The following is a 56,416-nucleotide window of genomic DNA, read 5'->3' on the forward strand; positions in this document are numbered from 1 at the left end:
TAATAAAAAAGAGATTAGCTATAACCACTATATCATTTATATCAACAGTGTATAGATACTAACGAAAAATAATATAGGTGGTTATAAGGGGAAGAAAAGACCATCCAGAAGGGGAAACAACGCGGCAGAGGCATCCACTGCCTCTGCCGGCCGTTAGTGCAGGAAAAGCGCGCTTTTCCTGCCTGATACTGCACGATTACTTTTTGGCTTCAGTCCATTTACCGTCAATAAAGAAGGCTGACCAGCCGGTCGCTTTGCCCTCTTTTTCGGAAGCCACATACTGCTGTTTCGTTTTACGGCTAAAGCGCACCAGCGTTTTATTACCTTCCGGATCCTGCTGCGGCGCATCGGCGAGATAGCGCAGTTTTTCCGGCAGACGATCGCGGAAGCGGTACAGCTCTTCCACCAGCGGCGCACGCGTTTCCCGTGATTTCGGGAAGGTGTTGGCCGCCAGGAAGACACCCGCCGCCCCGTCGCGCAACACAAAGTACGCGTCAGACTTCTCGCACGGCAGCTCCGGCAGCGGCACCGGATCTTCCTTCGGCGGAGCCACTTCGCCGTTGCGCAGGATCTTACGCGTATTCTTACACTCGTCGTTGGTACAGGCCATGTACTTGCCGAAACGCCCCATTTTCAGGTGCATTTCAGAACCGCACTTCTCGCACTCCACTACCGGACCGTCATAGCCCTTGATGCGGAACTCGCCTTCTTCAATCTCATAGCCGTCACAGGTCGGGTTATTACCACACACGTGCAGTTTACGCTTAGGATCGATAAGGTAGCTGTCCATTGCGGTCCCGCACTTCTGACAGCGACGTTTGGCACGCAGCGCGTTGGTTTCCGCGTCATCGCCTTCCAGCACGTTGAGGACTTCGTTTTCCGGCACCAGGTTGATGGTGGTTTTGCAACGCTCTTTCGGCGGCAGAGCATAGCCCGAACAGCCGAGGAAAACACCGGTGCTGGCGGTACGGATGCCCATTTTACGTCCACAGGTCGGGCAGTCGATGCTGGTAAGCACCATCGGGTTCGGCTGCATGCCGCCCTCTTCCGGATCTTTCTCTGCGGTCTCCAGCTGAGTGGTAAAATCGCCGAAGAAGTGGTTCAGCACCTCTTTCCACTCGGCCTGGTGGTTGGCCACCTGGTCGAGACGATCTTCCATCTGCGCGGTGAAGTCGTAGTTCATCAGATCGCGGAAGTTTTCTTCCAGCCGATCGGTGACGATTTCGCCCATTTTCTCCGCGTAAAAACGACGGTTTTCCACCCGCACGTAGCCGCGATCCTGAATGGTCGAGATGATCGAAGCGTAGGTGGAAGGACGGCCGATGCCGCGTTTTTCCAGCTCTTTGACCAGTGAAGCTTCGCTGAAGCGCGCCGGCGGCTTGGTAAAGTGCTGCGCAGGCGTCAGCTCCACCAGGCTCAGGCGGTCGCCCTGTTTGACCACCGGTAGCGTCCGGTCTTCATCGCCCTTGCGCAGCGCCGGCATGACTTTGGTCCAGCCGTCGAAACGTAAGGTACGACCGCGTGCTTTCAGTTTGAAATCGCCCGCCGCCACGGTCAGCGTGGTGGAATCGTATTGCGCCGGCGTCATCTGACAGGCGACAAACTGGCGCCAGATCAGCTGATAGAGCTTCTGCGCATCGGCTTCCATATCTTTCAGCGTTTCCGCCAGCACGCTCACATCAGAAGGACGAATCGCTTCGTGCGCTTCCTGCGAGTTTTCTTTGCTGGCGTACTGGTTAGCGCTCTCCGGCAGATATTTTTTGCCAAAGTTGTCGCTGATATAACCGCGAACCATGTTCAGCGCGTCCTGACTCAGGTTGGTGGAGTCGGTACGCATATAGGTGATGTGCCCCGCCTCATAGAGACGTTGAGCCATCATCATGGTCTTTTTCACGCCGAAGCCTAGACGGGTGCTGGCCGCCTGCTGCAGCGTGGAGGTGATGAACGGCGCGCCCGGCTTGCTGCTGGTCGGCTTGTCTTCTCGCTCCAGCACGCTGTAGCTGGCTTTTTCCAGCAGCGATACCGCCGACATGGTCTCATCACGGCTGACCGGACGGAACGGCTTATCGTCTTTATGAGTCACCTGCAGAGGCAGCGCGTCGCCGCCCGGCGTGGTGGTGCTGGCATCAACTTCCCAGTACTCTTCCGGGACGAAGGCTTTGATTTCACGCTCACGTTCCACCACCAGGCGGACCGCAACGGACTGCACGCGCCCGGCAGAAAGACCACGGGCAATTTTCTTCCACAGCAGCGGCGAGACCATATAGCCCACCACGCGGTCCATAAAGCGGCGCGCCTGCTGGGCGTTAACCCGATCGATATTCAGTTCGCCCGGCTTTTCGAAGGCCTGACGAATAGCGTTTTTGGTGATCTCATTGAACACCACGCGGCTGTAACGCTGTTCATCGCCGCCGATCACTTCCCGCAGGTGCCAGGCAATGGCTTCCCCTTCGCGGTCAAGGTCGGTTGCGAGATAGATGTGGTCAGCTTTTTCCGCCAACTGTTTGAGTTCTGAAACTACCTTTTCTTTACCCGGAAGTACTTCATAGTGCGCATTCCAGTCATGCCATGGGTCCACGCCCATGCGGTTAACCAGAGCACCACGTTCGTCCTTTTTAGGCTTTTTAGCCCCTTTGGTGGCGGTAGAGTCGGTGCTCTTTTTGGAAGCTGATCCACTGGTCGGCAAATCGCGGATATGACCGACGCTGGATTTCACCACGTAGTCATTACCCAGATACTTATTGATCGTTTTGGCTTTTGCCGGGGACTCAACGATAACGAGAGCTTTACCCATATTCACCTTTACCTAATTTGATTCATCCAGGAATACATCGCACATTCATACACCCTCCACTGGCGACTGCCTCATATGTTGCGGCACCGTCGGTGAATATCAACCCTGAACACCCGCTTCATCTCCGTAAAACCAGGCGTTTGAGTTTGCTGACTTTTTTTCGTCAGGTGACATAGCACGAAGAATTTTTGGCCGAATGTCAAGCAAATCTGTTGCCAGATCGCCGAAAGCGTCACACTGTACCTGATAAAATTCGTTACGCAACTTTATTAGCATGCAAAAGCGAAACCCGCCAGTAAACGGCTGTTTCTCCACTGGTTACGATTACCCCTGTTTTGTCCATGGAAAATTTGCCCCACGCCGCCGCGCGGCGTAAACTACGCGCGGAGAAAAAGAGGAGTCCGTTATGCAAGGTACAACCCAACCTATCGATCGCCAGACGCTGCTCGAAAAAGCCAACAAACTTATTCGCGAACATGAGGATACGTTAGCCGGTATCGAAGCCACCGACGTCGTTCAGCGCAACAATGTCCTGGTGTTTAGCGGTGAGTTTTATCTTGACGAGCAGGGTTTACCGACGCCGAAGAGTACGGCGGTATTTAACATGTTTAAGTACCTCGCCCACGAGCTGTCGGACAAGTATCACCTGGTCGATTAAGGCCAGTGGAAACGATAACGCGAGGCCCTGGCCTCGCGTTATGTTGTTTACATCAGCGGTTTCTGACCGCGCTGCCACCAGCGCAGCAGAAGTCGATCGGCGCTCTCCGCGGCGCTACCAGTGAAGCGGTCGAGCATTTTCTTACGCTGTTGATAACGCACCCCGATCACCTCGTGGCTCTCCATGAGCCCCAGCAACAGCTCATCGCTGGTTTCAACCGCATCCACCAGCCCTTTTTCCAGCGCCTGCACCCCGTACCAGTGCTCGCCGGTAGCTACCTGCTCAATATCAAGTCCAGGACGCATCCGATGGACGAAATCCTTGAACAGATGGTGCGTCTCATTGAGATCCTCACGGAACTTGCGCCGCCCTTCTTCGGTATTTTCGCCCAGCATAGTGAGCGTCCGTTTGTACTGCCCGGCGGTATGCAGTTCGATATCAATATCTTTGTTCTTCAGGAAGCGATGGAGGTTAGGGATCTGCGCCACCACGCCAATGGAGCCAAGGATCGCAAACGGCGCCGACACAATTTTGTTGGCCACGCAAGCCATCATATAGCCGCCGCTGGCCGCCACTTTGTCAACCGCCACCGTCAGCGGGATCTGTTTGTCGCGCAACCGCTGCAGCTGAGAGGCTGCCAGCCCGTAACCGTGCACCACCCCGCCGGGGCTTTCCAGACGAATCACCACCTGGTCACGCGCTTTCGCCGCCGCCAGTACCGCCGTGATCTCTTCCCGCAGGCTGTTGACCTCATGGGCATCCATGCTGCCTTTGAAATCCAGCACCCAGGCGCGCGGCTTGCCTTCCGGCTCCACGTTACCCAGCTTCGCCCGCGCTTTCGCGGCCTTCGCCTCTTGTTTTTGCTTTTTCTTCTGCGCTTTATGCCACTGTTTCTGCTGCGGGCCGTCAAGCAGCGCCACCGCCAGCGATTCCTTCATCTCTTTGTAATGCTCGCTAAGATTGGTCACCCGCAGTTCGCCGCGCTGCTTCTTACGCTGGGCCAGGTTGACGATAATAGCGGCAATCACCGCGATAGCGACGACAACCGTCGCGATCTTGGCTAAAAATAAGCCGTACTGAGCAAGTAATTCCACGTTTTCACCTTGTGTAAAGCACTGACGTTGCTGCACAGTGTACATCAGCCCCTGGCGAGAAGTCTTTGTGCTTTGTGTCTTGTGCGCAGCGGATTCCGTTTTTTTTCAGCGAGGCTGAAATCGTTGCAAGATATTAATTTTCTGAATACTTTCCGCTTCGCCGATTGCAATGGCGAGCACTTTCAGGCATAACAGCGCAAAAGTGAGATACCAAAGATGAAGCGCGATCGGGAACCGATCGCCCAAGGAGTCGCCGTGCATTATCAACCGCAACGCCACTTGCTGAAAGATCGCATCATCCTGGTCACCGGCGCCAGCGACGGGATTGGTCGTGAAGCGGCCCTGACCTACGCGCGCTATAGCGCCAGCGTGATTCTGCTTGGCCGCAACGACGAAAAACTGCGCGCCGTCGCCCAGGAGATTGAACGCGAGGGCGGCATTCCCGCCCGCTGGTTTACCCTCGACCTGCTAACCTGCACGCCGCAGGCGTGCCAGCAGCTGGCGCAGCAGATAAGTATGCACTATCCCCGTCTTGACGGCGTGCTGCACAACGCCGGCCTGCTCGGCGACATCTGCCCTATGGACGAGCAGAAGCCGGAGGTCTGGCAGCAGGTGATGCAGGTGAACGTCAATGGCACTTTTATGCTGACCCAGGCGCTTCTTCCTTTATTACTCCGTTCGGATGCGGGCTCGCTGGTCTTCACCTCGTCCAGCGTTGGCCGTCAGGGCCGCGCCAACTGGGGCGCCTATGCGGTCTCCAAATTCGCCACCGAAGGGATGATGCAGGTGCTGGCCGACGAGTACCAAAGCCGTCATCTGCGGGTGAACTGCATCAACCCCGGCGGCACCCGCACCGGGATGCGCGCCAGCGCCTTCCCGACGGAAGATCCGCTAAAACTGAAGACCCCCGCTGACATTATGCCCGTCTATCTATGGCTGATGGGTGACGACAGTCGCCGCAAGACGGGAATGACCTTTGACGCCCAACCGGGCCGTAAGCCAGGAATTGCCCAATGAGTGATGAACGCTACCGCGAACGCCAGCAGCGGCTGAAAGATAAAGTTGACGCCCGGGTGGCGGCAGCCCAGGACGAACGCGGCATTGTGATGGTCTTTACCGGCAACGGCAAAGGCAAAACCACCGCCGCCTTTGGCACCGCGACCCGCGCCGTCGGCCACGGCAAAAAAGTCGGCGTGATCCAGTTTATTAAGGGGACCTGGCCTAACGGTGAGCGTAACCTGCTGGAACCCCACGGCGTCGAATTTCAGGTGATGGCGACAGGCTTCACCTGGAACACCCAGGATCGCGACAGCGACACCGCCGCCTGTCTGGCGGTCTGGGAGCATGCCCGCCGTATGCTGGCTGACGACCAGCTCGATCTGGTGCTGCTGGATGAGCTGACTTACATGGTGGCGTACGATTACCTGCCGCTGGAGTCGGTGCTAAGCGCCCTGCGTGAGCGTCCTGCCCATCAGTCGGTGATCATTACCGGCCGCGGCTGCCATCGCGATATTATTGAACTGGCGGATACCGTCAGCGAACTGCGTCCGGTCAAGCATGCGTTTGATGCCGGGATTAAAGCGCAGATGGGAATTGACTACTGAGGGCCTGATACGGCGAAAGGCAGTACGCGTTCCGGCGGCAATCCACCGGAACGCACAACATTAACCGTTGGTCTTATTGCGAGTACTGGAACGACGGTTGCTGTTGTTACCCTGGCGCGGGTTAGCGCTGGTCTGGCTGTGACGCTTCACCGCCCGACGGATCTGATTGGCTTTCATCCGGCGACGGTCTTTCTCGACGGCAACTTTAGAACTGGTTTCCGGCGTCAGCTCCACCAGCTCGCGCAGGTAGTTGGTCTGCGCCAGGTCCAGTTCGGTATAGCCGCCGCGCGGCAGGCCTTTCGGCAGCAGAATATCGCCATAGCGCACGCGGATCAGACGGCTGACCTGCACGCCGACCGCTTCCCACAGGCGACGCACTTCGCGGTTACGCCCTTCGGTCAGGGTGACGTTGTACCACTGGTTAATCCCTTCACCGCCGGTGAATTTGATGGTTTTAAATGCTGCCGGACCATCTTCTAACTGCACGCCACGAGACAGCTGACGCAACTTATCATCATCCACCTGGCCGAAAACGCGAACGGCGTACTCACGCTCGACTTCACGGCTCGGATGCATCAGGCGGTTTGCCAGTTCGCCATCGGTGGTGAACAGCAGCAGGCCACAGGTGTTCACGTCCAGACGGCCAACGGCAATCCAGCGCGCGCCGCGCAGTTTTGGCAGGCGATCAAACACCGTCGGGCGCCCTTCCGGATCGTTACGGGTGCACAGCTCGCCTTCCGGCTTATAGTAAGCCAGCACGCGACAGATCTGCTCAGCAGACTCTTTCACCGAGATCAGATGACCATCGATACGAATTTTTAAACCGGGGACGATTTCCACACGATCGCCGAGGGTGGCGATTTTTCCGTCGACGCTGACGCGGCCAGCTTCGATTTTCGCTTCAATTTCACGGCGGGAGCCGTGGCCGGCGCGGGCCAGCACTTTTTGCAGTTTCTCGCTCATTGAGCTTCCTTAAGGTGTCGCCTTCCCAGGCGTCTGGTATGCTTTATGAAACAATGAGGCCTGTATGAACAACTCATTGTTACGTATATACTTTTTACGTAAAGTCTCGCTGGCATGCGCAAAACATTCACCGCGAGCCCGTAATCGTGGCCGAACATACTACACTAACTTCGTCGGGAAAGCTTCTGTTCGCCGTATCGCACCTTGAGTATGGAACAGATTTTCCTCATTCTCCTGTGCGCCTTCACACATAGAGATCTTTACCGGACAGTGATTCTCCTCACTGCGCGCCCTCCTCAACAACAGCCGGGCGCTGGCCGAGCAGCCAGTCGCGAAAACAGCGGTTGGCAGGCGCCAGCAGCGCGGTCTCGTGGTAAACCAGATGATAGGCCAGCGGACAGGCGATGGGCTGCGCCAGAGGATTAACCAGCCGCCCCTGCGTCAGCGCAGGCGCTATGAATGAACGTCGCAGTAATGCCATCCCCATACCAGCGAACGCCGCCTCCGTCACGCCGTTGGAATCAGTGAACACCGGACCGCGGCGCGCGCGGTCCGGCTCCAGCCCCACGGCCTCACACCACAGCGCCCAGTCTTCACGATGCTCATCGTGCAGCAGCGGATACTGCAGCAGATCGCCCGCACCGGCGAGGGACCGGCGCGGAGCAATCAGTTGCGGACTGCAGACCGGGATAAGGTCGTCATCCAGCAGGCGGTAAGCCTGCAGTTCCGGCCAGCCGCCGACACCATGACGCACGGCAAAATCGATCCCTTCACTCAGCAAATCTACTCGCCGGTTGGTGGTGCCGATCTGGATCTCAATCTTTGGATAACGTCGTTCAAAATCAGCCAGCCGCGGCAGCAGCCACTGAATGGCGAAGCCGCTGGTACAGCTGAGCGTCACCTTTTCTGGCCCCGCGGGCACCTGCAGGCGCTGGGTGGCGGCGGCTATCTGGAGAAAGGCGGGCTGAACGGCCCGCAGGTAGATCTCCCCCACCTCCGTTAACTGTAACTGTCGGGGAGTACGAATAAAAAGCGGGGTATTCAGCGCTTCCTCGAGGCGGGCAATTTGCTGGCTGACGGCGCTTGCCGTAACGCAAAGCTCACTGGCGGCCTGCTTCAGACTAAGCAGCCGTGCCGCCGCTTCAAAGCAGCGCAGCGCATTCAGCGGTGGAAGTTTCATCGACATGGCATCTCAGTTAAGAATAACTTAATCATGTAAGCATAACGCGTTTGTCGGACGCTGCACGTGAGTTCTACAGTTGACTTCCTTCGTGAATACAAGGAGTCAATCATGCGTGTTATCGACTATGGCCGCCTGCTGCTGCTCGCCGCTCTCTGGGGCGCCAGCTTTTTGTTTATGCGCATCACCACCCCGGCCTTCGGGGCGATGAACAGCGCTTTTCTTCGCGTACTGTTCGCCGCTACCGTGCTCGGGCTGTTACTCGGCGTGCAGGGTAAATGGAGCGGGTATCAGGGAAAATTCATATCCACTCTGAAGCTGGGGGTCATTAATTCAGGCCTTCCTTTTCTGATGTACTGCCTTGCCGCACAGTGGCTGCCGGCAGGGTACTCCGCCACGCTCAACGCCACGGCGCCGATGATGGGAATGCTTATCGGCGCGTTATGCTTTGCAGAACCGTTAACCCTGCGCAAAGGCGGCGGCGCGTTACTGGGCGCTATTGGCGTGGCAGTCATTGCGCGCCCAACCTCCAGCCTCAGCGCCGCCCTCCTGCTGCCGGGGATCGGGGCCTGCCTGATCGCGACCGCCTGTTACGACCTGGCTGGCTTTCTGACCCGTCGCTGGATCCAGCAGCGGGGCGGCCTTGAGGCTGAGCGCGTCGCGTTGGGCAGCCAGGTCGGCGCCACGCTGTTTCTGTTGCCTTTCTTTCTCTGGTCAGGCTGGTATGGTCCGGTCATAGACTGGCGACAGAGCCTGCCGTGGATAGCGATAGCCATGCTGGGCGTGGTCTGTACAGCAGCAGGGTATATTCTCTATTTTCGCCTGATTGCTGATATAGGACCGCTGCGTTCGCTGTCCGTGACCTTTTTGATCCCACCTTTTGCGGCGCTGTGGGGCTATTTGTGCCTCGGAGAAACCATACAAAAAGGGCTGATTCTCGGCGCACTGCTGATCGGTCTGGCGCTGTGGTTGATTGTCGTGCCGTCAGGAAGGAAACGCGGGGTGCCGGGCGGAGCATGAACCACCGCCCGACGATGACGATCAGAGGAAAGGCTTCACGTCGCCGACGCCTTCGCGCAGCACAACCGGGGTATCTTCCGTCAGGTCGATAACCGTGGTCGGCTGCTGCCCGAGGAAACCGCCGTGAATGATGAGGTCCACCACTTTCTCCAGACGATCTTTGATCTCTTCCGGGTCGGACTCGGTAAAGTCGCTGCCAGGCAGCATCAGCGACGTGGACAGCATCGGTTCGCCTAAAGTCTCGAGCAACGCCTGAGCAATAGGGTTAGACGGGACGCGCATGCCGATGGTTTTACGTTTCTCCTGCAGCAGCCGGCGCGGTACTTCTTTGGTCCCCTTGAGGATAAAGGTGTAGTTGCCCGGCGTGTTGTTTTTCATCAGACGAAACGCCACGTTGTCGACAAAAGCGTAGGTTGACAGCTCGGACAGATCGCGGCACATCAGGGTAAAGTTGTGGCCGTCCGGCAACTGACGGATACGGCAGATCCGCTCCATCGCGCCCTTGTCTTCAATTTTGCAGCCCAGGGCGTAGCCGGAGTCGGTCGGATAAACGATCACCCCGCCCTTACGCACAATCTCCACCGCCTGGTTAATCAACCGCGCCTGCGGGTTATCCGGATGGATATAAAAAAACTGGCTCATACTTCCCTCTCAATTTTTATTTGGCGGCCGCTTCCCAGCTGTGCCAGACGCCTTCCACGCCGGCAGGAAGCCAGAGCTTACGGCCAAGCTCGATCCACGCACAGGGCTGATGAAAATCGGAGCCCTGTGACGCCAGCAGACCAAACTGCACGGCCAGGGTGGCCAGCTGGGCGCGTTCATGGGGCGCCTGCTGACACTGGGCCACTTCCATGGCATCACCGCCCTGCTCGCTAAAGTGGGCCAACAGCCGCTTCAACCACTTGGCGGAGAGATCGTAGCGCCCGGGATGGGCTATCACCGCCTTGCCGCCAGAATGATGAATGACATCAATCGCTTGTTTTATTGTACACCACTGCGGCGGCACGTAACCGGTTTTCCCGCGGGCAAGGTATTTTTTGAAGACCTCCGCCATGTTTTTCGCATGGCCGGCCTCCACCAGAAAACGGGCAAAATGGCCGCGGGTGACGGCGCCACCGTCCGCCAGCCGCAGCGCCCCTTCCCAGGCGCCAGGGATGCGCGCCTTCTCCAGACGCTCGGCAATCATCTGGCCCCGCAGCTGGCGTCGCGCTTTCTGCTCCTCCAGCAGCGCGGTCATCGTCGGGTGCGCAATATCAATATTCAGACCCACGATATGTATTTCGTGATTCTCCCAGAGCGTCGAAATCTCGACGCCGTTTACCAGCGTTAAGGGTAATCCGGCACGGGCGATCTCTTCCCGGGCGGCCGGGATCGCCGCCACGCTGTCATGGTCGGTGATCGCCAGGGTGCCTACGCGCATCTCATGGGCACGATGGACCAGTTCCTGCGGAGTCAGCCGCCCGTCAGAGGCGGTGGTATGGCTGTGCAGATCGTAAATCACTGCGTATTGGCTGTCGCTCAAAAGGACTCCTGCTGGACATCAACGTAAATAAGCGCATTATCATACCGACAGGCAGAGAAAATCTGCAAACAAGGGTTGACTTTATTCCATTGAACTAGTTAACTAGTACGCAAGTTCACATGAAGGGGTATCACGATGAAAATGCACTTTATCACTCTGCACAGCTGGTGGCGCACCTCCTGATAACGGGCGGCGTGATCGCGTTTTGCATTCAGCATACAGATACCCGGCCCGCCAATGAGCGGGCTTTTTATTGGACAAAAATAATACGAACAGGCGAGAACAATAATGCAAACATCCAAACCGGCACTCGAGCTTCTCACCAGCGACGCCATCTACCGGGAGAACCCGACGGCGTTATTCCACCAACTGTGTGGCGCCCGTCCGGCCACGCTGCTGCTGGAATCCGCTGATATCGACAGCAAAGATGACTTAAAAAGCCTGCTGCTGGTCGACAGCGCGCTGCGCATCACCGCTCTTGGTGACACTGTCACTATTCAGGCACTTTCCGCTAACGGCGCCGCGCTGCTGGAACTGCTGGACGGCGCGCTGCCCTCCGGGATCGCCAATCAGCGCCAGCCCAACGGCCGCATCCTGACCTTCCCCGCGGTCAGCACCCTGCTCGATGAAGACGCCCGCCTCTGCTCACTGTCGGTGTTTGACGCCTTCCGTCTCCTGCAGGAGCTGGTGACCGTCCCGGCCAACGAGCGTGAAGCGATGTTCTTCGGCGGCCTGTTCGCCTATGACCTGGTCGCCGGCTTTGAAGATCTTCCACCGCTGCAGAGCGACACCGCCTGCCCGGACTACTGCTTTTATCTGGCAGAAACTCTGCTGGTCATCGACCATCAGACCAAGCATACCCGCATTCAGGCCAGCCTGTTCACCCCGCTGGAGAGTGAAAAACAGCGCCTGGAGCAGCGCCTGAGCCAGCTGCGTCAGCAACTGAACGAGCCGCCGGCGCCGCTGCCGGTTACCACTGTGGCCGAAATGCAGTGCGACGTTGACCAGAGCGATGAAGAGTACGGCGCGGTGGTGCGCAAAATGCAGCGCGCGATCCGCGCCGGGGAAATCTTCCAGGTGGTTCCTTCCCGTCGCTTCTCGCTGCCCTGCCCGTCGCCGCTGGCCGCTTATGATGTGCTGAAGAAGAGCAACCCCAGCCCGTACATGTTCTTTATGCAGGACAACGATTTCACCCTGTTCGGCGCCTCGCCGGAGAGTTCGCTGAAATATGACGCCGTCAGCCGTCAGATTGAGATCTACCCTATCGCCGGCACCCGGCCACGCGGCCGCCGCGCCGACGGTTCGCTGGATCGCGATCTTGACAGCCGCATCGAACTGGAAATGCGCACCGACCATAAAGAGCTTTCCGAACACCTGATGCTGGTGGATCTGGCGCGTAATGACCTGGCCCGCATCTGTACCCCGGGCAGCCGCTATGTCGCCGATTTAACGAAGGTTGACCGTTACTCCTTCGTGATGCATCTGGTCTCCCGCGTGGTCGGCGAACTGCGTCAGGACCTCGATGTGCTGCACGCCTACCGCGCCTGCATGAACATGGGCACCCTCAGCGGCGCACCGAAGGTCCGCGCCATGCAGCTGATTGCCGCCGCCGAAGGTAAACGCCGCGGCAGCTACGGCGGCGCGGTGGGCTATTTCACCGCCCACGGCGACCTCGACACCTGCATCGTCATCCGTTCCGCCTACGTGCAGGAGGGTATCGCTACCGTCCAGGCCGGAGCCGGCATTGTGCTCGACTCGGTTCCCCAGTCGGAAGCGGATGAGACCCGAAATAAAGCCCGCGCGGTGCTGCGCGCCATTGGCCAGGCCCATCACGCGAAGGAGATTTTCTGATGGCTGACATTCTGCTGCTCGATAATATCGATTCTTTCACCTATAACCTGGCAGACCAGCTGCGGGCCAATGGTCATAACGTGGTGATTTACCGTAACTCCGTCCCGGCGCAGGCGCTGATTGAGCGTCTGGGCACCATGGACAACCCGGTGCTGATGCTCTCCCCGGGCCCGGGTACGCCGAGCGAAGCTGGCTGCATGCCGGAACTGCTGACCCGTATGCGTGGCAAGCTGCCGATCATCGGCATCTGCCTCGGTCATCAGGCTATTGTCGAAGCCTACGGCGGCTATGTCGGCCAGGCGGGCGAGATCCTCCATGGCAAAGCATCCAGCATTGAGCACGACGGCCAGGCCATGTTTGCCGGTCTGGCTAACCCACTGCCGGTGGCGCGTTACCACTCGCTGGTTGGCAGCAATATTCCCGCCGGGCTGACGATTAACGCCAATTTCAACGGTATGGTGATGGCGGTGCGTCACGATGCGGACCGGGTGTGCGGCTTCCAGTTCCATCCGGAATCGATCCTTACCACTCAGGGCGCACGGCTGCTGGAGCAGAGCCTGGCCTGGGCGCTGCAGAAGCTGGAGCACACTAACACCCTCCAGCCGATCCTTGAGAAGCTCTATCAGGCGGAAACCCTGAGCCAGCAGGAGAGCCACCAGCTGTTCTCCGCCGTCGTGCGCGGTGAAGTGAAGCCTGAGCAACTGGCCGCCGCGCTGGTCAGTATGAAAGTGCGCGGCGAGCAGCCGCAGGAAATTGCCGGCGCCGCCACCGCGCTGCTGGAAAACGCCGCGCCGTTCCCGCGCCCGGACTACCTGTTTGCCGACATCGTCGGCACCGGTGGCGACGGCAGCAACAGCATCAATATCTCCACCGCCAGCGCCTTTGTCGCTGCGGCCTGTGGATTGAAAGTGGCGAAACACGGTAACCGCAGCGTCTCCAGTAAATCAGGCTCTTCTGACCTGCTGGCGGCCTTCGGCATCAATCTCGATATGAACGCCGATAAATCCCGCGCGGCGCTCGATGAGCTGGGGGTTTGTTTCCTGTTCGCGCCGAAATACCACACCGGTTTCCGCCACGCGATGCCGGTCCGTCAGCAGCTGAAGACCCGCACCCTGTTTAACGTGCTGGGGCCGCTGATCAACCCGGCGCATCCGCCGCTGGCGCTGATTGGCGTCTACAGCCCGGAACTGGTGTTGCCGATCGCCGAGACCCTGCGCGTGCTGGGCTATCAGCGCGCGGCGGTGGTGCACAGCGGCGGGATGGATGAAGTCTCGCTGCATGCGCCCACGGTGGTCGCCGAACTGCATAACGGGGAAATCAAAAGCTATCAGCTGACCGCTGACGACTTCGGCCTGACGCCTTACCATCAGGCGCAGCTGGCGGGCGGCACGCCGGAAGAAAATCGTGACATTCTGACGCGCTTGCTACAAGGTAAAGGTGAAGCCGCTCACGAAGCCGCCGTCGCCGCCAACGTCGCCATGTTGATGCGTTTACACGGGCATGAAGATCTGAAAGCTAACGCTCAGCAGGTACTGGATGTGCTGCACAGCGGCGCGGCCTATGACAGAGTGACCGCCTTAGCGGCAAGAGGGTAAAGAATGCAGACCGTTTTAGCAAAAATCGTTGCCGACAAAGCGATTTGGGTAGAAGCCCGCAAACAACAACAACCGTTAGCCAGTTTTCAGAATGAAGTGGTCCCGACGCAGCGCAATTTCTATGACGCGCTGGCCGGCACCCGCACCGCGTTTATTCTCGAGTGCAAAAAGGCCTCGCCGTCGAAGGGGTTGATTCGCGAAGATTTCGATCCGGCGGCGATTGCCAGCATCTACAAACACTACGCCTCGGCGATCTCAGTGCTGTGTGATGAGAAATATTTCCAGGGCAGTTTCGATTTTCTGCCGATCGTCAGCAAGGTCGCGCCGCAGCCGATCCTGTGTAAGGACTTCACCATCGACCCTTACCAGATCTACCTGGCGCGCTACTATCAGGCCGATGCCTGCCTGCTGATGCTCTCGGTGCTCGACGATGAGCAGTACCGCCAGCTCTCCGCGGTGGCGCACAGCCTGAATATGGGTGTGCTGACCGAAGTCAGCAATGAAGAGGAGCTGGAGCGCGCCATCGCCCTGAAGGCGAAGGTGGTGGGCATTAACAACCGCGACCTGCGCGATATGTCGATTGACCTTAACCGCACCCGTCAGCTGGCGGCGCGTCTCGGCCCGGATGTCACGGTGATCAGCGAATCCGGCATCCATACCTATGCTGAAGTGCGCGAGCTGAGCCACTTCGCCAACGGCTTCCTGATCGGCTCCGCCCTGATGGAACAGGCGGATCTGGAAGCGGCGGTTAAACGCGTGCTGCTCGGCGAGAATAAAGTGTGCGGCCTGACGCGGCCGCAGGATGCCCAGGTGGCCTGGGAGTCTGGCGCCATCTACGGTGGACTGATTTTCGTCCCGACTTCGCCGCGGGCCGTGAATGACGCCCAGGCCAAAGCGGTGATCGCCGCTGCGCCGCTGCAGTACGTCGGCGTGTTTCGCAATGCGCCGCTGGACGAGGTGGTCGCCCGCGCGCAGGCTCTGGGGCTGGCCGCCGTGCAGCTGCACGGTGATGAGGACCAGGCCTATATCGACGCGCTGCGCGACGCCCTCGCGGACAACGTCCGTATCTGGAAAGCGCTGAGCGTTGGTGAAACCCTCCCGGCCCGTACGCTCCGCCATGTCGACAAGTACCTGTTCGACAACGGCCAGGGCGGCAGCGGCCAGCGCTTTGACTGGAGCCTGCTGCAGGGCCAGGATCTGCGCAACGTCATGCTGGCGGGTGGCCTGGGTGCCGATAACTGTGTGGAAGCGGCCAAAAGCGGCTGTGCCGGACTCGATTTCAATTCAGGCGTAGAGTCGCAACCCGGGATGAAAGACGCCAGCAAACTGGCCTCCGTATTCCAGACGCTGCGCGCATATTAAGGAGCAATAATGAGCACTTTACTGAACCCCTACTTCGGCGAATTCGGCGGCATGTATGTGCCGCAGATCCTGATGCCCGCCCTGCGCCAGCTGGAAGAAGCCTTTGTCAGCGCGCAGAAGGACCCGGCCTTTCAGGCGGAATTCACTGACCTGCTGAAAAACTACGCCGGACGTCCGACGGCCCTGACCAAATGCCGGAATCTGACCGAAGGTACTCGCACCACCCTGTACCTGAAACGCGAAGATCTGCTGCACGGCGGCGCGCACAAAACCAACCAGGTGCTGGGCCAGGCTCTGCTGGCCAAACGGATGGGTAAAACCGAAATTATCGCCGAGACCGGCGCCGGTCAGCACGGGGTCGCCTCAGCGCTGGCCAGCGCCCTGCTCGGCCTGAAATGCCGTATCTACATGGGGGCCAAGGACGTCGAGCGCCAGTCGCCGAACGTCTTCCGTATGCGCCTGATGGGTGCCGAGGTGATCCCGGTGCACAGCGGCTCCGCCACGCTGAAAGATGCCTGTAATGAGGCGCTGCGCGACTGGTCTGGTAGCTACGAGAAGGCGCACTATATGCTGGGCACCGCCGCCGGTCCGCATCCGTTCCCGACCATTGTACGTGAATTCCAGCGCATGATTGGCGAAGAGACCAAAGCGCAGATCCTCGAAAAAGAGGGACGTCTGCCGGACGCGGTGATCGCCTGCGTTGGCGGTGGGTCAAACGCCATCGGCATGTTTGCCGACTTTATTGATGAAACCAACGTCGGCCTAATCGGCGTGGAACCGGCCGGGCATGGTATCGAAAGCGGCGAGCACGGCGCGCCGCTGAAGCATGGCCGCGTGGGGATCTACTTCGGTATGAAGTCGCCGATGATGCAGACCGCCGACGGCCAGATCGAAGAGTCTTACTCCATTTCCGCCGGGCTGGACTTCCCGTCCGTTGGGCCGCAGCACGCGTTTCTGAACAGCACCGGTCGCGCTGACTATGTGTCGATCACCGACAACGAAGCGCTGGACGCGTTTAAAGCGCTCTCCCGCCACGAAGGGATTATCCCGGCGCTGGAGTCCTCTCACGCTCTGGCCCACGCGCTGAAGATGATGCGCGAGAACCCGGAAAAAGAGCAGCTGCTGGTGGTTAACCTCTCCGGTCGCGGCGACAAAGACATTTTCACCGTACATGACATCCTGAAAGCGCGAGGGGAAATCTGATGGAACGCTATGAGACGCTGTTTGCCCAACTGAAAAATCACCAGGAAGGCGCCTTCGTTCCCTTTGTCACCCTTGGCGATCCGGGACCGGAGCAGTCGCTCAAAATTATCGATGCGCTGATCGAAGGTGGCGCCGATGCCCTTGAGCTGGGGATCCCTTTCTCCGACCCGCTGGCGGACGGCCCGACCATTCAGGGCGCGGCCCTGCGCGCCTTCGCCGCGGGAGTGACCCCGGCGCAGTGCTTTGAGATGCTGGCGGCGATCCGCCAGAAGCATCCGACCATCCCAATCGGCCTGCTGATGTACGCCAACCTCGTCTTCAGCCCGGGCATCGATGCGTTCTATGCCCAGTGCGCCCGCGTCGGCGTCGACTCGGTGCTGGTGGCCGACGTGCCGGTGGAAGAGTCCGCCTCGTTCCGCCAGGCGGCGATGCGCCATAACATCGCGCCGATTTTCATCTGCCCGCCCAATGCGGATGACGATTTACTGCGCCAGATTGCTTCTTATGGCCGCGGCTACACCTATCTGCTGTCGCGCGCCGGAGTGACGGGTGCGGAAAATCGCGCCGCACTGCCGCTGCACCACCTGGTGGAGAAGCTGGCGGAATATCACGCCGCGCCGCCGCTGCAGGGCTTTGGTATCTCCGCGCCGGAGCAGGTGAGCGCCGCCATTGACGCCGGGGCCGCCGGGGCTATCTCCGGTTCCGCCATCGTCAAAATCATCGAACGCCACCTCGATGAGCCGCAGACCATGCTCGACGAACTGAAAGCCTTCGTCCAGAGCCTGAAGGCGGCGACCAAAACCGCCTGACCGTTAGCCGCCTGGTATTGCGCCAGGCGGCGATTTCCTCGCGTTACCTTCCCCTCCATGTCATCTTGCACGCCAACACATCAGACGGAACGATGATCGACACCTTGGCGCCAGGCGATGCGCTTTAACGTGGAAATGGATGGCGGGCGGATGCCGAAGATTTGAACTATGTTGAAAGGGAAAAATATCGCTCTCCCTGGCACAGGAGAGCGATACAGTCAGGCAATCAATATTGCCCGAATATCATTGACGTTGGTTAACGTCGGGCCGGTGATCAGCAAATCATTAAGCGCGTGAAAATAGCAGTAACTATCATGGCCATCCAGATATTGCACTGCATTAAGACCGCTCAGCTTGCCGCGCGCAAGCGTATCCGGGAAGACGATCGCACCTGCGGCATCTTCTGTGCCATCAATACCATCGCTATCTCCCGCCATGGCCCAGATACCGTGTTCCCCCTGGAGCGCACAGGCCAGACTGAGTAAAAACTCGGTATTGCGGCCCCCTTTTCCAGGCGGAGTGTGGTTTACTGTCACCGTGGTTTCGCCACCTGACAACAGTACAGCAGGCCCTGAAATCGGGTGACCATACTGCTTCGCCGATTTCGCCATACCGGCCATGACCACCGCCACTTCCCTGCTTTCACCTTCTATCGCATCCCCCAAAATAAGGGGGGTGAGCCCATGTTGTCGTGCGGCCAGCCCCGCCGCCGCTAACGCCATCGCCGGCGTGGCGATAAGCCTGACCTCGCCTGTCGCGGCGTTTTCCACCGGGCCGGCCGGCTGGTTTAGCCGTTCGCTAACGGGCTTCGGGATCGCAATGCCATACCGCTGCAGTACCCGGAGCGCATCACGTGGTGCGCTGTTATCGGCAACGGTGGGGCCAGACGCTACGTCCGTCGGATCATCGCCAGGCACATCGCTAATAATCAGTGATACGATGCGCGCTGGTTGCGCCATGGTCGCCAGCTTTCCGCCTTTCACCGCTGAGAGATGACGACGTACCAGATTCATCTCTTTGATGCTGGCCCCGCTATGGAGCAGGGCCCGGGTGATGGTCTGCTTATCTGCCAGCGTTAACCCCGGGGCGGGCAGCGCCATCAGCGCCGACCCTCCCCCTGAAATCAATGCCAGCACCAGATCATCGGCAGTTAAACCGCGCAGCGTCTCCACAATCAGCATTGCGGCAACCTCGCTCATGGCATCTGATACGGGATGAGCCGCCTCAATAATGCGGATGCGGCCCGCAGGAACCGCGTAACCGTAACGCGTCACCACCACGCCCGACACCGCCACATCCGGCCAGGCTGCATCTACGGCAGCCGCCATTGCCGCGGACGCTTTACCCGCACCGATCACCACACAACGGCCGCGAGGTTTTTCCGGCAGGTTAGCCAGGGTCACCGGCCCGGCGCGGGCACTGTTGACCGCATGTTGAAAGATATCCTGCAGGATCTCTGCAGCCTGTTCGTTATTCATGGTTATGCGGTCTCGGCAATGTCAGCTTTAGCGTCAATGTAGTGCACCACGGCGCGTGTCACCTCCGCGGTATTGGCTGAGCCACCGACATCTGGCGTCAGAATGCCTTTTTCACACACATACTCAATGCTTTCCATAATCAGCGCAGCGGCATGGCGTTCGCCCAGATGTTCAAGCATCTGTACCGCGGTCCAGAAAGTGGCAATGGGGTTCGCAATCCCTTTGCCGGTGATATCGAATGCGGAACCATGGATCGGTTCGAACATGGAAGGGAAGCGGCGTTCAGGATCAATATTCGCGGTCGGCGCTACGCCCAGACTACCCGCCAGCGCGCCAGCCAGATCGGAAAGGATATCGGCGTGCAGATTGGTGGCAACGATGGTATCCAGGGTCTGGGGATGCAACGTCATACGGTGCGTCATGGCATCGACCAACATTTTGTCCCACTGCACATCCGGGAATTCCTGCGCCACTTCAGCGGCAATCTCATCCCACATCACCATACCATGGCGCTGGGCGTTGGATTTGGTCACCACGGTCAGCAGCTTACGTGGACGGGACTGCGCCAGTCTGAAGGCATAGCGCATAATGCGTGTCACCCCAACACGGGTAAAGATTGCCACTTCGGTACCGACTTCTTCAGGTAAACCACGGTGCGTACGGCCGCCGTTACCAGAATATTCACCTTCGGAGTTTTCGCGCACGATGACCCAGTCAAGATCGCCAGGCCCGCGGTTGCGCAGCGGTGAGGTGACGCCCGGCAGAATTTTGGTGGGTCGCACATTGGCGTACTGGTCAAAGCCCTGGCAAATAGGCAGCCGCAGGCCCCAGAGTGTGATGTGGTCAGGGACATCCGGTGCCCCCACCGCGCCGAAGTAAATGGCATCGAATGCTTTCAGCATGTTCAGCCCTTCTTCCGGCATCATCACGCCATGTTTTTTGTAATAGTCTGACCCCCAGTCAAAGGTCTCTATATCAAATTTCAGTTGCGGATCGTGGCGCGTCAGCGCGTGCAAGACTTCAATACCTGCCGAAATGACTTCCGGTCCGATACCGTCCGCAGGGATGGCAGCAATTTTGTAGTGACGCATCGTTACTTCTCCAGTTAATGAGTATGAGGATGTGGAAGCTCTGCCGTCGGCGATTTGTTCGCTCTGGCAGAAAGAATCACGACCACGAGGGCCGAGAGCGCCAGCAATCCGGCGACAAAATACAGGCCCCAGCTGTAGCTACCGGTTTGCTCGCGGATCACGCCAATCATCATCGGGCCGACGAAACCGCCGAGGTTGCCGATGGAGTTGATAGCGGCAATGCCAGCGGCCGCAGCCGGGCCGCTGAGGAACAGGGTTGGCATGCTCCACAGAGGGGGTTTTGATGCGCTAATCCCCACAGTGACCAGCGTTAAGGCAAGCATCACGGTAAACAATGTGCTGACATTACCGGCGTATATCAGCCCGGCAACCGCCAGCAGGCAGGCGCCAATGACGTGCCAGCTGCGCTCTTTGGTTCGATCGGAATGACGCGCCCATAGGATCATGGCGATGACGCCGATCACCGCCGGAAAGGCGTTCAGGAAACCAATCTCCAGCGAGGAAGCACCGAAACTGCGAATGATTTGCGGGGACCAGATGCCAAGCGTATACAGCCCGGCTGAGGTACCGAAATAGACCAGCGCCAGCGCCAGGACGCGTATATCCGCTAGCCCTCGCCATGCACTGGAATGGCTCTGTTTTGCCGCCCGTGCCCGCTCCTCGTCTTGCATGGCGTTTTCCAGCCAGGCTCGCTCTTGATCAGTCAGCCATTTGGCCTTGGCCGGACGATCCGTCAGGAAGAACAAAACCACAACACCGAGCACCAGCGCCGGGAAAGCTTCCAGTACAAACATCCACTGCCAGCCGGCGTAGCCGAGGAAGCCATGCATCTCGAGCAAAGCGGCCGAAACCGGCGATCCCAGTGCTGTCGACAGGGGAGCTGCGGCCATAAAGATGGCAGTGACCTGCGCACGCCTGGCGGCAGGAAACCAGTAGCTGAGATAGAGAATGATACCCGGGAAGAAACCGGCTTCCGCCACGCCGAGCAGAAAACGCAGAATGTAGAAGCTCGTCGTGCCCTGCACAAAAGCCATGCAGCCAGAGACGAACCCCCAGGTGATCATGACGCGGGCGATCCAGATGCGGGCGCCCACTTTATGAAGAATTAAGTTTGACGGTACCTCAAACAGAAAATAACCCAGGAAGAAAATGCCAGCGCCCAGACCAAAAACGGTGGGTGAAAATCCCAGATCCTGATTCATGGTCAGGGCGGCAAAGCCAATGTTGACACGGTCAAGGAAGGCAATGAAGTACAGCAGCATGATGAAAGGAATAATGCGCAGGGTAACCTTACGCATCACCTTCTTTTCGAGGTCGTTTTTCATGACGGGATGCTCCATAGTGATGTAGGGTTGTTATCGTTTTGTAATAATCCCAGTATGAAGTTTTGAACCGCTTTATCATCGGCACAGCTTTATATAAATAATTTGTATAATCAGGTTTTGGTGAAAAAATGGATATAAATCAGCTACGTTGCTTTGTGGTATTAGGTGATGAGCTTCACTTTGGCCGGGCTGCCCGTAAACTCGAAATGATGCCTGCGTCACTGAGTCGCTTCATCAAACTGCTGGAAGATGATTTGGGGATCAGGCTACTGAATCGATCGACCCGCAACGTGTCGCTAACACCTGAAGGCGCCGCCTTTTTAAATGAGGCCAAAACGGTCATTGCTGATTTCGATGCGCTACGGCAGCGATTCCGGAAAAATAGCCTGTTGCAGAAAAGAACGTTGCGGATCGGGGCTATCGACAGCGCAGCCAAAGGATTACTTCCTGAATTGCTTAATCTTTTCGTCAGGCGTTTTCCTGAAGCAGATATTCATCTTACAGAAGATAAATCTCACAAACTTATCCCCCGACTCATTTCAGGGTGGCTGGATGTGGTTTTTGTGCGCCCGCCGGAACACATTGATGCCATGCTGACAACGCGATTTATCGCCAATGAAACTTGCGTGCTCGCCGTGCCCACTAACCACCGGCTGGTCAGTTATGATGAAGTCAGTATCGATGACTTTCGGCACGAGCCTGTTATCTTGCCGGAAAGACGCACCCGGCGTCACAGCCATGACCTGACAATGAATATTTTCAAGGAAGGTGGCAGCATGCCTGTTATCGCGCAGTATGCTGAAGAGAAGCAGACTATCCTGAGTTTTGTTGCCGCAGGACTCGGCATTGCTCTGGTGCCTGCGTCCTATAAAGACATGAATGCGGACGGCGTGAAATACCTTGCGCTCACGCCCAAAAAACATATCGAAGGCCTTCCCCTCAGCGCGATGTGGCATCAGGGAAATAACAATATCTATGTACGATCCCTGCTGGAGATACTTTCCGACAACATCGACGAGCTGACCCGTGATTTGTGACGAACAAGATGATTGTTGCGCCAGGGCGGCAGCACGCGAGAATTTAGCTCGGTTGCTGCAAACTGTCGGCGTATTTGCGCGTTAAGCGAAACAGCGCCTGCACTTCATCTTCCGGCCACTGCGCCAGCACCTGATTCATTAACCGCCGCCGCGCTACCGCAATTCTGTCGATCATCTGTTGTCCGCTGGCGCTAAGCGTCACTTCACTGATCCGTCGGTCATGACGGTTAGGTTGCTTACAGGCGAGTCCCTGGGCTTCCAGTTTTTTCACCTGGCGGCTGACGGTGGTGTAATCGCGCCCTAAATGATCCGCCAGCTCAACCACCCCTACCGGGCCATGGCGCCCTACCGCCACCAGCAGCGGAAACAGCATCTGTTCCAGCTGGACGCCGGCCGCCTGGAGGATCTGCTCGTCGCGCAGCGGCTGGTTCATCACGCTGATGATATCCAGTAGCGCGCCGTGAAAATCGGTAATGTCGTAGTCATTATGTGCATCTTGCATATATTAATTTTCCGCGTATAGTGCTGTAAAACAATATGTGTATTTTACACATAATTCCCGACAGGAGATAATTTATGAAAGCAGCCGTGGTTTTTGACCTCGCAGAAGGCCCGGTTTGGGCCGATTTTATCGACCCGCAGCCCGCGCCCGGCCAGACGATCATTGACGTCCGCGCCGCCGCGCTGAGCCATGTGGTTAAGGCCCGCGCATCCGGACGCCATTACAGCTTCGACGGCAATCTGCCCTTTGTGCCCGGTATCGATGGCGTCGGCACCACACCTCAGGGCCAGCGCGTCTATTTCGCCTTCCCCACCGCCCCCTTCGGCAGTATGGCGCAGCAGGCGCCGGTTGCCCTGCAGAGTTGCCTGCCGGTGCCGGATGCGCTCGATGATGTTAGCGCCGCGGCGATGGCCAATCCCGGCATGTCCGCGTGGGCGTCTCTGGTGACTCGCGCCCAGATCCAGGCCGGTGAAACGGTGCTGATTAACGGCGCCACCGGCAGCGCCGGTCAGCTGGCGGTGCAGATTGCCCGCTATCTGGGAGCGAAAAAAATCATTGCAACCGGACGGAATGCGCAGACACTGGCGGCGCTGGACGCCGATGAGTGTATTCACTTAACCGCTGATGATAAAACCTTGAGCGGGCAATTTTCAGCGACCAGCGCTGCGCAGATTGACGTGGTCATCGATTACCTGTGGGGACACAGCGCGGAAGTGTTATTGCCGGCCCTGGCGAAATATACCCCAGCCGGCAGACCGGTGCGCTATGTGCAGGTGGGGTCCCTGGCTGGCGCCGATATCGCGTTAAATGGCGCAGTTCTGCGTTCCGCACCGCTCGTGCTGATGGGCAGCGGTATCGGTAGCCTGTCGATGCCGCAGCTGCTGGCGGCGACAGGTGAAATGCTGCAGGCGGCGGTGCCGGGTAAATTCACCATCGCCACCACCCCGCGGCCGCTGCAGGAGATCGCGGCGGCCTGGCCGCAGGACGACAGCCAGAAGCGCACGGTTTTCACCCTCGGATAAAAAATCGCTTCCGCACAAAAGATGGGGTTGATATCTTAAATGAGAAATATTATCTTTCTCATTACTGAATAGTTGAGTAAACAACTCAGGTATTCAGTACGACATTGCTCACATTGCTTCCAGTATTTTTGCCCGCACTTGTGCGGGCTTTTTTTTACTCGCGACACACCTCACGCACCAGTTGCCGCAGCCAGCAGTGGCCCGCCGCCTGCTCCAGACGACATACGGCGCGGCATTGTTCTCCGTCACGCGGCGGGAGAACGCTCGCTGGTCGTCCCCCCAATAACGCGGTCGCGGAACAGTGCCTGCAGAGGGATCGGTGGGCCGCTATTTTTCATTACACCAATTTCCAGAACGGCGTTCTCCTCGCGCAGAAGGAGGGCATCTTTTATGCCAAAAACCACGAAGCGCCGGGTTAGCCCTGGCGCCTGTCACCTCGCGGCGCGGCCTGTCACCGGCCTCTTCCAGCCGCTCTTTTGCTTCATCCCCGCCCTTTTCGTTCAAAATTTATGAACTATGTAAATCGCGATGAAGAAATATGTTTAAACGTCAACATTTCTATGTAAACATTAAGGCGAATGATAACTATTCTTTTTATCATTTATAGAATCACACCGGGTCAGCGCAAGCCAGACGACGAAAAACGTCGCTTTTGCGCGGTGTGGTATGTGCTCATAACAAAAAATAAGCCTGCATTTATCATGGAAAAAAACGCTTCTCTGCCGTTTGGCAGTTTCAACTCATTGGCATTGTTTACGGGTCTGTGTCTGGGGGCCTCACCGGCAACGGGCATCGCAGCGGAAAAATCAGTCAAAAATAGTGAAGAGACGCTGGTGGTGGAAGCCACTCCGCCCTCACTCTACTCTCCCGGCGCCTCCGCCGATCCCAAGTTCAATAAACCGCTGGTCGATACCACCCGCACCATCACCGTGATCCCGGAACAGGTGATTAAAGATCAGGGCGTCACCAACCTGACTGACGCCCTCAAAAACGTCCCCGGCGTCGGGGCGTTTTATGCCGGCGAGAATGGCAGTTCAACCACCGGGGATGCCATCTACATGCGCGGCGTGGATACCTCTAACAGCATCTATGTGGACGGCATCCGCGACATCGGCAGTGTGACGCGCGATACCTTCAATACCCAGCAGGTGGAAGTCATCAAAGGACCCGCCGGCACGGACTATGGCCGCAGCGCGCCCTCCGGATCGATCAATATGATCAGCAAGCAGCCGCGCCTTGACTCCGGGATCGACGGTTCGGCCAGCATCGGCAGCGCCTGGTCGCGTCGGGGAACGCTCGACCTGAACCAGGCGTTTAGCGACAACGCCGCGTTCCGTCTGAACCTGATGGGGGAAAAAACTCATGACGCCGGTCGGGACCGCATTGAAAACGAACGCTATGGCATCGCGCCATCGCTGGCCTTCGGACTCGATACCCCAACTCGTCTGTATCTGAACTATCTGCATGTCCGGCAGAACAACACCCCGGATGGCGGGATCCCCACCGTCGGCCTGCCGGGCTATTCGGCACCTTCGCCGAAATATGCCGCGCTCAATTCCGCCGGGAAGGTGGATACCAACAATTTCTATGGCACCGACTCCGATTATGATAAATCCACCACCGACAGCGGCACCCTACGCTTCGAACACGATCTGACGGACAATACCACCGTGCGCAATACCACCCGTTGGTCGCGGGTGAAACAGGAGTATCTTTTGACCGCGGTGATGGGCGGCGCGAGCAATATCACCGCCCCCGATATCAATGACGTCAACACCTGGAGCTGGTCGCGTCTGGTTAATACCAAAGATGTCAGCAACCGCATTCTGACCAACCAGACCAATATCACCTCGACCTTCAATACCGGCTCGATAGGCCATGACGTCAGCGCCGGCGTGGAGTTTACCCGGGAAAACCAGACCAACTATGGCGTTAACGCCATGACTGCGCCGGCGGTGAATCTCTACCATCCGGTGAGCAACCTGTCGATTGGCGGGCTGGACAGAAACGGAGCGAATGCCAACGGCCAGACTGATACCTTCGGGATTTATGCCTTCGATACGCTGACGCTGACCGAACGGATTGAGGTCAACGGCGGGCTACGTCTCGACAATTATCATACTAAATATGACAGCGCCACCGCCTGCGGCGGCAGCGGACGCGGGGCTATCGCCTGCCCGCCCGGCCAGTCGACGGGCAGCCCGGTCACCACCGTGGATACCGCCAAATCCGGCAATCTGGTTAACTGGAAAGCCGGGGCACTGTACCGCTTAACCGAGCAGGGCAATGTCTACGTCAACTACGCCATCTCACAGCAGCCGCCGGGGGGCAGCAGTTTCGCCCTGGCCGCCAGCGGTAGCGGCAACAGCGCCAACCGAACCGACTTTAAGCCACAGAAGGCGAAATCCAGCGAGCTGGGCACCAAGTGGCAAATCTTCGACAACCGTCTGCTGCTCAGCGCGGCGTTATTCCGTACCGATATTGAAAACGAAGTGGCCGCCAACGATGACGGAACCTGGTCGCAGTACGGCAAAAAGCGCGTGGAGGGGTATGAACTCTCCGCAACCGGAAACCTGACCCCGGACTGGACGATCATCGCCGGCTACACGCAGCAGCATGCGACAGTGACGGAGGGACAGAACGTAGCGCAGGATGGATCTTCCGCCCTGGCCTACACCCCGAAACATGCCTTTACGCTGTGGACGCAGTATCAGGCCACCAGCGATCTGTCCGTCGGCGGCGGTGTGCGCTATGTCGGAAGCCTGCGCCGGGGCAGCGATGGCGCGGTCGGTACCCCGGATCACACCGAGGGCTACTGGGTCGCCGACGCCAAACTGGGCTATCGGGTCAACAGCAACCTCGATCTGCAGCTCAATATGTACAACCTGTTTGATACCGATTACGTGGCCTCCATCAACAAGAGCGGCTATCGCTATCATCCGGGCGAACCCCGTACCTTTATGCTGACGGCGAACGTCCACTTCTGAGTCTGTGCGTGGGGCCGTTGCGCCCCACCTTTTAGAGAGAACACCGCGATGATGTATCACATTCCTGACGTGCTATCGGCAGACCAGGTGGCGGAATTTACCCGGCAGCTGGCGCAGGCCGAGTGGGTCGACGGACGGGTTACGGTGGGCAGCCAGGGGGCGGCCGTCAAACAGAACCAGCAGATCGATACCCGTACGCCGCTGTATGCCCGCCTGCAAGCCGCCGTGCTCGACGCGCTGCGCGGCCACCCGCAGTTTTTTTCCGCCGCGCTGCCGCGGACGATTTCCGCACCGTTGTTTAACCGCTATGGGCCAGGGGAGACCTACGGTTTTCATGTCGATGGCGCCGTTCGCCAGAACGGCGAGGCGGGCTGGATGCGCACTGACCTGTCAGCGACGCTGTTTCTTTGCGAGCCGGAGAGCTATGAGGGCGGTGAACTGGTGATTGAAGACACCTATGGCCAGCACCGGGTGAAGCTCCCGGCCGGGCATCTGGTGCTCTATCCCGCCAGCAGCCTGCACTGCGTCACCCCGGTTACCCGCGGCGTACGTCAGGCCTCTTTCCTGTGGATCCAGTCGATGGTCCGCGACGATAAGCAGCGCGCGATGCTTTACGACCTGGACCGCACCATCCAGTCTCTGAAGGCCCGCTTTGGCGACGGAGAAGAGGTCCTCTCCCTGCTCAACATGTATCACAACCTACTGCGCCAGTGGACGGAAGTGTGATCCGCTATCGATGGCGAAGGCTTGCGGCAGACAGGTGTGACGTGACAATGAACTGGCCATCCGTTGGCCAGTTTTCAGCAGGATTTAAAATCGATAACCCGCGGAGAACATAAACACCCACGGATCCAGACGGGTGCTGACTTTCTGGTCCACGCCGCCGGCTTTGAATTTCACATCGGTATCGATATCCATGTACCACACCGACATATTCAGCAGCCAGTCACGGTTAATCAGATAATCGAGGCCGACCTGCCCCGCCGCGCCCCAGGAGTCCTTCAGGCTCAGATCGGAAAGCCCGGCCGCCTTGCCGGTATCGTTAAAGTCTTCATTAAAGAAGGTGGTGTAGTTAATACCCGCCCCCACGTACGGGCGCACCTTGCTTTGCGCATCGCCAAAGTACCACTGCGCCATCAGGGTGGGTGGCAACTGATGGACGGTGGCGATAGTCCCGGTTGGCCCGGTGCCGACCTTATGGCGGAACGGCGTTGCCGCCAGCAGCTCCACGCCGATGTTATCGGTGGCCATATAGGTAAAGGTTAAACCCAGTTGGGTGTTGTTACTGACGTTGAAACTGCCAAGGCTGCCTAACACATTGTCAGAGCCCTCCGTCGGTCGGACGGTGGCGGTCCCGGCACGAATGAAAAATTCACCCGCTTCATGCGCCCAGACGCTGCCGGTGGAAAGCGTGCTAAGAATTAATGCCGCCGCTGCTAACTTCTTCATATCCACTTCCTCATTATGGTTTTTCAGCGCGGCCAAATATACCTATAACGAGTTACGTTTGATCTGTTTTAGATCACACTAAAACCTTAGATTTAACATTTATTGATCCAGATTAATTTTTGCTACCGATCGCAATACCCTGAATCCTTCTCACATCAATTTTCACTTTTCGCGAAAAAAATATTTCTCCCCCTCTTGCCGCCGCAAAAGCGGCTGGATAAGTTAACTGCCGACAATCTGTGTTGATGCGTTTTTTCAGGTGTAATTATGAGTGAAATCAACCCGTGCATGACGTGCGGTGCCTGTTGTGCGTATTTTCGTGTCTCTTTCTACTGGGCGGAAGCCGACGACGCGGGTGGCCTGGTGCCTTCCGCGCTGACCGAGCCGCTGACCCCTTTCCTGCGCTGCATGAGCGGCACCAACCAGCGCCAGAGCCGCTGCGCGGCGCTGTCAGGCGACATCGGTGACGCCGTCCACTGCACTATTTATGAAAACCGTCCCTCACCGTGCCGCGAATTCGCCATGTCCGGTGAGAATGGTGAGGAAAATGACGCCTGCAACCGGGCGCGGGCGCGCTATGGCCTACCGCCATTGCGGCCTCTTTACAAAGATATACCTGCCCTGAATGGTGCAGAGAGTGCTACGACGGAACGATTTGCGGTACAATCGCCGGCTAGTTAACACCTGCGACACTCAAGGAGAATGCATGTCTATCACGGCGAAGTCCGTCTACCGTGACACCGGGAATTTTTTTCGTAATCAGTTCATTACCATTTTGCTGATTGCGCTGTTGTGCGCGTTTATTACGGTAGTACTTGGCCATGCCTTTTCACCCAGTGACGAGCAGCTGTCGATACTCAGCGAAGGCGATAACCTCGCCGGTAGCGCCGGGCTGTTTGAGCTGGTGCAGAACATGACGCCGGAGCAGCAGCAGGTTCTGCTGCGCGCCTCGGCGGCATCAACCTTCTCGGGTCTGGTGGGCAATGCGATCCTCGCCGGCGGCGTTCTGCTGCTGATCCAGCTGGTCTCCGCCGGTCATCGCGTTAGCGCCCTGCGTGCCATCGGCGCCTCAGCCCCGGTGCTGCCGAAGCTGCTGCTGTTGATCCTCTTCACTACCTTCCTGGTGCAGATGGGGATGATGCTGGTCCTGGTGCCCGGCGTGCTGCTGGCCATCGTGCTGGCCTTTGCGCCGATCATGCTGGTGCAGGACAAAATGGGTATCCTCAGCGCCATGCGCAGCAGCATGCGTCTGGCGTGGGCCAATCTGCGGCTGGTGGCGCCGGCTATCATTGGCTGGCTGGTGGCAAAAACCCTGCTGTTACTGTTCGCTTCCAGCTTTGCTGTCCTGACGCCAAACGTCGGCGCGGTGGTCATCAATACCATCAGCAACCTGATATCCGCCCTGTTGCTGATCTATTTATTCCGCGTGTATATGCTTATCCGCAACTAATCTTAACCAGGATCGGGGTCTTCCCCGGTCCGTCCTGAAAGACGGGATCGATGTATGAAGCAGTTTCTGGATTTTTTACCGCTGGTGGTCTTCTTTGCCTTCTATAAGCTTTACGATATCTACGCCGCCACCACCGCGCTGATCGTCGCGACCGCTATCGTGCTGATCTACAGCTGGGTACGCTACCGTAAAGTCGAAAAAATGGCGCTGATCACCTTTGTGCTGGTGGCCGTCTTCGGCGGGTTAACTCTCTTCTTCCACAATGATGAGTTTATTAAATGGAAGGTGACGGTGATCTATGCCCTGTTCGCTGGCGCGCTGCTGTTCAGCCAGTGGGTGATGAAAAAGCCGTTGATCCAGCGCATGCTGGGCAAAGAGCTGGCCCTGCCGCAGCAGGTCTGGTCGCGGCTTAACCTGGCCTGGGCGGTGTTCTTTATCCTTTGCGGGCTGGCCAATATCTATATCGCCTTCTGGCTGCCGCAGAATATCTGGGTGAACTTCAAGGTCTTTGGCTTAACCGCCCTCACGCTGGTCTTTACCCTGCTGAGCGGGATCTACATCTACCGCCATATGCCGCAGGACGACCACCACTAACTCCTCCACCGGCGCGCCATCGCGCGCCGCGCGCGCCCCCTATAATCTCACTGCGCTGGCAAACATTCCCTGCAACCACACAACCTCAGCGCATACGCTGACAGCTTCCTGGCCACACTGTGCAGGCTCTCTTCACGATTTCTCTCAACTGCATAAAAAGTTGCGGTAATTGTGAGGATTTTATGGAGATTCATCTCGTTACATTGTAATGATAATGGTTATCATTAATATTCTCGATCTCATTTTGAATTGCTTTGAAAAGGATATTTACATGAGATCGCCGCAATATTCTGTCCCCACGACCCTGGCGCTGGTCATATCCAGTCTCCTCGCCCCTAACGCCTTTGCTGAAGAATCAGAACAAGATACCGAAACGATGATTGTGCGCAGTACGGCGGAAGAGGTGCTTAAGCAACAGCCCGGGGTGTCGATTATCACGGCAGATGATATTGCTAAGCAGCCGCCGGTCAACGATCTCTCAGACATCATCCGTAAAATGCCCGGGGTGAACTTGACCGGCAACAGCGCCAGCGGCAGTCGGGGCAACAACCGCCAGATTGATATCCGCGGCATGGGGCCGGAGAACACCCTGATCCTGATAGATGGGGTACCGGTCACGTCACGTAACGCGGTTCGCTATAGCTGGCGCGGCGAACGCGATACCCGGGGCGACAGCAACTGGGTACCTGCAGAGATGGTCGAAAGGATTGAAGTTCTCCGCGGTCCGGCAGCCGCGCGCTATGGTTCCGGCGCGGCGGGCGGAGTGGTCAATATCATTACCAAACGCCCGACCAACAACTGGCACGGTTCGCTGTCTTTCTTTACCAACCAGCCGGAAAACAACAAGGAAGGCACGACCAATCGCGCTAACTTCAATCTCAGCGGCCCACTGGCCGGCGAAGCGCTGACGATGCGCCTGTATGGCAATATCAATAAAACGGAACCCGACGCCTGGGATATTAACCATGCGCAAAACGGCTCTTACGCTGCGGGGCGCGAAGGGGTACGCAATAAAGATATTAACGCCTTGCTGTCATGGAAAATGACCCCGCAACAGATCCTCGATTTCAGCTATGCCTATAGTCGCCAGGGGAATATCTATGCTGGTGATACCCAGTACAGCAACGGCAATCTTAGCCCGAACGGGCTGGTGGACTCCCTGTACGGCCACGAAACTAATCGCCTCTATCGCCAGTCCTGGGGACTGACCTACAACGGTCTATGGGATTGGGGCCAGTCCAAAGCCGGTGTTTACTACGAGAAAACCAACAATACCCGCCTGCAGGAAGGCTCCACCGGCCGCGTCGAGGGCATGATCAACAGTGAGGATTATGCCACCAGCCGTCTGGAATCCTGGCGTACTACCTCGGAATTCAATGTGCCTTTCTTCTGGCTGGCGGACCAGACGCTGACGCTGGGAATGGAATGGAACCATGATCAGCTCGACGACCCGGCATCAATGCAGGCCACTAACAGCAACGGCGAGACTATCCCTGGGACCTCGGGCGACCCTACGCAACGTAGTACCAAAAACAGCGCCACCCTCACCGGTATCTATCTGGAAGATAATATCGAAGCCGTGCCTGGCACCAACCTGATCCCCGGCATCCGCTTCGATTATCATAATCAGTTTGGCAGCAACTGGAGTCCAAGCCTCAATCTGTCTCAGGAGCTGAGCGATATGTTCACGCTGAAGGCCGGTATCGCGCGCGTGTTTAAAGCGCCTAACCTCTATCAATCCAGTGAAGGCTATTTGCTCTCCACCCGCGGCAACGGTTGTCCGAACACTATAGCTGAAGGCAGCTGCTATCTGCTGGGCAACCCTGACCTCGATCCGGAGATCAGTATTAACAAAGAGATCGGTATCGAATTCAACATTAATGGTTACGCTGCCGGGGTTACCTGGTTCCGCAACGATTACAAAAACAAAATCGTCTCCGGAACCGAGGTGCTGGGCTATACCTCCAGCGGCAATAATATTCTGCAGTGGCAGAACGGCGGCAAAGCCGTGGTCGAGGGGCTGGAAGGAAATCTGCTGATCCCGGTGCTGAGAGATGTCCTAAGCTGGCGGACCAATGCCACCTGGATGCTCAAATCAGAAAGTAAAGAGACAGGCAATCCGCTGTCGGTGATCCCGAAATATACCATTAACACGATGCTCGACTGGCAGGTAAACGGTGCCCTGTCTGCGAATGTGAACTGGACGCTTTATGGCCGTCAGCAGCCGCGTCAGTATGCGGAAATTCGCAACGAAACCGGGACCCTTGCCACCACCGAGGTAGGTGCCTATTCCATCGTGGGGATCGGTACCCAGTATCAGCTAAACCGGGATATTCGCCTGAACGCCGGAATAAGTAATCTGTTTGATAAGCAACTGTATCGCGAAAACGCCGGCGCCTCGACCTACAATGAGCCTGGCCGCGCGTATTACGCCGGCGTTACCCTCTCCTTCTGAACCACCGCGCCCGCCTCTGCGGGCGCTTTCCCCTATTCTCTCCGCCCCGTTTTCATAGTAGCATCCCGCTGATCGTCTTTGACCACAACAGAGTAGAGCATGACAACTACAGATCTTGCCCCGAAGGGCGAAATGGTTTTACGCACCCTGGCGATGCCGGCGGATACCAATGCCAACGGGGATATTTTTGGCGGCTGGCTGATGTCGCAGATGGATATCGGTGGCGCCATCATGGCCAAAGAGATCGCTCAGGGTCGCGTGGTGACCGTGCGCGTGGATGGGATGACCTTTTTACGCCCGGTCGCCGTCGGCGACGTGGTGTGCTGCTACGCCCGCTGCGTGAAGCGCGGCAACACCTCAGTGACGATTAACATCGAAGTGTGGGTGAAAAAAGTCTCTTCTGAACCGATTGGCCAGCGCTATAAGGCGACGGAAGCGCTGTTTATCTACGTTGCCGTCGATAATCAGGGTAAACCGCGGGCTCTGCCGGCAGAATAATATGGTGCCCGGCTAACCGGGCACCTGGCTTACAGAAAGCCCAGCAGCGAGAAGAAGAAGTAGCCGATAATAATCACGATCACCGGCAGCACATACAGCGGGAAATATTGCACCAGGATGGTATGGCGCGGTACCACGATCCGCTCAGCGAGCTGCTCACGGGATAACCCTTCTGCGCCTTTGGCCTGCTCGAGGATCAGCTGATCCTCAATCCCCTCGCGAAGAAATTTCGCCTGCCTCGCCATCCGCGCGCCGGAGGCCTGCAGCGCCATGCCGACAAAAACCAGAATGAAGATGATCCAGAAGCCGATGTTCAGGCTGTGGTGGAAATCCGGCAGCGGCGAGTTGTACCAGAAAAAGTTCAGGAACGGCGTGTTAAAGCGCATCATCTCAATCATGACATGCGCAAAATCCATCATTACCGCGTCAATGCCGGGTTTCTTTTCACTGTGCTCATACATAAATTTGAGGACAGAAATCAGCGTCGACAGCACGGCGGGAATAAAGATGACCCATCCCAAAATGCGTTTGATAACCGCTATGCGTCCAGCTTGTTGGTACGTCATGAGTTCCCCTTGTTAAAGACGCGTTGGTGATTCGCCTGCCGCCTGTTGCGTGGCGCAGGCGCTCCTCGCTGACCCGAATGTGTCGGGTATAAGTCTATCTTCCACGGCGAATTTCGCCCAATAACGCGCGGTATGATATACCATGAATGCCGATTCGTTTATCTGATTACGCAACAGGAGAAGGACATATGTCAGCGAAGCGCCGCATTGAGGCCGCGATTTTTGATATGGACGGGTTGCTGATTGACTCTGAGCCGCTCTGGGATCAGGCGGAGGTCGAGGTCATGGAAAGCCTGGGGGTGGATACCCGCCGCCGCGATGAACTGCCCGACCTGCTTGGTCTGCGAATCGACCTTGTGGTGGATCTGTGGTATGCCCAGCAGCCGTGGCACGGCGTCGATCGCGCAGAAGCCACCGCGCGCATTATCCGCCGGGCCATCGAGCTGGTAGAAGCCTCACGCCCGCTGCTACCGGGCGTACGCGAGGCGGTGGCCCTGTGTAAAGCTCAGGGCTTAAAGGTGGGGCTGGCCTCGGCCTCGCCGCTGGTGATGCTGGAGAAAGTGCTCAACATGTTCGAACTGCGCGACCAGTTTGATGCGCTCGCCTCCGCGGAACATCTGCCCTGGAGCAAACCGCACCCGCAGGTATACCTCAACTGCGCCGCTGCCCTGGGAGTCGACCCGCAGCGCTGCGTCGCGCTGGAGGATTCGGTCAACGGCATGATCGCCAGCAAAGCCGCGCGCATGCGCGCTATCGTGGTACCGGAAGCGGAGAACAGCCGCGACCCGCGCTTCGTGCTGGCGGACGTCAAGCTCCCGTCACTGCAGGCCCTGACTGCCGAAGCCCTGCTCGGGTAAGGACGCTGGCGGGTGACGCGATCGCTGTCACGCCGCCGGCAATAAAATCAAAACGTCGTTTCATTTTTATTGTAATTTTGTTTTCCTGCCTCTATGCTGGTCACAGGTGGCGTCATCGTACGCCTGAAGATCAGCTGACAGAGGTGAATATGGTACTGAACGCCTTCGACCTGACGGGTAAGGTCGCCATCGTGACCGGTTGCGATACCGGACTGGGACAGGGAATGACGCTGGGCCTGGCGCAGGCCGGGTGCGATATCGTCGGCATCAACCGTAAAATTCCCCATGACACGGCAGCACAGGTTCAGGCGCTGGGTCGCCGCTTTCATGCCATTCAGGCGGATCTCAGCCGTCAGGATGAGATGAGCGTGCTGGTCGACCAGGCGGTCGCGGCGATGGGTCGGGTCGATATTCTGGTCAATAACGCCGGGATTATCCGCCGCCATGATGCCCTGACCTTCACGGAAAGCGACTGGGACGCGGTGATCGATCTGAATCTAAAAGCGGTTTTCTTTCTCAGCCAGGCGGTCGCCAGGCAGTTCATTCGCCAGGGCGATGGCGGAAAAATCATTAACATCGCCTCGATGCTCTCGTTTCAGGGTGGGATCCGCGTCCCCTCCTACACCGCCTCGAAAAGCGGCGTGCTGGGTTTGACCCGTCTGCTGGCCAACGAATGGGCCGGCCAACGCATCAACGTCAACGCCATTGCGCCAGGATATATGGCCACAAATAACACCCAGGCGCTGCGCGAAGATGAAGAACGTAACCAGGCGATCCTCGAGCGCATTCCCGCCGGTCGCTGGGGAGAACCCAAAGACCTGCAGGGGCCGGTGGTGTTTCTCGCCTCGGCCGCCGCCGACTATATTAACGGCTATACGCTGGCCGTCGATGGAGGATGGCTGGCACGCTGAGAATTTGTGACAAAGAGTTACACCGTCACCTCTTCCGTACACTGTATAAAAACCCTATACTGTATGAATCGACAGTTTAGGGTGTGTTATCATGACGGCGGAAGGCCATCTCTTCTTTTCAATCGCCTGCGCAGTATTTGCCAAAAACGCAGAGTTAACGCCGGTGCTGGCGCAGGGCGACTGGTGGCATATTGTGCCCTCTGCGGTATTGACCTGCCTGCTGCCGGATATCGATCACCCTAAGTCATTTCTCGGCCAGCGGCTGAGCTGGATCTCAAAGCCCGTGGCGCGGGCCTTTGGCCACCGCGGCTTCACCCACAGCCTGCTGGCCGTCTTTGGCGCGCTGACGCTATTCTACCTCAAGGTGCCTGACAGCTGGCTTGTCCCGGCGGACGCCCTCCAGGGCCTGGTGCTGGGCTATCTCAGCCACATCCTCGCCGATATGCTCACCCCCGCCGGGGTGCCGTTGCTGTGGCCCTGCCGCTGGCGCTTCCGGCTGCCGATCCTCGCGCCGCGCAAGGGTAACCAACTGGAGCGCGCTTTATGCATGGCGCTGTTCGTCTATGCCGTCTGGATGCCGCAGACGCTGGCGGACAACAGCGCAATACGCTGGTCTTCCGGGGTGATCAATTCCCTGCAAATCACCTTCAATCGCTTTATTAGTCACCAGAGTGGCCGATAAACCGCCGGAAAACACCATTTGGTTATAACCCATTCCATTTGAATATAAGTCCTTGATAACGCCTTCTGCTAACCTTGCCGTCATAAGAGCTGGTTATCCACCAGCCCAGGTTATAAAAATATCAGGAGAACGGGGATGAACTTTCCATTAATAGCGAACGTAGTCGTGTTCGCCGTATTACTGTTTGCGCTGGGGCAAACTCGCCATAAACAGTGGAGCCTGGCCAGGAAAGTGCTGGTTGGTCTGGCCATTGGTGTGGTCTTTGGTCTGGCTCTGCAGCTGATCTACGGGTCTGACAGCCAGGTGCTGAAGGATTCCATCCAGTGGTTCAATATCGTCGGTAATGGCTATGTCCAGCTGCTGCAAATGATTGTGATGCCGCTGGTCTTCGCCTCGATCCTGAGCGCGGTGGCCAGGCTGCATAATGCCTCTCAGCTGGGAAAAATCAGCTTCCTGAGCATCGGCACTCTGCTGTTCACCACGCTTATCGCTGCGCTGGTTGGCGTGCTGGTGACCAATATGTTCGGCCTCACCGCCGAGGGTCTGGTTCAGGGCAGCGCAGAAACCGCCCGTCTGAACGCCATCCAGAGCAACTATGTGGGAAAAGTGGCCGATCTCAGCGTACCGCAGCTGATCCTTTCCTTTGTGCCGAAGAACCCGTTTGCTGACCTGACCGGGGCTAACCCGACCTCCATCATCAGTATCGTCATTTTCTCGGCATTCCTCGGCGTGGCAGCGCTTAAGCTGCTGAAAGAGGATGTGGAAAAAGGCCAGCGCGTGCTGACGGCCATCGATACCCTGCAGGGCTGGGTGATGAAGCTGGTTCGTCTGGTGATGCAGCTGACCCCTTACGGCGTACTGGCCCTGATGACCAAAGTGGTTGCCGGGTCGAATCTGCAGGACATCATCAAACTTGGCGGCTTCGTGGTAGCTTCGTACATTGCGCTGGGCATTATGTTTGTCGTCCACGGCCTGCTGCTGGCGATTAACGGCATCAGCCCGCTGAAGTACTTCCGTAAAGTCTGGCCGGTGATCACCTTCGCCTTCACCAGCCGCTCCAGCGCCGCGTCGATTCCGCTGAACGTGGAAGCGCAGACCCGACGCCTGGGCGTACCGGAGTCAATTGCCAGCTTCTCCGCCTCCTTTGGCGCCACCATCGGCCAGAACGGCTGCGCCGGTATCTACCCGGCCATGCTGGCAGTCATGGTCGCGCCGACCGTGGGCATTAACCCGCTGGATCCGATGTGGATTGCCACCCTCGTGGGCATCGTCACCGTCAGCTCGGCGGGCGTCGCCGGGGTGGGCGGCGGGGCCACCTTCGCCGCGCTAATCGTTCTGCCGGCGATGGGCCTGCCGGTGACCCTGGTAGCGCTGCTGATCTCCGTCGAACCGCTGATCGACATGGGGCGTACCGCGCTGAACGTTAACGGCTCAATGACCGCCGGGACCCTGACCAGCCAGTGGCTGCGCCAGACCGACAAGTCGATTTTCGATAGCGAAGAAGAGGCCGAGCTGGCGCATCGCTAAACGGTAAGCACAAAAAAACCGCTGATTATCAGCGGTTTTTTTATTTCTGCAGCAGACTCAGGCTTCAATCTCACCTTCCTGACGCACCTGGTTAGCCCAGCGCTGGGCCGACTCCGGCACGCTGAACGCTGGCGAGCGGCGAAAATGCTCCCCCATCAGCAGAAAGGCGACATACTTCCCGCGCAAAATCCAGACATCGCGAAAATGGTCCATTTTCACGGCATGTTCCGGAGGCGCAGGCTCCACGCGCGGCACGTAGCTAATGACAGGGCGATTTTGTTGGCGCAATGGTTTCATAACAAATGGATTCACTAAACAGAGCGGGAAACAGAAACCTCTATCATAGCCGATTGTGGACCCGTTCGTCGCCCCCCTGCCGCCGATGCGCATTTTAGGATAACTCCCTGCCCCTGCGCCGGGCGCAGGCAGCGTAATGTTCTATAGTTAGAAGGGTTTTGGTTTATCAACGACCACTTTTAGCAATGAAAGCAGGAGACGAGTAATGTCTGATAAGCACCCAAACCCTCACCACCAGCAGGCACCGGTCCACGACAGCGAGGAAGCGAAACCGGGGCTCGACTCGCTGGCGCCGGATGACCAGGAGTGGCGCCCCACGCCGAAACCCACCGCCCCGGGCGCTGAACCGACCGCCCCTGGCAGCCTGAAAGCGCCTGATACCCACAGCAATAAACTCGACGCCCTGGAGCCGCAGCGCAAAGGCGGAGAAGACTATCCGCTGACCACCAACCAGGGCGTGCGCATTGCCGACGATCAGAATTCGCTGCGCGCCGGCGCCCGCGGCCCAACACTGCTGGAAGATTTTATTCTGCGGGAGAAGATCACCCACTTCGACCATGAGCGAATTCCGGAGCGTATCGTTCATGCCCGCGGCTCAGCGGCCCACGGTTACTTCCAGCCCTACAAAAGCCTGACAGCGTTGACCAAAGCCGATTTTCTCTCGGCAGCCGATAAGATCACCCCGGTCTTTGTGCGCTTCTCCACCGTGCAGGGCGGCGCGGGGTCGGCGGACACCGTCCGCGATATTCGCGGCTTCGCTACCAAGTTTTACACTGACGAAGGGATTTTTGACCTGGTCGGCAACAACACACCGGTCTTCTTCATCCAGGACGCGATGAAGTTCCCCGACTTTGTCCACGCCGTGAAGCCTGAGCCTCACTGGGCCATCCCGCAGGGACAGAGCGCCCACGATACTTTCTGGGACTATGTCTCCCTGCAACCGGAAACGCTGCACAATGTGATGTGGGCGATGTCGGATCGCGGCATCCCGCGCAGCTATCGCACCATGGAAGGCTTTGGGATCCACACTTTCCGTCTGATCAACGCCGAGGGCAAAGCCACCTTCGTTCGCTTCCACTGGAAACCCGTCGCCGGCAAGGCGTCGCTGGTGTGGGATGAAGCGCAGAAGCTGACCGGTCGCGACCCCGATTTTCATCGCCGCGACCTGTGGGAGGCCATCGAAGCCGGGGACTACCCGGAATTTGAGCTTGGCCTGCAGCTCATCCCCGAGGAGAACGAGTTTGATTTTGACTTCGATCTGCTCGATCCCACCAAGCTGATCCCCGAGGCGCTGGTGCCGGTCTTACGGGTTGGCAAGATGGTCCTCAACCGCAATCCGGACAACTTCTTTGCCGAAAACGAACAGGCGGCCTTTCATCCCGGGCATATCGTACCGGGCATTGATTTCAGCAACGATCCGCTGCTGCAGGGGCGCCTCTTCTCTTACACCGATACGCAAATTAGCCGCCTGGGTGGGCCGAACTTCCATGAAATCCCCATCAACCGTCCAACCTGCCCGTATCACAATTTCCAGCGCGACGGGATGCACCGGATGGACATTGACACCAATCCGGCCAACTACGAGCCCAACTCCATTAACGACAACTGGCCGCGCGAGACGCCGCCAGCGGCCAAACGCGGCGGCTTTGAGTCCCTCGCCGAGCGCGTCGACGGCGAAAAAATCCGCCAGCGCAGCCCTTCGTTCGGCGAATATTACGCCCAGCCGCGTCTGTTCTGGCTGAGCCAGACGCCGATTGAGCAGCAGCATATTATCGATGGTTTCAGCTTTGAACTCAGCAAAGTGGTCCGCACCTGGATCCGCGAGCGGGTGGTCGATCATCTGGCCCACATTGATACTAAGCTGGCGGAAGCGGTCGGGGCGAACTTAGGTATCGAACTGAGCGATTATCAGCGTAACATTACCCTGCCTTCCCCGGTCAACGGCGTGGAGAAAGACCCCAGCCTCAGCCTCTACGCCGACGCCGAAGGGGATGTGAAAGGCCGTGTAGTGGCCGTCCTGCTCAACGAACGCACCTCGGCGCAGGATCTGGTCCATCTCCTGCAGGCGCTGCAGGCCCAGGGCGTGCACAGCAAGCTGCTCTACTCGCGGATGGGCGAAGTCATCGCCGACGATGGCTCTCCCCTGCCGATCGCCGGCACCTTCGCCGGTTCCCCATCGCTGACGGTGGATGCGGTAGTGGTGCCTGGCGGCGACCTCAGCGCCCTGAGCCAGAGCGGCGACGCGCGCTATTACCTGCTGGAAGCCTATAAGCATCTGAAGCCGATCCTGCTGGCAGGGGATGCGCGACAGCTGACGTCCGTTCTGCAGGTCCCAGCCCAGGGTGAAGAGGGGGTCATCGTCACCGATGCTCTCGACACGCCAGCGGCGGACACACTGCTCGCCCTGATGACGGCGCATCGCGTGTGGTCGAGAAGTCCAAAAATCGCCGCTATTCCGGCGTAGTAAAAAGCCCGGCACACGGTGCCGGGCTTGATTCACTTTCCCTTTCCCCCATCGGGCTTACACGTCGCGGTAGGTTCCCAGACGATAACCCCGGTCGGCTACCGCCGCTTTCAGCGCGGCAGACGTCAGCACATCAAGCTCACCCAGCCGCGGGTAGCAGTAGGCGCTGCCCATAATGGTCTGATCGACAAAAGCCGGATGACACATCACCTCCAGGGAACGCTCCCCGCGGGCGATTGAGGCATCCAGCGTCTGCAGAAACAGTTCCTCAGAGACAGCTTCGCCGTAAAACTCGCTGCTGAAGCCTGCGCTGCTGCGCGCCGCCTGTTGATCGAGCCCACTCTGCGCCGCCACCTGGCGGTCAATACGTAACGCGATACCCTTCTCGCGGGCAAAGGCCGCCACGATGGGATAGATCGGGGCGATCATATGCACATGGTGGTGGCTGTCGAGATGCGTCGGCTCATGACCGAAGAGATCGACAAAACGACGGTACTGACACGCCAGCTCGTGGGCGATCTCCTCCAGCGGCAGGCGACCTTCTTCTGCCTGCTGCCAGATCCATTTGCCCAGCCGGCCTTCGCGGGTTAATCCCGGCATGGCCGACAGCGGCTCGCCCAGCGTCAGCACAAAGTGCATGCCGACCGCCAGCTCCGGGGTACTGCGGCTTAGCTGGGCGGCGTGGTCAATGGCCGCGCCGTTGACCAGCGCCGTGGTCGATGTCACCACGCCGTTGCGGCAGGCCTCGATAATGCCGTAGTTCTGCCCTTTACTGAGGCCGAAGTCGTCGGCATTGACGATCAATACGCGTTCCATTGGCCGCTCCTGTTAAGATTTCAGTTTTTCGATAGTCGCCGCAAAGTTCGGCAGCCATTTTTCATGCGCCAGAATCATCTCCCGCGCCAGCTGCTCGGCGTCACGATCGGAATGGATCAGCGGGCTTAAGTTCAGCGCCAGCAGCACATCATTCAGCTCGCCGCTGATCGCCGCCTGGCTGGCCGCCACTTCGAACCCCTTGATGGTGTAGATAAGCCCCAGTACCTTCTCATCGAAATGGGTGATGCGCGGCGTCGGCTTCGCGCCGTCGCGACCTAAGGTGCAGCTCATCTCGACCGCCCAGTCCGCCGGGATATTATCCACGTGGCCATGATGCGGGATATTCACATAGTGCTCAGTCTGCTTGTCGTTATAGATAGCGTTGATCACTTCGCAAGCGGCATCGGAGTAATAGGCGCCGCCGCGCTGCTCCAGCTCCTTCGGCTTGACCTTGAGATCCGGATTTTTATACAGCTCGAACAGCTGTTTCTCCACCTTCTGCACCACCTGGGCGCGCGCGCCGCCCTTATAGTACTCGCCCATCTCAATCGCCAGCATCTCTTTTGGCTTAAAGTAGTAGAGCAGATAGGAGCATGGGATCAGGCGCAGGGAGCGGATCAGCCCCTCGCTAAACGGCAGGTCGAAAATATTTTTCACCGAGTTCGCGGTCAGGCGGCCAGAGGCCACGCCGTCCAGCAGTTCATCGAAGCGCGAGACGCCGTTAACCAGCACGTCGCGGACGAACACCAGATGATTCAGACCGAACAGGTCGATATTCAGCTCATCGCTCGGGCTGAGCTGCAGCACGTCGGTGATGAACATCTTCATGCCGATAGGAATGTTGCACACGCCGATAAAGCGTTTGAAACTGGTGTGGCGATAGACCGCCTCGGTGACCATGCCCGCCGGGTTGGTGAAGTTGATGATCCACGCGTCCGGGCAAATCTCCTGCACATCTTTTACGATATCGAAAATTACCGGGATGGTGCGCAGCCCTTTAAACAGCCCACCCGCCCCGTTGGTCTCCTGGCCCAGGTAGCCGTGGCTCAGCGGAATACGCTCATCTTTTTCACGCGCCTTCAGCTGGCCCACGCGCAGCTGGGTGGTGACAAAATCCGCGCCCTGCAGCGCCGCACGGCGATCCAGCGTTTTATAGACCTTCATCGGCACGCCGGCTTTTTCCACCATCCGCTCGCACAGCGCATGGATAATATCGAGCTTCTCCTGGCCCTCTTCCACGTCCACCAGCCACAGTTCAGTGACCGGCAGTTCATGGTAACGTTTCAGAAAGCCTTCCAGTAATTCCGGGGTATAGCTGCTGCCGCCGCCAATAGTGACTACTTTTAATTTCTGGCTCATCTTTTTCTCCCTTGGGCGCTACGCCTGGACGCAGGCCGCTCTCCGCAACAATGCGGACAGTTAACTTGAATGATTTACGGTATAAACCGGGCGGCTAAAACCGCGCGGGTTTAATTAATACTGGTCAAATGTTTGCGATAACTGCTCGGCGTAAACGACGTCAGTTTTTTAAAGGTTTTAATAAACAGGCTCGGGCTACTGTACCCGGATTCATACGCAATATCCGTCACCGAATAGTTGGTAATTTCCAGCTGCTTTTTGGCAAAGTTAATACGGATATCATTAATTATCTGCATCGGCGTTTTACCATAATAGCGCTGGGTCGCCCGGGTTAAATATTCCTGCGTTTTTCCCGAGAGACGAACCATATTCTCGAGCGCGCCCTCACCGAATTTCAGCTTATCGTGCATGGCCTCAACGGTATTTTTTAGCCATTGCGGAATAACATCGGCAACCGGCTCTTCACGATAGTGGCGTAAACGGTTAATGACATAAAAGGAAACCAGCTCGATAAATTCGTCAAATTCCGTTTCGCGAAAATTGAGTGAGGCGATGACCGACTCAACGTAGCCGAGAAAAGAGCTCTGCACGGCGTAAACCTGTGAGGCCACCAGGCCAAACGGCAGCAGCGGCAGATAATGTTTCTCAAAGAAGCGTCTGCTGATGCCGACGTTAAGGATGCGCGTCGCCCCAAATTCGTAAAAGCTTTGGTGGTGCGAACCCATTGGGATAAAGACGAAATCCCCGCGCTCCAGCAGCACCCGTTTGCCATTGATCTCCTGGTAATAGCGCCCGGTTAATACCACGGTAAATTCGTAGTAATCATGCTGGTGAAGCCCGCTCACGCTTTCCGTTTTGTTATAGATGACCACATGAAAGTTCTTCCCGTTGAACAGCTGTTGTTCTCTGGCGGTACTGATCTCGGTGGTCATCATCCTGGGCTGCCTCATCGTCGCGATGGCCTATTGTACCTTCTCGTGCAGCTCAATCAATTCGGCGACCAGCTCACGGGCCAGCATCGAGGTCATCAGATGGTCCTGAGCATGCACCAGCACCAGGCTGACCTTCATTTTGCCTTCGCCCTCGTCGCTTTCGATAAGCTGGGTCTGCACGCGATGCGCCTCGCTCAGCGCCTGGCGCGACTGCTCCATCATCGCTTTCGCCGCGGCAAAATCGCCCTGCTTCGCCTGCTTCAGCGCGCCATAGGCCAGGCTGCGGGCCTGTCCGGAGTTGATAATCAACCCCATCACCACCTCTTCGAGGTCATTTTCCGGGGTTTCTACCGCGTCGATGTTGTCCAGATCAAACATAATATTTCCCTCATTTATCAGGCGGTACGGGGCACTGCCCGTACCGCGCGGTATCAGAATTTCAGTGCGTTAGCGATGTCTTCTTCGCTCTCTTCCTGCTCGATGACGGTCTGCGCTTTATTCGACAGCACCACAAACGGCAGGTAGACCAGAGTCGCGACGCCAAGGTTGAACAGGGCCACCAGCAGGGCGGCCACGCTGCCGTTACTGTTAAAGAACGCTCCCAGACCGGTCGGCATGGTCCACGGCGCCAGGTTGGTCACCGGTGGGATAATCCCCAGGCTGTAGGCCGCCAGCGTAATGGCCGCCAGAATCGGCTGGACCAGCACGAAGGGGATGAACATCACCGGGTTCATAATGATCGGCAGACCAAACAGAATCGGTTCGTTAATCTGGAAGATGCCTGACGGCAGTGCCAGCTTCGCCACCTGACGATGGTCAGCGCGACGGGAAGCGATAAAGATGGCGATAATCAGACCCAACGTTGCCCCGGAGCCACCCAGCAGGATGTAGGAGTCGAGCATCGGCTTGGCCCAGAAGTGGAACTGTTTGCCTGCTTCGATAGCCGCATCAACCGAGCCGTACTGGTTGTACAGCGCGATGTTTTCCAGCGCCCACGGGGTCATGATGCCGTTATCCAGCGCCGTCAGCGCCAGGGAACCGTGCACACCGAAGAACCACAGCAGGGAGTTAAAGATAACGTATGCCCAGCCGACCACGCTGCCCATCGCCGCCAGCGGCGTGGAGATCGAGTCCATGATGATCTGGTGGAAGTTGCTGCCGTAGCTCGACAGGGCCCACGAGATAATGCCGAAGATGGAGAGGATCAAGAAGCCCGGGATCAGCGCGGAGAAAGAGCGCGATACTGACCCTGGCACGCTGTCCGGCAGTCTGATCACCCAGTTACGACGGATCACGAAGGTGAACAGTTCCGCGACAACCAGACCGATAATCATCCCGGAGATGATGTTCTGCCCGCCCAGCCAGTTGGCGCCCACCGCATAGGCTTCGCCCACGCTATACGGGGTCACGGTCATGAAGGCCGCCACCGCCAGCAGGCCCGCGGCCATCGGGTCAACTTTGCGCTCTTCCGCCAGCGCGGAGCCGATAAAGAACGGCGCCATCAGCGACATAATGCCGAGGGTACCGTTATAGACGTTCCCGCCGATAGCCTTAAAGCCGTTTAAGGTTTCAATGGTGGAGGCATCCAGTCGAATGCCCATAGAATAAAAGAAAGAGCCTTCGCCGAAGCTCAGAAAAACGTTGTTAATTAATACAAACATGGCCCCGGCGAGGGTCAACGGCATTAACTTAATAAATCCGTTTTTAATCGCATTAATATGCGGCTGCTTTCCTATTTTCACTGCAAAAGGAAGGAGTACCTTTTCAAGCGAGTCGATCACTTTACTCATAGTCAATACCCTTAAAAGCCGCAATAAACTATTACGGCGATGATGTATGAAATTACTCTTTGACGGGAAAATAAACTCTTTATTTTTTGACGTCCGGCAACAGAGTGCCGCCAGGCGTCAAAATACATCGAGTTTTAAAAGTTAAAATTATTGTGCTGCAGCTTTCTTAATGGCCGCGACGGCGGCTTTCAATACACCTAAACCATCCACCTTGCCATACAGAAGAGAATCGATGACTTCTACCGGTTTATTCGGCAGCAGGCGCTGAATTTCCGGTAACATATACGCAATTTGTGGCCCTAATAATACCACGTCGGCTTCCGGTCCCTTTTCACCTGCCAGGGTTTCGGGATAGGCTTCAATAATGACCGGGACTTCGTATTTTTCTGCCTGCGCGCGCATTTTGGATACCAGCAGTGATGTAGACATGCCTGCCGAGCAGAAGAGATAAATGTGTTTCTTTTCCATGAACGCTTCCTCAATGTGTGAGACCAGGGCCTTCAGCAACCGCTGAGAGCCGGTAAGACTGGTAACATCCGGTTAATTCTGTTTATGGGTTGAGTATACGGCAAGCTGAGCCGCCAGGATAATTCGCTGTTGAACAGAATTGTCTCTCATTGACCTCTGGTTTTGACTACCCTCACATTTTCACCCAAATAATTCGCGCAATTAAATAAGCATCAGTACTCACAAAAAAGCCCGACCAGTGGTCGGGCTTACGTAGGGCTCAGTAAACAGTAGGAAGCTTACTTAGCGTTGCGCGGGTCAGTATCATACTCGGCGCAGGTCTGGTAGCCGGAGTTAATCACATGGCCAGTGTCGTCGAGGGCCACAAAGTAGGTCTCAACTTTACCATCCCGTTGACCGAGGATGTAGGTCTGGCAGGTGCCGCGGGCATGAACCATGGTCACTTCCGTTGAAGGTTTGCCAGCGATCTGCATCACCTGCTGACGCGACATCCCTTTCTTCACATCTTTCACCACCGGCTGGGTAAACTGGTCTTTGGTACGATCGTAAGCGGTACAGCCCGCCAGTAAGGTTAACGCGACGGTGACGCCCAGTATTCCTGCTAAGCTTTTGTTCATTTTGGTTCCTCTTTTCTACTGTGTAACGATAAGCCTGGAATAAATAGTGTTATTTTTCAAGCCGAACAGCGAAATCATGTCTGATTGTGTTATTGCGTAAACAGGATTGACGCGCCGCTGCCGACCGGCGGTTTCTCCCGCGCAGTGGCATCTATAATGAAATCCTATGTCATTGATTGCCTTCTTTTCCGGCAGTCAAAACCCCGGTCCTTGTCGTTTCAGCGGCAAAGAGGTAGCTTTAAGCCAACAGCTTGCCAAACAGATTCACTTTCGGAGGGCGCGATGACGCTACAACAAGAGATTATTCAGGCGCTGGGCGCAAAGCCGCAGATTGATGTCGCCGGCGAGATCCGCCGCAGCGTCGATTTCCTGAAGTCCTACCTGCAGACCTACCCGTTTATTAAATCGCTGGTGCTGGGTATCAGCGGCGGCCAGGACTCCACCCTGACGGGGAAACTGTGCCAGATGGCGATTAATGAACTGCGTGCCGAAACGGGCGACAGCAGCCTGCAGTTTATTGCCGTTCGGTTGCCCTATGGCGTACAGGCGGATGAGCAGGACTGCCAGGACGCCATCGCCTTTATCCAGCCTGACCGGGTGCTGACGGTGAATATCAAAGCCTCGGTACTGGCCAGTGAACAGGCGCTCCGCGAAGCGGGGATCGAACTGAGCGACTTTGTTCGCGGTAACGAAAAAGCCCGTGAGCGGATGAAGGCCCAGTACAGCATCGCCGGAATGACCAAAGGGGTGGTGGTCGGCACCGACCATGCGGCGGAAGCGATTACCGGCTTCTTCACCAAATATGGCGACGGCGGCACCGACATCAACCCAATTTTCCGCCTGAACAAACGTCAGGGCAAACAGCTACTGGCCCATCTCGGCTGCCCGGAACATCTGTATAAGAAGCTGCCGACCGCCGACCTGGAAGACGATCGCCCCTCCCTGCCGGATGAAGTGGCCCTGGGTGTCACCTACGAGAACATCGACGATTATCTGGAAGGCAAAACGCTGGATCCCAGTATCGCCAAAACGATCGAAGGCTGGTATCTGAAAACCGAACACAAGCGTCGGCCACCGATCACCGTCTTTGACGATTTCTGGAAAAAATAGTCCCTCCCCGCCCCGGCCCGCGCCGGGGTTATTTTTTGCGCTTTTCGCCGCAAAAACCGCCTGCTATACTGGATAGATAGACAGTATCAGGAGTTAATGTGGCCAGAAAGCAATCTGCCCCGCGTCTGGAGTTTGAAGCGGCGGCGATCTATGAATATCCCGAACATCTTCGCCCGTGGCTGGAGGCGCTGCCAAAGCTGCCGGGCGTCTATCAGTTTCACGGCGACAGCGACACAATGCCGCTCTATATCGGTAAGAGCGTCAACCTTCGCAGCCGTGTGTTATCTCACCTGCGCACGCCCGAAGAGGCCGCGATGCTGCGTCAGTCGCGGCGTATCACCTGGCAGCGCACCGCAGGCGAGCTGGGAGCGCTGCTGCTGGAGGCGCGGCTGATTAAAGAGCAGCAGCCGCTGTTTAACAAGCGGCTACGGCGTAACAAGCAGCTCTGCGCCTGGCGACTTGCGGACCACCGGCCGCAAATTGTCTACGCCCGCGAGGTTGATTTCTCGCACCAGCAGCATCTCTATGGCCTGTTCGCCAACCGGCGGGCGGCGCTGCAGATGCTGCAGAGCCTTGCCGACGAACAGCGCCTCTGTTATGGCCTGCTTGGTCTGGAACCGCTCAGCCGCGGCCGCGCCTGCTTTCGCTCCGCGCTGGGCCGCTGCGCCGGCGCCTGCTGTGGAAAGGAGAGCGTGGAGGCGCACAGCGAGCGCCTGCTGGCGCAGATGAGTAAACTGCAGCTGGTGTGCTGGCCGTGGGCGGGGCCAGTGGCGCTGGAGGAGCGCGGCCCGGAAATGACGCAGTATCACGTCATTCATAACTGGCTGTGGCTGGGGGCCGTCGACTCGCTCGACCAGGCCGCGGAGTTGACCCGTCTGCCCGCCGGATTCGACCAGGATGGTTACAAGATCCTCTGTAAGCCTTTGCTCAGCGGCAACTACCCGCTGCACCCGCTTGGCTGAGAAACCACCAATAAAAAAACCGCCGGCCCTGCCCAACGCCTGATGGCATTATTGGGCAAGACCGGCGGTCTTGATTCAGTGCGCTACATTATTCAGCAGGTGCAGGCATTTTACCTGCCGGCGCGTTGCGTTCTGTCAGATGCTTCTCAAAATTAGCATTGAACTGTTTTTTCTGCTCTGGAGTCAGAATGTTGTAGATCTTGTTCTGCGTTTCCAGGCGGGACAGCGCCATCGCTTTATGCTGCGCTTCCATCTTATCGATCTGCGCTTCCGCTTTCGCCTTATCGAAGGTGTCGCTGGCGATCAGATCGTGCATCGCGCGGCGTTCGTCGAGGGACGGACGCTTCATGTTCTCACGCTGGCTCTTCATGATGTCGCGGATCTGTTGTTTCTGCGCATCGGTCAGGTTCAGGCCTTTAAACATCATGTCATGCTGACCCGGGCCGCCTTTATGATGCATCATCATCGGCTTGCTGTCGCTCGGCGCGGTGGTGGTATCGGCGGCGTGTGCCAGGTTAGCCGCGCCCAGAGCCAGAGTAGAGGCAACAAACAGTGCAGTGAGTTTCTTCATCATTCAATCCTTACTTTACGTTATTCTTACGGCGCGTTGCCGTGTTGACGAGATTAACTTTACGACGTTAATCGTCAATTAGTCAGAGCAAGAGTAAAACAATGAAAGTGTAAAAAACAGTTTCTCGCCAATTATGGAGAAAATAAGGAATTTAGCCGAAGAATTGCAATAAAAAATAAATAACCTACTGTTTTTCAGAGAAATTATGGAGAGTATAAAGGAGGGGAGATTAAAAACAAAGCATTTTACCAGGAATAATCTGCAAATTTACACTGGCGCACGAAAAAATAAGATGGCGAAAAAAGACGCGCGAAATAAAGCAGGCCGCCCGGCGGACGGCTTGCCCTCAGGATAATTTCTCCAGCATCAGGCCGGCGCGCAGTCCCTTCGCCACCGTCGGATTGGGAAACAGGACATACTCCGGCTCAGGCCCCACCACATACCGCGTCTCGCCCTCCTCCGCCAGCAGCGTGCCGGGTTCGAAGGGGGTGAAGTTGAGCGTCTGATCCGCCATATGCAAGCGGAAATCATCGCTATGGCGGGTGATCTGTTGTACCACCCGGTAGCGCAGCGGCGCCGGGGCGTCGGCAATGGCCAGATCCCCCACCAGCAGCCGGGAAAGCGCGCCTTCGGCGGCGGCAAACTGCGTCAGATCGTTTTCACCCAACGGCAGCGCTTTGCCCAGCTCAAGGGTGCAGGCCAGCGCCGCGAACCGTTCGCAGCTGAAGTGGGTGAAGGTCCCGCCTGGCTGGCGATGAAACACCAGCGCCTCCAGCCCGGCGCCGCCCAGCCAGTGAAGAAAATCCTCCTCCCACGGCGTATCGCGGGCCGGGAGCACGCCGAAGCGCGGATGTAGCGACCCGCGGATCGCGGTATGCAGATCGAGGTGCCAACGAGGACCACCGTGGTCGCGATAGAAGCGGGCCACCGCCTGCTCCAGCCGCTGCGCCCGCTGCGTCTCCTCACTGAGCGGAAACTGCCGCCAGCGCTCGCCAAACATCCGGTTCATATCGCTGTGCAGATAGCGCTTATTCGCCCGCAGCGCCGGTGGGTTGCCAACGATCACCAGCAACCGCCAGCGCAGCGGGAGTGCCTCCCGGACCAGTCGCTGCACCAGGTGGTCGACTATCTCCACCGGTGCCGTTTCGTTGCCATGAATGGCGCAGGAGAGTACCAGCCCGCGCTCGCAGCGCGCATGCGGCGTCAGCTCGAGGATCCCCTCACCCAACCAGTGCCAGCGAAAGTGCGCTGTCTCGCCGTGAAAATGGTGGGGCAAACGCCCCGCCAGGGTTAATGCCAGAAAATGTTCCACCGCGCCCCCTTATTGCTGAAATGGATAAACCGAACCGAGCTGCAGGATCTGGGTCAACCGATCCAGCGCGTCACGCCCTTCCCGCAGCAGTTGCGGGTCGGCGAGGTCGGCCTGGGTAAGGCGATCGCGATAGTAGCGATCCACCCAGTCATTGAGGGTGGCAAACAGCGTATCGTTCATCAGGACGTGCGGATTGACCGCCTGATACTCCTCGGCCGTCAACACCACCCGCAGGCGCAGGCACGCCGGACCGCCGCCGTTGGCCATACTCTCGCGCAGATCGAACACCTGTAGCGCGGCGATGGGGTTGTCCCCGGCCAGCAGCTCATTGAGGTATTCCCAGACGCCGGCATGCTCCTGCGCTTCGTGGGGCAGGATCAGCGCCATGCTGCCATCCGCCCTGCTCAGCAGCTGGCTGTTGAACAGATAGGTGGCAACCGCCTCTGCCACCGTGACCCGACTGGCGGGGACCACCAGCGGCGTAAAACCCGGCACCCGCTGCGCCAGCTGCTGGAGAAGCGCGGTCTGGTCGGCAAAGGCCTGCTCATGGCAGAACAGGACCTGACGATTGCTCACCGCGATGACATCGTTATGAAAAACCCCCGTGTCGATCGCCGCCGGATGCTGGCGGGCGAAGATCAGTTGGCGAGGATTGACCTGATTGAGGCGCGCCACCGCCTGGCTGGCCTCAAGGGTTTGCCGCGCGGGATAGCGACGCGGGGCCTCCTCGCTCCCCCGGCGGCGGCCATAGACAAAGAGCTGGACGCCGGGGGCGCCATACTCGCCGCCGAGACGGTTATGGTTCGCCGCCCCTTCGTCGCCAAACCAGGCCGAGGCGGGCAGCGCCGGGTGGATGGCAAATCGCGTGCGGTCGGGGAATATCGCCTGCAGCAGCGCCTCTGTGGTCGGTGCTTCGCTGGCGCGGTGGAATTTATCCTGCAGATTTGCCACCGTCAGGTGCACCAGGCCATCCAGCGAATCGGCGGAGGGACAGACCGTCGCCGCGTTCGCCACCCACATTGCCGAGGCCGAACTCACCGCCGACAGCAGATCCGGATCCTGCTGCGCCGCCCGGGCCACCACCTGCTCATCGCCGCCGCTAAAGCCCAGCTGGCGCAGGAGCGGCACATTGGGCCGCTCGTGCGGCGGGATCACTGCCTGCGGGTAGCCGGCGTCGGCGAGGGCTTTCATTTTTTTCAGCCCTTGCTTTGCCGCCAGCTGCGGGTTCGACACCCGGTGGCGGTGCCGGGTGGAAGCCTCGTTGCCAAAGGAGAGCCCGGCGTAGTGATGGGTCAGCCCGGGCAGACCGTCAAAGTTGACTTCGCGGGCGGTCATGACGCCTCCCCGGCCAGAAAGTCGAGCCCCGGGTTCAGGCTGGCGGGCAGCGTCAGGGTCGGCGATTCAAGGCTGGCCATCGGCCAGGCGCAATAATCGGCGGCATACCAGGCCCCCGGACGATGGTTACCGGACGCCCCGGTGCCGCCGAACGGCGCGGTACTCGCCGCCCCGGTCAGCGGTTTGTTCCAGTTAACTATCCCTGCCCGCGCCTCGAGCAGCAGTCGATCAAACTTCTCCCGTTCCGGAGAGATTAACCCACAAGAGAGGCCGAAGCGGGTGGCATTGGCCAGGGCAATCGCCTCCTCGAACGTGTCGTAGCGCCAGACGCCAAGCAGCGGGCCAAACACCTCTTCATCTTCAACATTGGCCACGTCGCTCATGTCGACAATCCCCGGCGTTAGCAGCGACGTTCCGGCCTGCAATAAACGTGGCTCCAGCAGCGTGACCGCGCCAGCGGCGACCCGCTGCAGCCATGCCTGATGCACTTTCTGCGCGGCCGGTTCAGAGATAAGCCCGCCGAGAAACGGCTGCGGCTCGGCGTCCCACGCCGCCGGGATCAGCCGCTGGCACACCGTCACCAGCCGGGAGAGGAAGGCATCGCCCGCCTCGCCGCGCCGGACCAGCAGACGGCGGGCGCAGGTGCAGCGCTGGCCGGCGGTAATAAAGGCGGACTGGATGGTCAGATGCACCGCGGCATCCACGTCCCGCGGATCGTCGACGATCAGCGGGTTATTGCCGCCCATCTCCAGCGCGAGGATCTTCTGCGGCTGCCCGGCCAGCTGGCGATGCAGATGAAAACCGGTGGTTGAGCTGCCGGTAAACAGCAGCCCGTCGATATCCGCCTGACCGCTGAGCGCCTCGCCGGTTTCCCGACCGCCCTGCACCAGGTTGAGCACCCCGGCGGGCAGGCCGGCCTGCTGCCATAGTTTCACCACCGCTTCGCCGCTGCACGGGGTGAGTTCGCTGGGTTTAAAGACCACAGTATTGCCCGCCAGCAGCGCCGGCACGATGTGCCCGTTCGGCAGATGGCCGGGAAAGTTATAGGGGCCAAACACCGCCAGCACGCCGTGCGGCCGGTGACGCAGCGTGGCGGCACCGTCGGGCAGATCGCTGTACTGTTCGCCGGTGCGGACGTGGTAGGCCTTCACCGAGATCGCCACCTTGTTGATCATCGCCGTCACTTCCCCGGCCGCCTCCCAGCGCGGCTTTCCGGTCTCGGCGCCGATCATCGCCGTCAGCTCAGCCTTACTGGCCTCCAGCAGGGCGGCAAACTTTTCAACGATCGCCTGACGGGCGGCAAACGGCAGCCGCGCCCAGGCCGGGAACGCCTGGCGGGCAGCCGCCACCGCCTCAGCAACCTGCCCGGCATCCGCCGCTTCGCCCTGCCACACAACCTTCAGGTTAACCGGATCCTGTTTACTGAAACCTGGCCCACGACCGGGCCGCCACTCGCCATTAATCCACAGACTCATGCGGTTTTCTCCTCAGGGATCAGGCGCACCATGCGCACCTGGTCGCCGGCATGACACTTCAGCATATCCAGTTCGCGGGCGCTGAGGGTCAGGGTGTCGCCATCCGGGTCGGCATGCACCAGCAGAGCGCGGAACTGGTGATACTGTTCATTCGCCACCAGGCACAGCGGCCAGTCACCGGGTGGGGTTTCACCGGCCTCGGTGGTCACCAGACGGCTTTTGCGGATCGCCCGCACCCTGTCGATGTCGCACTCCAGAGTCGGGCCGCCGTCGAAAATATCGATGTAGTTCAGGTAGCGGAACCCCTCTTTCTCCAGCACCGTCCGGGCCGGGGCGGTCTGCGGATGAACCTTGCCGATCACCGCCTGCGCCTCAGGGGAAAGGAAATCGATATACAGCGGATGCTTGGGCATCAGGGCGGCAATGAAAGCCTTCTGTCCGGTGCCGCACAGGTAGTCGGCGCGGGAAAACTCCATGGCGAAAAAGCGTTTGCCCAGGCTCTCCCAGAACGGCGAGTAGCCCTGCTCGTCAATCACCCCGCGCATCTCGGCGACCACCTTCTCATTGAAGCGCTCGCGAAAGGCGGCCATAAATAAGAAGCGCGATTTCGACAGCAGATAGCCATTGCCCTCTTTGCGCCACTGCGGGTCGAGGAACAGGGTACACAGCTCACTGCTGCCGGTATGGTCGTTGCTGAGAAACAGCGTCGGCAACGCCTGATAGACGTTGAGCTCCTTCGAGGCATGGACCTGGGTGCCGACCCGGTAGTTATACCAGGGATCGTTGAGCCCCACCGCCACCTCGATCGCGCAGATGCCCACCACCGCGCCGCTTTCGCTCTCCTCCAGCACAAAGACATAGCCCTGCTCGCTTTTCGGTAGCTCGCCGCGCCAGGTCTGCTGCGAGCGGGCGATCCGCGCCGCGAGGGTCGCTTCATCCACCGGCAGCGAGGTCAGCCCGCCGCCGGTCTCCGCTGCCAGCTTCAGCAGCCCGGGCAAATCGCCCGGCTCCACCGGTCGAATAACCATCATGATGAGACTCCTGCCACGAAACGCGCGCAGGCCCGCTCGACGCGATCCAGCCCGCTATTCACCTCTTCTTCACTGACGTTCAGCGCCGGCGCAAAACGCACCACATTAGCGCCGGCGATCAGGATCATCACCCCCTCTTCCGCCGCCAGGTTGCTGAGCGTTTTCGCCTTCCCGGCCCAGGCGTCGTTCAGTACGCAGCCGAGCAGCAGTCCCAGGCCGCGGATCTCCTTGAACAGACCATAGCGGGCGTTGATCGCCTGCAGACGCTCGCAAAACCACTGGTGGCGCTGTCTGACGCCGGAGAGGACTTCCGGGGTGTTGACGATCGACAGCAGCTCGCCGGCCACCGCCCCGGCCAGCGGGTTGCCGCCGTAGGTGGTGCCGTGGGTACCGACGGTCATCACGCTGGCGCAGGCCTCTGTCGCCAGCAGCGCGCCGATAGGGAAACCGCCGCCCAGCGCTTTGGCGGTGGTCAGCACATCGGGCGTCACGCCGTAGTGCATATAGGCATACAGCTCGCCGGTGCGCCCGACCCCGGTCTGCACTTCATCGAAAATCAGCAGAGCGTTGTGCTGGTCGCAAAGCTGGCGCAGGCCGCGTAAAAACTCGCCGCTGGCCGGCACCACGCCCCCTTCGCCCTGCACCGGCTCGACGATCACCGCGCAGGTTTGGTCATTGATTAAGGCCTTTGCCGACTCGAGATCGTTAAACACCGCATGCTGGATCTGCGGCGGCAGCGGGGCAAAATCCCGGGAGTAGGCCGGCTGACCGCCCGCCGAGACGGTGAACAGTGTCCGCCCGTGGAAGGCATTCTGGAAAGCGACGATGCCGCTTTTTTCACTGCCAAAGCGGTCGTGGGCATATTTACGCGCCAGCTTGAGCGCCGCCTCATTGGCCTCAGCGCCGGAGTTACAGAAGAAGACCCGGTCGGCGAAGGTGGCATCGATAAGCATTTTTGCCAGACGCAGGATCGGCTCATTGGTGTAGCCGTTGCCGGTATGCCAGAATTTGCCGGCCTGGTCAGTCAGAGCTTGCACCAGACGCGGATGGGCGTGCCCCAGCGCGTTCACGGCGATGCCGCCGGCAAAATCGATATACTCTTTGCCCTGCTGATCCCACAGCCGCGACCCGGCGCCCCGCACCGGAATAAACGCCGCTGGCGCGTAGACCGGCATCATCCATTCATCAAAGTGGTTACGCGTAATTGACTGAGACATATCGACCTCTTCCGGTAAATTAAAAGTAGCAATAATGTTAATAAATATGAGTTATTACGCTGTAAATGTAGATTGCACGGTTCGTGCCAGCCAGCGATAAAAATGCATAAACCGGTTGAGATAACGCAGAATCAAGGAGTTACAGCCGAACGCTATTCACATAAAATGCATATTTAGTGAATAAGTATCCGATAAAGGGGGATAAACAGTGATTAAAGAAGATAAGTTATGCAACGGTAAGATATAATTCTGTAATTGTGATCCTCTGCGAAATTTATCGTAGATATTTGCCCTTTTTTGGCGCGGCATGCCCGTAAAAGGGGCAACTACGGCACGCTCATGCGCAGCGATTGGCAGAATGACGCATCCGGTGGCAGCCAGCCAGGCGAATTTCTGCTACCATCCCTGCACTATTCACCTTGCACAGTGGCAGCGACTATGAAATTCGTCTCTTTTAATATCAACGGCCTGCGCGCCCGCCCACACCAACTGGCCGCCATCGTCGAAAAACACCAGCCGGACGTGATTGGCCTGCAGGAAACCAAAGTTCACGACGATATGTTCCCTCTCGAAG

Annotated in this window: 53 protein-coding genes and 1 other annotated feature; of the genes, 26 read left to right on the forward strand and 27 right to left on the reverse strand. The window is 58.2% G+C overall.

Features of this window, described 5'->3' with window-relative positions; translation table 11 throughout:
• Positions 1–196: 196 nt before the first annotated feature.
• Positions 197–2,794 carry a type I DNA topoisomerase gene (gene topA / locus CW267_RS17130; RefSeq protein ID WP_100781363.1) on the reverse strand — a complete coding sequence of 866 codons (2,598 nt, stop codon included), beginning with the start codon at positions 2,792–2,794 and terminating at the stop codon, positions 197–199.
• Between the two features lie 406 nt (positions 2,795–3,200).
• Between topA and CW267_RS17140 the strand changes: the two genes are divergently transcribed.
• Positions 3,201–3,452 (forward strand): YciN family protein, encoded by a 252-nt coding sequence (locus CW267_RS17140; protein WP_002901761.1) that lies wholly within the window; start codon positions 3,201–3,203, stop codon positions 3,450–3,452.
• Positions 3,453–3,499: 47 nt separating this feature from the next.
• On the opposite strand, the gene sohB is transcribed toward CW267_RS17140, so the two are convergent.
• A complete protein-coding gene (gene sohB, locus CW267_RS17145) occupies positions 3,500–4,546 on the reverse strand; it encodes a protease SohB (protein ID WP_008807783.1) in 1,047 nt (348 codons plus the stop codon).
• A gap of 255 nt (positions 4,547–4,801) precedes the next feature.
• On the opposite strand from sohB, the gene CW267_RS17155 reads away from it, so the two are divergent.
• Positions 4,802–5,563, forward strand: a complete 762-nt coding sequence (locus CW267_RS17155) for a YciK family oxidoreductase (RefSeq protein ID WP_012542052.1) — start codon at positions 4,802–4,804, stop codon at positions 5,561–5,563.
• Entirely contained in the window at positions 5,560–6,150 is a 591-nt protein-coding gene (cobO, locus tag CW267_RS17160; RefSeq protein WP_002901749.1) for a cob(I)yrinic acid a,c-diamide adenosyltransferase, read from the forward strand. Before CW267_RS17155 ends, cobO begins: the two co-directional genes overlap by 4 nt.
• Positions 6,151–6,210: 60 nt before the next feature.
• Here the strand turns inward: cobO and rluB are convergent, their stop codons facing one another.
• Together rluB and gcvA are read right to left on the reverse strand one after the other, a co-directional pair.
• Positions 6,211–7,113 carry a 23S rRNA pseudouridine(2605) synthase RluB gene (gene rluB, locus CW267_RS17165; protein WP_008807781.1) on the reverse strand — a complete coding sequence of 301 codons (903 nt, stop codon included), beginning with the start codon at positions 7,111–7,113 and terminating at the stop codon, positions 6,211–6,213.
• A gap of 280 nt (positions 7,114–7,393) precedes the next feature.
• Positions 7,394–8,293, reverse strand: a complete 900-nt coding sequence (gcvA, locus tag CW267_RS17170) for a transcriptional regulator GcvA (RefSeq protein ID WP_032737167.1) — start codon at positions 8,291–8,293, stop codon at positions 7,394–7,396.
• 111 nt (positions 8,294–8,404) lie between these two features.
• On the opposite strand from gcvA, the gene CW267_RS17175 reads away from it, so the two are divergent.
• A complete protein-coding gene (locus CW267_RS17175; RefSeq protein ID WP_100781362.1) occupies positions 8,405–9,313 on the forward strand; it encodes a DMT family transporter in 909 nt (302 codons plus the stop codon).
• Positions 9,314–9,334: 21 nt separating this feature from the next.
• Here CW267_RS17175 and CW267_RS17180 read toward each other — a convergent pair whose 3' ends face one another.
• The gene (locus CW267_RS17180) at positions 9,335–9,955 is read right to left on the reverse strand and encodes an L-threonylcarbamoyladenylate synthase (RefSeq protein WP_008807778.1); all 621 of its coding nucleotides are present in this window, start codon (positions 9,953–9,955) and stop codon (positions 9,335–9,337) included.
• Positions 9,956–9,971: 16 nt separating this feature from the next.
• Positions 9,972–10,835, reverse strand: coding sequence for an RNase RNM (rnm, locus tag CW267_RS17185; protein ID WP_012542055.1), 864 nt, complete (start codon positions 10,833–10,835; stop codon positions 9,972–9,974).
• Positions 10,836–10,994: 159 nt separating this feature from the next.
• Positions 10,995–11,090: a sequence feature (Trp leader region), on the forward strand.
• A 33-nt stretch (positions 11,091–11,123) separates the two neighbouring features.
• Here rnm and CW267_RS17190 point away from each other — a divergent pair.
• From CW267_RS17190 to trpA, 5 genes are read left to right on the forward strand one after another with little or no spacing between them, the layout of a single operon-like run.
• Positions 11,124–12,686, forward strand: a complete 1,563-nt coding sequence (locus tag CW267_RS17190) for an anthranilate synthase component 1 (RefSeq protein ID WP_100781361.1) — start codon at positions 11,124–11,126, stop codon at positions 12,684–12,686.
• Positions 12,686–14,281, forward strand: coding sequence for a bifunctional anthranilate synthase glutamate amidotransferase component TrpG/anthranilate phosphoribosyltransferase TrpD (gene trpD / locus CW267_RS17195; RefSeq protein ID WP_082228040.1), 1,596 nt, complete (start codon positions 12,686–12,688; stop codon positions 14,279–14,281). The genes CW267_RS17190 and trpD overlap by 1 nt, the downstream gene beginning before the upstream one ends.
• 3 nt (positions 14,282–14,284) lie before the next feature.
• Complete coding sequence (gene trpCF / locus CW267_RS17200) at positions 14,285–15,643, forward strand: bifunctional indole-3-glycerol-phosphate synthase TrpC/phosphoribosylanthranilate isomerase TrpF (RefSeq protein ID WP_012968448.1); 1,359 nt, start codon at positions 14,285–14,287, stop codon at positions 15,641–15,643.
• A gap of 9 nt (positions 15,644–15,652) precedes the next feature.
• Entirely contained in the window at positions 15,653–16,846 is a 1,194-nt protein-coding gene (trpB, locus tag CW267_RS17205) for a tryptophan synthase subunit beta (RefSeq protein ID WP_012968449.1), read from the forward strand.
• A complete protein-coding gene (gene trpA / locus CW267_RS17210) occupies positions 16,846–17,655 on the forward strand; it encodes a tryptophan synthase subunit alpha (RefSeq protein ID WP_012968450.1) in 810 nt (269 codons plus the stop codon). The genes trpB and trpA overlap by 1 nt, the downstream gene beginning before the upstream one ends.
• Positions 17,656–17,873: 218 nt before the next feature.
• Here trpA and CW267_RS17215 read toward each other — a convergent pair whose 3' ends face one another.
• The 3 genes from CW267_RS17215 to CW267_RS17225 are packed head-to-tail and all read right to left on the reverse strand — an operon-like array spanning position 17,874 to position 21,549.
• Positions 17,874–19,133, reverse strand: coding sequence for a glycerate kinase (locus CW267_RS17215; protein WP_008807773.1), 1,260 nt, complete (start codon positions 19,131–19,133; stop codon positions 17,874–17,876).
• A gap of 2 nt (positions 19,134–19,135) precedes the next feature.
• The gene (locus CW267_RS17220; RefSeq protein ID WP_002901724.1) at positions 19,136–20,224 is read right to left on the reverse strand and encodes a tartrate dehydrogenase; all 1,089 of its coding nucleotides are present in this window, start codon (positions 20,222–20,224) and stop codon (positions 19,136–19,138) included.
• 14 nt (positions 20,225–20,238) lie between these two features.
• Positions 20,239–21,549: an MFS transporter gene (locus CW267_RS17225; RefSeq protein WP_012968451.1), complete on the reverse strand. Its 1,311-nt coding sequence runs from the start codon at positions 21,547–21,549 to the stop codon at positions 20,239–20,241.
• A gap of 128 nt (positions 21,550–21,677) precedes the next feature.
• On the opposite strand from CW267_RS17225, the gene CW267_RS17230 reads away from it, so the two are divergent.
• The gene (locus tag CW267_RS17230; protein WP_012542062.1) at positions 21,678–22,586 is read left to right on the forward strand and encodes a LysR family transcriptional regulator; all 909 of its coding nucleotides are present in this window, start codon (positions 21,678–21,680) and stop codon (positions 22,584–22,586) included.
• A gap of 43 nt (positions 22,587–22,629) precedes the next feature.
• On the opposite strand, the gene CW267_RS17235 is transcribed toward CW267_RS17230, so the two are convergent.
• Positions 22,630–23,088 carry a MarR family winged helix-turn-helix transcriptional regulator gene (locus CW267_RS17235; RefSeq protein ID WP_100781360.1) on the reverse strand — a complete coding sequence of 153 codons (459 nt, stop codon included), beginning with the start codon at positions 23,086–23,088 and terminating at the stop codon, positions 22,630–22,632.
• 74 nt (positions 23,089–23,162) lie between these two features.
• Here CW267_RS17235 and CW267_RS17240 point away from each other — a divergent pair, with 74 nt between their 5' ends.
• From CW267_RS17240 to ybiX, 3 genes are all read left to right on the forward strand, one after another.
• Complete coding sequence (locus tag CW267_RS17240) at positions 23,163–24,110, forward strand: quinone oxidoreductase family protein (RefSeq protein ID WP_023297444.1); 948 nt, start codon at positions 23,163–23,165, stop codon at positions 24,108–24,110.
• A 701-nt stretch (positions 24,111–24,811) separates the two neighbouring features.
• Positions 24,812–27,097 (forward strand): catecholate siderophore receptor Fiu, encoded by a 2,286-nt coding sequence (locus tag CW267_RS17245; RefSeq protein ID WP_063266950.1) that lies wholly within the window; start codon positions 24,812–24,814, stop codon positions 27,095–27,097.
• A gap of 48 nt (positions 27,098–27,145) precedes the next feature.
• Entirely contained in the window at positions 27,146–27,823 is a 678-nt protein-coding gene (ybiX, locus tag CW267_RS17250) for a PKHD-type hydroxylase YbiX (protein ID WP_008807765.1), read from the forward strand.
• Between the two features lie 84 nt (positions 27,824–27,907).
• Here ybiX and ompW read toward each other — a convergent pair whose 3' ends face one another.
• Positions 27,908–28,546, reverse strand: coding sequence for an outer membrane protein OmpW (gene ompW / locus CW267_RS17255; RefSeq protein ID WP_012542066.1), 639 nt, complete (start codon positions 28,544–28,546; stop codon positions 27,908–27,910).
• 267 nt (positions 28,547–28,813) lie between these two features.
• Here ompW and CW267_RS17260 point away from each other — a divergent pair, with 267 nt between their 5' ends.
• The 5 genes from CW267_RS17260 (at position 28,814) to yciA (ending at position 33,543) form a co-directional block, all read left to right on the forward strand.
• Positions 28,814–29,227, forward strand: a complete 414-nt coding sequence (locus CW267_RS17260; RefSeq protein ID WP_032754088.1) for a YkgJ family cysteine cluster protein — start codon at positions 28,814–28,816, stop codon at positions 29,225–29,227.
• Between the two features lie 25 nt (positions 29,228–29,252).
• Complete coding sequence (locus CW267_RS17265) at positions 29,253–29,996, forward strand: YciC family protein (protein WP_008807762.1); 744 nt, start codon at positions 29,253–29,255, stop codon at positions 29,994–29,996.
• Between the two features lie 54 nt (positions 29,997–30,050).
• A complete protein-coding gene (locus CW267_RS17270; RefSeq protein WP_008807761.1) occupies positions 30,051–30,590 on the forward strand; it encodes a septation protein A in 540 nt (179 codons plus the stop codon).
• Positions 30,591–30,861: 271 nt separating this feature from the next.
• Positions 30,862–33,045 (forward strand): TonB-dependent siderophore receptor, encoded by a 2,184-nt coding sequence (locus tag CW267_RS17275; RefSeq protein ID WP_072122615.1) that lies wholly within the window; start codon positions 30,862–30,864, stop codon positions 33,043–33,045.
• Positions 33,046–33,144: 99 nt separating this feature from the next.
• On the forward strand, positions 33,145–33,543 hold the full coding sequence (yciA, locus tag CW267_RS17280; protein ID WP_008807759.1) for an acyl-CoA thioester hydrolase YciA: 399 nt from the start codon (positions 33,145–33,147) through the stop codon (positions 33,541–33,543).
• 29 nt (positions 33,544–33,572) lie between these two features.
• Here yciA and CW267_RS17285 read toward each other — a convergent pair whose 3' ends face one another.
• Complete coding sequence (locus CW267_RS17285) at positions 33,573–34,109, reverse strand: YniB family protein (protein ID WP_008807758.1); 537 nt, start codon at positions 34,107–34,109, stop codon at positions 33,573–33,575.
• Positions 34,110–34,297: 188 nt separating this feature from the next.
• On the opposite strand from CW267_RS17285, the gene hxpB reads away from it, so the two are divergent.
• The 4 genes from hxpB (at position 34,298) to CW267_RS17305 (ending at position 38,086) form a co-directional block, all read left to right on the forward strand.
• Positions 34,298–34,966: a hexitol phosphatase HxpB gene (gene hxpB, locus CW267_RS17290; RefSeq protein ID WP_012968454.1), complete on the forward strand. Its 669-nt coding sequence runs from the start codon at positions 34,298–34,300 to the stop codon at positions 34,964–34,966.
• 149 nt (positions 34,967–35,115) lie between these two features.
• The gene (gene kduD / locus CW267_RS17295; RefSeq protein WP_008807756.1) at positions 35,116–35,877 is read left to right on the forward strand and encodes a 2-dehydro-3-deoxy-D-gluconate 5-dehydrogenase KduD; all 762 of its coding nucleotides are present in this window, start codon (positions 35,116–35,118) and stop codon (positions 35,875–35,877) included.
• 91 nt (positions 35,878–35,968) lie between these two features.
• On the forward strand, positions 35,969–36,559 hold the full coding sequence (locus tag CW267_RS17300) for a metal-dependent hydrolase (RefSeq protein WP_096834444.1): 591 nt from the start codon (positions 35,969–35,971) through the stop codon (positions 36,557–36,559).
• 135 nt (positions 36,560–36,694) lie between these two features.
• Positions 36,695–38,086, forward strand: coding sequence for an L-cystine transporter (locus CW267_RS17305; protein WP_008807755.1), 1,392 nt, complete (start codon positions 36,695–36,697; stop codon positions 38,084–38,086).
• 57 nt (positions 38,087–38,143) lie between these two features.
• Here CW267_RS17305 and cedA read toward each other — a convergent pair whose 3' ends face one another.
• The gene (gene cedA, locus CW267_RS17310) at positions 38,144–38,383 is read right to left on the reverse strand and encodes a cell division activator CedA (RefSeq protein WP_004151919.1); all 240 of its coding nucleotides are present in this window, start codon (positions 38,381–38,383) and stop codon (positions 38,144–38,146) included.
• Between the two features lie 205 nt (positions 38,384–38,588).
• Here cedA and katE point away from each other — a divergent pair, with 205 nt between their 5' ends.
• Entirely contained in the window at positions 38,589–40,847 is a 2,259-nt protein-coding gene (gene katE, locus CW267_RS17315) for a catalase HPII (protein ID WP_046881574.1), read from the forward strand.
• Between the two features lie 57 nt (positions 40,848–40,904).
• On the opposite strand, the gene chbG is transcribed toward katE, so the two are convergent.
• The 8 genes from chbG to osmE all read right to left on the reverse strand — a co-directional run bounded on the left by chbG (position 40,905) and on the right by osmE (position 46,829).
• On the reverse strand, positions 40,905–41,663 hold the full coding sequence (chbG, locus tag CW267_RS17320) for a chitin disaccharide deacetylase (protein WP_012542072.1): 759 nt from the start codon (positions 41,661–41,663) through the stop codon (positions 40,905–40,907).
• A 12-nt stretch (positions 41,664–41,675) separates the two neighbouring features.
• Positions 41,676–43,022 carry a 6-phospho-beta-glucosidase gene (locus tag CW267_RS17325; RefSeq protein ID WP_008807751.1) on the reverse strand — a complete coding sequence of 449 codons (1,347 nt, stop codon included), beginning with the start codon at positions 43,020–43,022 and terminating at the stop codon, positions 41,676–41,678.
• Between the two features lie 110 nt (positions 43,023–43,132).
• A complete protein-coding gene (chbR, locus tag CW267_RS17330) occupies positions 43,133–43,957 on the reverse strand; it encodes a transcriptional regulator ChbR (RefSeq protein ID WP_100781359.1) in 825 nt (274 codons plus the stop codon).
• Positions 43,958–43,984: 27 nt separating this feature from the next.
• Entirely contained in the window at positions 43,985–44,332 is a 348-nt protein-coding gene (gene chbA, locus CW267_RS17335) for a PTS N,N'-diacetylchitobiose transporter subunit IIA (RefSeq protein WP_004140356.1), read from the reverse strand.
• Positions 44,333–44,385: 53 nt separating this feature from the next.
• Positions 44,386–45,744: a PTS N,N'-diacetylchitobiose transporter subunit IIC gene (gene chbC, locus CW267_RS17340; protein ID WP_008807749.1), complete on the reverse strand. Its 1,359-nt coding sequence runs from the start codon at positions 45,742–45,744 to the stop codon at positions 44,386–44,388.
• A gap of 11 nt (positions 45,745–45,755) precedes the next feature.
• Entirely contained in the window at positions 45,756–45,872 is a 117-nt protein-coding gene (locus CW267_RS30670) for a hypothetical protein (RefSeq protein ID WP_032425961.1), read from the reverse strand.
• A 19-nt stretch (positions 45,873–45,891) separates the two neighbouring features.
• Positions 45,892–46,212, reverse strand: a complete 321-nt coding sequence (chbB, locus tag CW267_RS17345) for a PTS N,N'-diacetylchitobiose transporter subunit IIB (RefSeq protein ID WP_002901547.1) — start codon at positions 46,210–46,212, stop codon at positions 45,892–45,894.
• Positions 46,213–46,490: 278 nt separating this feature from the next.
• Positions 46,491–46,829 carry an osmotically-inducible lipoprotein OsmE gene (osmE, locus tag CW267_RS17350; RefSeq protein WP_008807747.1) on the reverse strand — a complete coding sequence of 113 codons (339 nt, stop codon included), beginning with the start codon at positions 46,827–46,829 and terminating at the stop codon, positions 46,491–46,493.
• 282 nt (positions 46,830–47,111) lie between these two features.
• Between osmE and nadE the strand changes: the two genes are divergently transcribed.
• Both nadE and cho read left to right on the forward strand, forming a co-directional pair.
• Positions 47,112–47,939, forward strand: coding sequence for an ammonia-dependent NAD(+) synthetase (gene nadE / locus CW267_RS17355; RefSeq protein ID WP_008807746.1), 828 nt, complete (start codon positions 47,112–47,114; stop codon positions 47,937–47,939).
• A gap of 98 nt (positions 47,940–48,037) precedes the next feature.
• Positions 48,038–48,901, forward strand: coding sequence for an excinuclease Cho (gene cho / locus CW267_RS17360; protein WP_082228037.1), 864 nt, complete (start codon positions 48,038–48,040; stop codon positions 48,899–48,901).
• Between the two features lie 88 nt (positions 48,902–48,989).
• Here cho and spy read toward each other — a convergent pair whose 3' ends face one another.
• The 6 genes from spy to CW267_RS17390 form a co-directional block, all read right to left on the reverse strand.
• Positions 48,990–49,475, reverse strand: a complete 486-nt coding sequence (gene spy / locus CW267_RS17365) for an ATP-independent periplasmic protein-refolding chaperone Spy (RefSeq protein ID WP_008807744.1) — start codon at positions 49,473–49,475, stop codon at positions 48,990–48,992.
• A 343-nt stretch (positions 49,476–49,818) separates the two neighbouring features.
• Positions 49,819–50,784 (reverse strand): succinylglutamate desuccinylase, encoded by a 966-nt coding sequence (astE, locus tag CW267_RS17370; protein WP_008807743.1) that lies wholly within the window; start codon positions 50,782–50,784, stop codon positions 49,819–49,821.
• 9 nt (positions 50,785–50,793) lie between these two features.
• On the reverse strand, positions 50,794–52,119 hold the full coding sequence (gene astB / locus CW267_RS17375) for an N-succinylarginine dihydrolase (RefSeq protein WP_023297436.1): 1,326 nt from the start codon (positions 52,117–52,119) through the stop codon (positions 50,794–50,796).
• Positions 52,116–53,594 (reverse strand): succinylglutamate-semialdehyde dehydrogenase, encoded by a 1,479-nt coding sequence (gene astD / locus CW267_RS17380; protein ID WP_100781358.1) that lies wholly within the window; start codon positions 53,592–53,594, stop codon positions 52,116–52,118. The genes astB and astD overlap by 4 nt, the downstream gene beginning before the upstream one ends.
• A complete protein-coding gene (astA, locus tag CW267_RS17385) occupies positions 53,591–54,625 on the reverse strand; it encodes an arginine N-succinyltransferase (protein WP_002901491.1) in 1,035 nt (344 codons plus the stop codon). The genes astD and astA overlap by 4 nt, the downstream gene beginning before the upstream one ends.
• Complete coding sequence (locus tag CW267_RS17390; protein ID WP_064170177.1) at positions 54,622–55,842, reverse strand: aspartate aminotransferase family protein; 1,221 nt, start codon at positions 55,840–55,842, stop codon at positions 54,622–54,624. The genes astA and CW267_RS17390 overlap by 4 nt, the downstream gene beginning before the upstream one ends.
• Before the next feature lie 426 nt (positions 55,843–56,268).
• Between CW267_RS17390 and CW267_RS31080 the strand changes: the two genes are divergently transcribed.
• Positions 56,269–56,416 (forward strand): endonuclease/exonuclease/phosphatase family protein (locus tag CW267_RS31080; protein ID WP_413773656.1); only part of this gene is annotated, 148 nt, incomplete at its 3' end.

It is taken from the genome of Klebsiella sp. X1-16S-Nf21, assembly GCF_002837615.1.
Lineage (GTDB): Bacteria > Pseudomonadota > Gammaproteobacteria > Enterobacterales > Enterobacteriaceae > Klebsiella > Klebsiella variicola.

Coding starts and splice junctions, on each gene's coding strand:
- topA (WP_100781363.1), bottom strand. CDS start 2,794: ATGGGTAAAGCTCTCGTTATCGTTGAGTCCCCGGCAAAAGCCAAAACG.
- CW267_RS17140 (WP_002901761.1), top strand. CDS start 3,201: ATGCAAGGTACAACCCAACCTATCGATCGCCAGACGCTGCTCGAAAAA.
- cobO (WP_002901749.1), top strand. CDS start 5,560: ATGAGTGATGAACGCTACCGCGAACGCCAGCAGCGGCTGAAAGATAAA.
- rluB (WP_008807781.1), bottom strand. CDS start 7,113: ATGAGCGAGAAACTGCAAAAAGTGCTGGCCCGCGCCGGCCACGGCTCC.
- gcvA (WP_032737167.1), bottom strand. CDS start 8,293: ATGAAACTTCCACCGCTGAATGCGCTGCGCTGCTTTGAAGCGGCGGCA.
- CW267_RS17175 (WP_100781362.1), top strand. CDS start 8,405: ATGCGTGTTATCGACTATGGCCGCCTGCTGCTGCTCGCCGCTCTCTGG.
- CW267_RS17180 (WP_008807778.1), bottom strand. CDS start 9,955: ATGAGCCAGTTTTTTTATATCCATCCGGATAACCCGCAGGCGCGGTTG.
- CW267_RS17190 (WP_100781361.1), top strand. CDS start 11,124: ATGCAAACATCCAAACCGGCACTCGAGCTTCTCACCAGCGACGCCATC.
- trpD (WP_082228040.1), top strand. CDS start 12,686: ATGGCTGACATTCTGCTGCTCGATAATATCGATTCTTTCACCTATAAC.
- trpCF (WP_012968448.1), top strand. CDS start 14,285: ATGCAGACCGTTTTAGCAAAAATCGTTGCCGACAAAGCGATTTGGGTA.
- trpB (WP_012968449.1), top strand. CDS start 15,653: ATGAGCACTTTACTGAACCCCTACTTCGGCGAATTCGGCGGCATGTAT.
- trpA (WP_012968450.1), top strand. CDS start 16,846: ATGGAACGCTATGAGACGCTGTTTGCCCAACTGAAAAATCACCAGGAA.
- CW267_RS17215 (WP_008807773.1), bottom strand. CDS start 19,133: ATGAATAACGAACAGGCTGCAGAGATCCTGCAGGATATCTTTCAACAT.
- CW267_RS17220 (WP_002901724.1), bottom strand. CDS start 20,224: ATGCGTCACTACAAAATTGCTGCCATCCCTGCGGACGGTATCGGACCG.
- CW267_RS17225 (WP_012968451.1), bottom strand. CDS start 21,549: ATGAAAAACGACCTCGAAAAGAAGGTGATGCGTAAGGTTACCCTGCGC.
- CW267_RS17230 (WP_012542062.1), top strand. CDS start 21,678: ATGGATATAAATCAGCTACGTTGCTTTGTGGTATTAGGTGATGAGCTT.
- CW267_RS17235 (WP_100781360.1), bottom strand. CDS start 23,088: ATGCAAGATGCACATAATGACTACGACATTACCGATTTTCACGGCGCG.
- CW267_RS17240 (WP_023297444.1), top strand. CDS start 23,163: ATGAAAGCAGCCGTGGTTTTTGACCTCGCAGAAGGCCCGGTTTGGGCC.
- CW267_RS17245 (WP_063266950.1), top strand. CDS start 24,812: ATGGAAAAAAACGCTTCTCTGCCGTTTGGCAGTTTCAACTCATTGGCA.
- ybiX (WP_008807765.1), top strand. CDS start 27,146: ATGATGTATCACATTCCTGACGTGCTATCGGCAGACCAGGTGGCGGAA.
- ompW (WP_012542066.1), bottom strand. CDS start 28,546: ATGAAGAAGTTAGCAGCGGCGGCATTAATTCTTAGCACGCTTTCCACC.
- CW267_RS17260 (WP_032754088.1), top strand. CDS start 28,814: ATGAGTGAAATCAACCCGTGCATGACGTGCGGTGCCTGTTGTGCGTAT.
- CW267_RS17265 (WP_008807762.1), top strand. CDS start 29,253: ATGTCTATCACGGCGAAGTCCGTCTACCGTGACACCGGGAATTTTTTT.
- CW267_RS17270 (WP_008807761.1), top strand. CDS start 30,051: ATGAAGCAGTTTCTGGATTTTTTACCGCTGGTGGTCTTCTTTGCCTTC.
- CW267_RS17275 (WP_072122615.1), top strand. CDS start 30,862: ATGAGATCGCCGCAATATTCTGTCCCCACGACCCTGGCGCTGGTCATA.
- yciA (WP_008807759.1), top strand. CDS start 33,145: ATGACAACTACAGATCTTGCCCCGAAGGGCGAAATGGTTTTACGCACC.
- CW267_RS17285 (WP_008807758.1), bottom strand. CDS start 34,109: ATGACGTACCAACAAGCTGGACGCATAGCGGTTATCAAACGCATTTTG.
- hxpB (WP_012968454.1), top strand. CDS start 34,298: ATGTCAGCGAAGCGCCGCATTGAGGCCGCGATTTTTGATATGGACGGG.
- kduD (WP_008807756.1), top strand. CDS start 35,116: ATGGTACTGAACGCCTTCGACCTGACGGGTAAGGTCGCCATCGTGACC.
- CW267_RS17300 (WP_096834444.1), top strand. CDS start 35,969: ATGACGGCGGAAGGCCATCTCTTCTTTTCAATCGCCTGCGCAGTATTT.
- CW267_RS17305 (WP_008807755.1), top strand. CDS start 36,695: ATGAACTTTCCATTAATAGCGAACGTAGTCGTGTTCGCCGTATTACTG.
- cedA (WP_004151919.1), bottom strand. CDS start 38,383: ATGAAACCATTGCGCCAACAAAATCGCCCTGTCATTAGCTACGTGCCG.
- katE (WP_046881574.1), top strand. CDS start 38,589: ATGTCTGATAAGCACCCAAACCCTCACCACCAGCAGGCACCGGTCCAC.
- chbG (WP_012542072.1), bottom strand. CDS start 41,663: ATGGAACGCGTATTGATCGTCAATGCCGACGACTTCGGCCTCAGTAAA.
- CW267_RS17325 (WP_008807751.1), bottom strand. CDS start 43,022: ATGAGCCAGAAATTAAAAGTAGTCACTATTGGCGGCGGCAGCAGCTAT.
- chbR (WP_100781359.1), bottom strand. CDS start 43,957: ATGATGACCACCGAGATCAGTACCGCCAGAGAACAACAGCTGTTCAAC.
- chbA (WP_004140356.1), bottom strand. CDS start 44,332: ATGTTTGATCTGGACAACATCGACGCGGTAGAAACCCCGGAAAATGAC.
- chbC (WP_008807749.1), bottom strand. CDS start 45,744: ATGAGTAAAGTGATCGACTCGCTTGAAAAGGTACTCCTTCCTTTTGCA.
- CW267_RS30670 (WP_032425961.1), bottom strand. CDS start 45,872: ATGTATTTTGACGCCTGGCGGCACTCTGTTGCCGGACGTCAAAAAATA.
- chbB (WP_002901547.1), bottom strand. CDS start 46,212: ATGGAAAAGAAACACATTTATCTCTTCTGCTCGGCAGGCATGTCTACA.
- osmE (WP_008807747.1), bottom strand. CDS start 46,829: ATGAACAAAAGCTTAGCAGGAATACTGGGCGTCACCGTCGCGTTAACC.
- nadE (WP_008807746.1), top strand. CDS start 47,112: ATGACGCTACAACAAGAGATTATTCAGGCGCTGGGCGCAAAGCCGCAG.
- spy (WP_008807744.1), bottom strand. CDS start 49,475: ATGATGAAGAAACTCACTGCACTGTTTGTTGCCTCTACTCTGGCTCTG.
- astB (WP_023297436.1), bottom strand. CDS start 52,119: ATGACCGCCCGCGAAGTCAACTTTGACGGTCTGCCCGGGCTGACCCAT.
- astD (WP_100781358.1), bottom strand. CDS start 53,594: ATGAGTCTGTGGATTAATGGCGAGTGGCGGCCCGGTCGTGGGCCAGGT.
- astA (WP_002901491.1), bottom strand. CDS start 54,625: ATGATGGTTATTCGACCGGTGGAGCCGGGCGATTTGCCCGGGCTGCTG.
- CW267_RS17390 (WP_064170177.1), bottom strand. CDS start 55,842: ATGTCTCAGTCAATTACGCGTAACCACTTTGATGAATGGATGATGCCG.